Below are 57,671 nucleotides of genomic sequence, written 5' to 3' on the forward strand. Positions count from 1 at the left end.
AGGCGAGGTGGGCTCTATGGAATCCTCCGACGCCGATATGTACGATTCCCCTATTTTCCGTATCACGCGAATACTTGGGCACGGGGATATGGTTTCCTATGGCTCCTAAATTAGCTTGATTGAGTTGAATTGGGGTTTCCATCCTTATGCTGCCGTATTTGTTTTTCCACGTTTTAAGGCCCAATAAGCAAGTACGAAATAAATGATGGTACAAATAAACGCGTAGGTATAAAAGAGTTCCCGATTTGCTATATATTTTGCTTCCGAAGCACTTCCGAACATCACATTACAAGCCAACACCAAGGTGGCCACCAAAGCAGAAATAGCGATGAATTTTAATCCCTTAGAAAGCATGGAAACATCCTTAGGAATAACAACTTCCTCCTTTGCTTGTTGTTCTTGAAAGCGTTCAATAGTTTCCTGTCGTACTTCGTCTGCCTTAGCTTCCTCAGGATACTCCTGCTTGGCTCCATACCGAGATGCGAGCAGCGTATACACCGCGATGGTAAAAAACCAAGTCGGGATAAAGAGATAATAGAAGGAAATCACATCCAAGGCATTCAGTCCAAAACCGAAGACCAAGCCCAAGGCCCAAGAGGCCACGGCAGGCATACTAAAGGTCAGTTTGCGATACGAAGACCAATAGCGCGTAAAACCAATTCTAGGGAATAGCTGATGTTCCGCAAATACAATCGCCCCCACAGGAACTACCAGCAGCCCTGCATAGGTGAGTAGCGGCAGTATTTGTGAAAACACAAAAGGGAAACAGGCGATGGCTACTGTGACCACACCGACTACAATCGTCGTAAGCTTTCGGGAATGGTTAAAGAAAATTGCTTGTGCGGCCAAACCTGCTCTATATAAATTCGTAATCGCGGTCGTCCAACCAGCAACAATTACAATCACAAATCCGGACCACCCGAGGGCATAATAGGCAACATCACCCGGGTCGAGTTCTACGATGGATTTTCCTAAAATGACGGCGGCACCGGCACCCATGATTCCGGCAGCAATCCATGCGACATAGTGACCGAACATCATACCGGTACTGGTGGCATATCCGTAGTTCTTCTTTTTTGCAAAACGCAAGAGGGCCATATCAATTAATCCGAAATGTGTTATGGTATTGGCGGCCCAACCAAAGCCGATGACTTCGACCAATCCGATTCCGGGGGCTCCGTCACTGTTGATGCCCGTCCAAATGGATTGGTCACCGAGGGTCATAAAATCGGCCCATCCAGCGGGTAAGGTTTTATCCAAAACATCCAAAGACAAAGCGGGGAGGAGCACCATAGCGCCACTCGTAAACATCACAAAAAGCCAAGGCGCACAGATGCCCGAAAATTCAGAAACGGCATTAAATCCATAGAGCGCAATGGACACCACAACGATGCCCACGGCCAAAACAATCAAAATAAACCAGGCATTGGTAGGGTACCAATTCAGTTGCGCAGGAATATCAAAAGCAAAACGCACCGCTGTTGAAGAGACCGTTATCATCGCCGCCGATATCACAGAAAAGATAATGACATTGGCCCAGTTGTACAATTGTGTCATCGAATCACCCGCAATCTTATTCAGATAGGTATAAAGGCTCAGCCGCGTATCAACAGCAATCGGGGAGGTGATGAATCTCCAGCTCAGTACGGCTAGAATATTACCAATTAGGAGTCCTAGAATAATATCCATGGTCTTGGCGCCAAGCGCGACAAAGGTCGCCCCGATGACAAACTCCGTAGCCGCTACATGCTCTGCTGCGTAGAGTCCGGCAAAATGGGTCCAATCGTGTAATTTATGTTTGGCTACGGGTAATTGTTCTTCGTCAAGGTTTTTGAGGTGGTCGAATTCGGAGGAGTTTGTGCTCATAGGATTGGCTGGTTGTTATGTGCTTTGCCTAAGATAATAATTTTTAAATGACGCATCGGACTAAACCTTTGGCGTAAAGCAGAGTCCTATTCAAAAAAATTATGCTCCACAAAAATCTCCTATTCGTTTGTTTTCTCTCCATTTTACTAAGTTGTAGTTCCGACGATGAACCCATAGCAACCCCAGAAGACGCTGTTGAAGTCCCCAATGATGATCAATCCGATGATGATAGCGATACCGATGATGATACGGTTGGTACCTTATTTACAGCAGAAGGTTTCTTGAAAATCGAGAACGGTTCTGGCGGACTCGTAGCCGACCTTGATTCCGGTGACCGGTTTGGACGAGATCATGATGCCATAGGTGACGTGAATGGTGATGGGGTCATCGATTATGTTATCGGTGCACGTTCCGATGACGATGGAGGCGTTGATGCTGGCGCGGTCTACATTTTGTTTATGAATAGCGATGGCACTGTTCTATCAAATCAAAAAATATCAATGTTGGAAGGTGGGTTTACAGAAACCTTGAATGCGGGTAATTTCTTTGGCTATGGGGTTGCAGGTATTGGCGACTATGATGGTGATGCAATTCCTGATATTGCTGTGTCTTCTCCTGTACCTCCTAATAACTCCCTTTATATTATTCATTTGAATGCCGACGGAACCGCAAAGGATTTTGTCAAAAATGAGAATATCATTGCTCAAGGGCTAACAGCAATTGGTGATATCAATGATGATGGTAGAATAGATTTGGTAGCTTGTAATCCTGGTTCTGATGATGGCGGACCATCTCGCGGGGCGATTGATATCTTGTTTTTGAATGAATCGTCACAAGTGATGTATGCAAACTCCGTTACCATTAGTTCCACCGCAGGGAATTTCGGAGATGGACTAGAAGATGGAGATCAATTCGGCGGAAGGGAAGTTGCCCTATTGGGTGATATGGATGCTGATGGAACTTTAGAATTGGCGGTTGGTGCATTTATGTCCGACGGCGGAAAGGGAGCTATTTGGCTACTTTCTTTGGATGCAACAAATTTTAGCGTGGTGTCTAAAACTAAAATCACAGAAGGCATGAACGGCTTCACCGATATACTTGATTTGGAAACCAACCCCAACGGAAGTATGGGAGGACAGTTTGGTCATGCCATGTGTGCCGCTGGTGATATTGATGGTGATGGAATTACGGATTTAATCACTGGGGCAAATCAACAAAGTGAAGGTTGGGGTTATGTACTGTATTTAAATGGAGATAAAACGGTAAGGGCCTTTGATAGGATTAATAATACCGATGGCGGATTCGGATTGTCTTTGGGTCCCGAAGATCGTTTTTCACGTTCTATCTCTTATGTAGGGGATTTAAAAGGAGACGGTTCCATTGCCGTAAACTTTGGTGGTGGAGCAGGAGGTACGGGCTCAGTGTATACGCTATTTTTTAGGCCTAACTGAATTTAATCTTTCCGGTCAATACTGAACTTCGGTAAGAAATAGTTTAGATAAAAAATCATGGTAACATAGGTAATGACTAAGGTTGGTACGTTTGAATTGAAACCTAGGTCAAATTCTGGGATTCCCAATAATTCCCTAAAAGATTTGGTTGCAATCGATAACATAAAGACAATACCAAATACAAACAAGCCTATGATTGCTGTTTTGTTCTTTAAAGTACGTTGAACTCCGTTTTTAGTATCTTGTTTAAAGAAATACCAAAGCACAACCGCACAGAAGACAGCCTCAATAGCTATGGCCAAGTACACATTTGTTGCGTAAAGACCGAGTGCGATATTTTGTGTCTCTGCACCAAATATATGGTGCGGATGGCCCGAAAAGATATCTAGTATAAAATGGCTCGCCGCGATTAAAGCACCCGCAACACCAATTTTAGTACTCATAAATACTGCCTTCCCAACAAGAAATATGATGGCCAACCAAAGTATTTGCGGTAGTAAATCGTGGCTATACAACATGTCTACGGTCATATTGCTCAAGGTTGTGTCAAAAACGTCCTTTGGTCCTGTATATTCTAATCCTAAAAAGTGTAGTGTAAACCACAATAGATCTTGGAGCTGCGAGGCAATTAAGAAATATAGTAAGGTTCCCTTAGGAAATTTTTGATATGCCACCAAAGCGGCAGTATAATGACCTGCTAACATAATTTCATTATTTTTACTTTACTTATTCAAGTGAAAATACATATTACTTTAATAAGTAAAGTAAATTTTCATAAAAAGTTATCATGAAAAAGTTTCGATCTTCTTGTCTTATCGCTTCCTGTTTAGATTTAATAGGTGATAAATGGTCATTGCTTATCATTAGAGATATGCTCATGCATCATAAGAAAACTTTCAAAGAATTCGTAGCGTCTGATGAAGGGATAGCATCGAATCTATTATCCTCTCGCTTAAAAATGTTAGAATCACTTCATATAATCACTAAAAGAAAATTACCTGCGAACAAAAAGGAAAACATCTATCTGCTTACAGAGAAAGGTATGGATTTGACACCTATGATTTTAGAAATTGCACGTTGGAGTGATAAACATGTGCGAGAGCAGCATCCTGTTATGAATAACTATGAAAGTAGTTCTACCTCACTTTTAGTGGAGCGTGTTCAAATGGAATACAGAGAATTCGCAAGTCAAATTATTGATGGGTTTTAGTCCTTTAGCTGAAATCTGTTGTTTATATTTCTTGCTTCATCACCATAAAAAATTACATCTATGGTAATATCCCATTGCGTTTCAGATATTTTTTTTCCGCTAATGGACCCAGTTGGCGCCACATTTTTTTCCTCTTCAAAAAACGCACAAAAGCAACTTTGTGTAAAAACTGTATTTATGGTATTCAATTCTTCGTCGACATAATTGAATTCATCAAGACTTGGATCAATCTCAAAATAAATAAATTCAGAATATTCATCATCCGCTATATTTTCTACATCATCTTTTACAAATACGTATTCAAATACCAAATTAGCACCTCTTACTACTTTTCCATGCCTCATATAACTACCCTCAAAGGATTCGCTAGTTACTTTAGAATTTTTGCTAAAGGTATAAGAGTAAAGGTCTTCTTCGCCTTTTGAACAAGCACTTAACATTGAAACACATATTAAAATTAGTAGAGCTTTTTTCATAACTATTCATTTCCTTTAAGACTTAGAATACTGTTATTGGTTGCGTATATCTTTTGCTTTCCTCATTTTTTTATTGTGATAATACATAGTAATCTGACCATATGGGAACGATAATAACAGGTTATTCGAAGTTACGGATTGCGTCCTTTTTAATTGTTTATTTCTTGAAGTAGGTCCATACCTGAATAAAGTGATGCGCATACATCAATAATTTTCTAGCTTCGTAGGCGTTAGTCAATCATACAACCAATTATGAAGAAAGTTCTTGATTTAAAATCGTTTTTATTCTTCGGATTGTTATGGATTTTCGGGATTTCCTTAGCTCAAACCCAAACGCTAACTCCAAATTTGGATTCTATAACAGAGAATTCCTATCAACGGATGTTGGAGCGACAGGAAGGGGAACAAAGCGCTATTGTATATCCGAACTTCGTTGCTCCGGAATATGATAGTAATCTAGAAATCTATTCGGTGACTGATGTGCCGAGTCCCCGAGGTGTTGGAATCATCGGCTCAATCTCGGACCCGAAAGATATTTTGGATATTGCAGCTGAGCAGCGCATCAATAAACTTTTGTATGAACTAGAACAAAAGTCTTCAGTAGAAGTTGCTGTGGTCATGTTACCGAGTATTGGGAAGGACGTTCCGAAAAGCTTTGCAGTAGATTTGTTCAACACTTGGAAAATAGGTAAAGCAGATACAGATAATGGCCTGCTAATCTTAACTGTAATGGACCAACGCCGTACCGAATTCGAAGTCGGTTATGGACTTGAAGGGATATTGACAGACGTTGTTTGTTATCGTATTGGAGTAAATGAAATTGTACCTAGCTTCAAGCAAGGAGATTTTGGGGGAGGTATTGAAAATGTGGTGCTTCGAGTCAAAGAGTTTTTGGAAAACCCAGAAGCTATTGATGAAGTATATGGCTATGGTGTAGTTCACGAAGAACAAGAATTTGAATGGAAATGGTATCACTTTCTATTGATTTTATACGGTGCTATTTGCCTGATTATGGGCTTTTGGTATTTTGGACAAGCCTTTGATATTCAGCTTTCCAAGGACGATTATTACGACAAATACCATCGTTTAGATAAATTGAAATTTGGCTGTATTCAATTTCTTTTTCCCTTACCAATGCTTTTCTTTGGCAAGATGGCCAAAAGGCGCTTAGAGAGATACCGTAAAGCACCGCGTTTTAGCAAACTCAATGGAAAGCCAATGAAGTTGCTAACAAACTATGATGAAATCGAATTTCTGGAGGAAGTACAATTATTGGAAGAAGAATTGAAGTCCATTAGTTATGATGTTTGGATTACTGAGGATAAGGGCGATATCATGATTCTGGAATATGATGGGCCGAATGGTCGAAAATATTCCAATTGCAAAGAATGCGGATATAAAACATTCGGTAAGAGTAAATCTTACGTGGCCAAACCACCAACATTTTATGATGAAGGAGAGCGAATCGATTATTCTGAATGCCGTAATTGTAACTTCACTACGGAGAAATCTGTGGTAATTCCCATTATTTCCAATTCGGATACTTCGTCATCATCTTCATCAAGTTCATATTCTTCATCAAGCAGCAGTAGTTCGTCTTCAAGTTTCGGAGGAGGTAGTTCTGGAGGCGGGGGAGCAGGTGTTAGTTGGTAGAGCATTCCTTTGGAATGCAAATTCATTGAAATAAATTCCAAATTTCAATTGGTTTGTCAGTTTTTTTTTGATTTGACCTAGCGTGATTTGCATACTATAGTCACGCTGAGCTTGTCGAAGCGGTTCCTCGACAAGCTCGGAATGAAATTTTAGTTTGGATGAGACGGTATTGGTTATTTAGAGATTCGCCGCCAACCAATCCCCAACTTCAGAGGTTTTATAAGCTTTTTCACCTTCGGATAAATCTTCAGTTACAATGCCTTCTGCCAATGATTTATTAACCACATCGCGAATGGCTTGTGCTTCATCTGCTAAATCCATATCCTCAAAAAGCATAGCCGCAGATAAAACAGTCGCTAAAGGGTTCGCAATATCTTTTCCAGCTGCTTGCGGATACGAGCCGTGAATTGGCTCATATAATGAAACTTTGCTTCCTACGGAGGAAGAAGGCATTAAGCCCATACTTCCTGAAATTACGGAAGCTTCATCCGTAAGGATATCCCCGAAAAGGTTTGCTGTTATCATTACATCGTATGCGCTAGGCCATTGCACCAATCGCATAGCAACCGCATCAACGAACTCGTAGGATACTTCCACTTCAGGATAGTCTTTTTCCATTGCCTGAACTGTTTCTCTCCATAAACGTGAAGATTCTAGGACGTTTGCTTTATCAACACAGCATAATTTTTTAGACCGTTTCATCGCCATTTTGAAGCCTTTTTCGGCTAAGCGTTGAATTTCATGACGTTCATAGGTCATGGTATCGTACGCCGTATTATCGTCATCTTTTCTACCACGTTCCCCAAAATAAACACCACCGGTCAATTCGCGAAGGATAATCAAGTCGGTTCCTTCAATACGTTCTCTTTTTAAAGGAGATTTATCAATCAAAGAAGGAAAGGTAAAGGTCGGACGTACATTGGCGAACAAACCTAGTTTCTGGCGCATTTTCAATAGCCCCTGCTCCGGACGCACTTTCGCAGACGGATCGTTATCAAAACGCGGATGTCCGATAGCACCGAACAAAACCGCATCGGCATTTGCACAAACCTCATGTGTGGAATCCGGATATGGTTCTCCCACAGCATCAATCGCCGCAGCACCCGTTAAGGCGGGCTGCCAGGTAATTTCATGATTATACTTTTTGGATATAGCATCGCAAACTTTTACAGCTTGATCAATTACTTCTGGTCCGATACCGTCTCCGGCTAATAGGGCAATGTTTAGTTTCATATTTTTCGCTGCGCGAAACGCTGTACGCTTATCGCTATACGCAAATCGCTTTTTGTAATATTCTTATTTATAATTTGTTTATTAAACTATTTATGCTTCTTCTTACTTTGTCGACTTTGTCATTTAGTTTCTCATTTAACCCACTATTCAAGCGTGTAGCGCACAGCGTTTGGCGTATAGCAAAAAGCGCAAAAGCGCTTAAATTATATTCAACATCTTCTCCGTCGCTTTAATCGCGCTTACCGTTTGATCCGAATCCAATCCTCTTGAGACGAATTCTTTTCCATCGGCCGACTCCCATGTAATAATGGTTTCGCAAAGGGCGTCTGAATTACTTCCTGGAGGGATACGTACGGCATAGTCCACCAATTGTGGCAATTCTAGCTTTCGGGATTTATATATTTTATGCAAGGCATTCATGAAAGCATCATACTGTCCATCACCCGAAGCATTCTCTTCGTATAGCTTTCCTTTGATTTCTAAGGAAAGAGTAGTGGAAGGTTGTAATCCTTTGGCATGTGTGAGCACATAGGATTTCACAAAAACTTTCTGCTGGTAATCTGTGTCCAATACATCGGAAATGATATAAGGTAAATCGTCTTTAGTAACCCGTTCTTTCTTATCGCCAAGCTCTATAATTCGGGCTGTGACTTTCTTTAAATCTTCGTCGTTGAGGGTGAGTCCGAGTTCTTGTAAATTCTTTTGAATATTGGCTTTTCCGGACATCTTTCCGAGTGCATATTTACGTTTTCTGCCAAAACGTTCAGGCATTAAATTACTAAAGTAAAGGTTGTTTTTACTATCTCCATCTGCATGTATTCCAGCAGTTTGAGTAAATACACTATCTCCTACAATAGGTTTGTTTGCAGGAATGCTTATACCTGTGAAAGCCGAAACCAGTTTGCTTACTTTGAAAAGTGATTTTTCGTTGACATTGATCTTTACTTCTGGTAAAAAGTCATTAATTACAGCGATAGCACTTGCCATTGGGGCATTGCCTGCACGTTCACCCATTCCGTTAACGGTAAGGTGCAACCCGTTCACTCCCGCTTTGACCGCCTCCATGATATTTGCGACTCCTAAATCGTAGTCGTTATGTCCATGAAAATCAAAATGAATCTTCGGGTAGCGCTCAATAATCTCCGAGAGGAAATCAAAAGTTTCGGCATAAGTAATAACTCCAAGAGTATCTGGAAGCAAAACTCGTTTGATAGGCTGCGTAGCTAGAAAATCTAGGTATTCAAAAACATATTCCTTAGAATTTCGCATGCCGTTACTCCAATCTTCTAAATATACATTGGTTTCAACCCGCTGTTGCTTTGCCTGTTTTACTACTTTCTCAATAGCATTGAAATGCTGACGAGGTGTTTTTTTAAGCTGATGTGTTAAATGGTTCAAAGAGCCCTTGGTCAATAGATTCTGGACTTTTGCCCCAGCTTTTTTCATCCACTCTAAAGAAACGCCACCATCTACAAAAGTTAAAACCTCTATGCGATTTAAGCATTTTTGGGTTTTTGCCCAAGAAGTAATTTGCTTTACAGCATCTAGTTCTCCTTCTGAAACACGAGCGGATGCTACTTCGATACGGTCAACTTTTAGCTCATCAAGTAAAAGTTTAGCCAAGGTCAATTTCTCGGTAGCAGAAAATGAGACACCCGAAGTCTGTTCGCCGTCGCGAAGTGTGGTGTCCATGATTTCTAAGTAACGTTTTTTCATTTTAGTTGTGTTCGTCATTGCGAGCGCAGCGTGGCAATCTGTTTCATCTTTGTTTCATGCTTCAACAGATTACTTCGTCGCGAAAATGCTCCTCGCAAACCTGCCTGCCGGCAGGCAGGGACGTTTTTAGAAAGGTCTTGTTTTAGCAAACTCCTGAATATTACCTTTGATATTCAACAAATAGTCAATATCATCAAAGCCATTAGTCATGTTTCCTTTCTTGTAATCATTGATATCAAAAGGTTCACTTTCGCCTGTGGCTAAAATGGTCACTTTTTGCTCAGAAAGACTCACTTTAAATTCCGTATCTGGGTTGGCTTCAATCGCAGCAAAAATCTTTTGCAAGAATTCTGGACTCACCTGAACGGGTAATACTCCTATATTCAAACAGTTACCTCGAAATATATCTGCAAAGAAACTTGAAATTACAACACGGAATCCGTAATCATAAACCGCCCAAGCGGCATGCTCACGTGAGGAACCCGAACCAAAGTTTTTTCCACCCACTAAAATTTTCCCACTATACTTCGGATTGTTAAGTGCAAAATCCTCTTTTGGTGTATCGTCTTGATTATAGCGCCAATCTCTAAAAAGATTATCGCCAAATCCTTTGCGCTCAGTGGCTTTTAAGAAACGTGCTGGTATGATTTGATCGGTATCCACATTTTCTATCGGAAGTGGTACTGCGGATGATTTTAAGGTTGTGAATTTATCGTATGCCATGTTTGTTTGCTTTGCGCTCTACGCTAATCGCTTTGCGCTAGTTGTTAAATTTTATTTACAAGATTGTTGAGGCTCCTTTTAGTTTTATTTACCTCGTTATCCATTTCTTGATATTTCTTATCGTCTATATAGCCTAAATCTTTAGCGAGAATCAGGAAATATTCCAGTTCACTTGCCGAACCTTGCGAGATAATCAAAAACCTTCTAAATTCAGCATCTGATTCTCTACCGCAGCCTTCCGCTATGTTAGACGGAATCGAATAAGCAGCTCTGCGCATTTGGCTTTTTAGTCCAAATTCCTCGGCTTTTGGAAAGCTTTGAGTTTCTTTATAAGTATCAAGCGTTATTGCATGACCTTGCTCCCAAACTTTATATTTTTTGAAATCTCTCATAAAAAAAGAATTTTAGCGTAAAGCGAATAGCGATGTGCGCATAGCCATTACGCTGTCTCCATTTCCATTAGTTCTCTAGGGTCTGTTACTTTACCCGTAACCGCGGCGGCGGCTGCCACAAGTGGACTCGCCAACAAAGTTCTTGAGCCAGGGCCTTGTCTTCCTTCAAAATTTCTGTTTGAAGTACTTACTGCCAATTTTCCTGGAGGGACTTTATCGTCGTTCATTGCTAAGCAAGCAGAGCATCCAGGTTCTCTTAGTTCGAAACCAGCTTCTGTGAGAATATCTAAAATTCCTTCTTCCTTGATGGCTGATTCTACCTTATGGCTTCCAGGTACCAACCAAGCAGTAACATTAGCTGCCTTTTGCTTTCCTTTTACAATGGACGCAAAAGCTCTGAAATCCTCGATTCTTCCATTGGTGCAACTTCCCAAGAAAACAAAATCAATAGGCTTTCCGATCATGGAGTCCCCTTCATCAAATTTCATGTATTGCAATGATTTCTTGTATGTAGATGCACCACCTTGAACGGCAGCTGCTAATGGAATATCATTGGAAATGCCCATTCCCATACCTGGGTTGGTACCATATGTAATCATCGGTTCAATTTGCGAACCATCAAAAGTCAATTCTTTATGGAATTCTGCTCCTTCATCTGTATATAGGGTTTGCCAGTAATCCATTGCTGTATCCCAAGCTTCTCCTTTAGGAGTGAATTCACGTCCTTTTACATAATGGAAAGTAGTGTCATCAGGAGCAATCATTCCACCTCTAGCACCCATTTCGATACTTAAATTACAGACGGTCATACGACCTTCCATAGTCATATTCGTGAAAACGTCACCGGCATATTCTACGAAATATCCGGTAGCACCAGAAGTTGTCAATTGTGATATAATGAATAGGGCTACATCTTTAGGGGTTACTCCGAATTGCAATTCCCCAGTAATATTGATGCGCATACTTTTAGGCTTAGGCTGCATGATACATTGTGTTGCCAAAACCATTTCTACTTCTGAAGTACCAATACCAAAGGCAATGGCTCCGAAAGCCCCATGAGTAGACGTATGTGAATCACCGCAGACAATAGTCGCGCCAGGAAGTGTAATTCCATATTCAGGACCAACAACATGTACAATTCCGTTTTTTTCATGACCCAATCCCCAATACGAAATACCATGCTCATTAGCATTTTCTTCTAGCATTCTTAATTGATTCGCTGATAAAGGGTCTTCAACTGGCAAGTGTTGATTAATAGTTGGTGTATTATGGTCAGCGGTCGCAAAGGTCTTTTCAGGATGAAGAACCCCAATACCACGGTTTTTTAAACCTAAAAACGCAACAGGACTCGTTACCTCATGAACCATGTGACGGTCGATGAATAGTACATCTGGTCCGTTTTCAATTTGGTGGACTACATGAGAATCCCATACTTTGTCAAATAGTGTCTTTTTTGCACTCATAATCTTTCAATTCTAAGCTAGCAAATCTAAGGAAAGAAGGTATTCTTAGGAAATAATTGTGGTTGAAAATTACGATGTTCAAAATACTAATGACCTTAACTAGTATTGGTGAATATTCAATTTTAGTGAGAAGTACTAGGTGGCCAGGAGGGCAATTCTTCTTGTTCTTTTTCAGCAATAATTTTCTTTCTTCGGATGTAAAATTTATGCCCATAAAAACCGCTAAGCCCGAGAATACACAATAATAGCAGTCTGCTTATGTAACGGTCAAAAAAAGAAATTTCGGGTGCTTTTGGAATTTGTATTTTGGCACGTTCCGCAATCTGTTTTAATTCCTCAGAGGTAAAGGGAGCATATTTTTTTTGGCTGTTGAGATAACCCACATACTTGGGTTCTCCATAAGAATAGCCCAACCAAAAGAACCGTTTTACCATGTAAAGGCTACCAATATCGTAATTGCTTCCGTCTCTAATTCGAAATTCAAAGTTATCAGGTAATTCTCTTACCTTGATGATCTTTTCTTGAGTTCCGAAGGGAGCGGGAATCCCGATTTTAGAAGCAAAAAAATAGGAATTAAAAATTAGGGCAAGTACAAAGGCGATTAATGAAGTTTTCATTTTGACTTATTGATTGTTTTACACTGGTAAAAGTCATTGAAAAGCTATCGAATTCTTAGATGGTAAATGGGGAAAATTGACCTACGGTTTTCAGGGGGTTCGAAAAAGTTTAAAACAACTTACTGATGTATTTCCGAATATTCTTGTGCTTCATCATTAATAATGAGTATTGAAACAGAAAAAGAACATACTGTCTAGACGATAAATCCAGCGCCTAAAATTTATTGTGGTTTTTTTCGTTTCTAAACAGTACTATAATTTACTATTCACCATATTTAAGTGTTCCCTATGATTAAAAGATTGTTTTTTTATTTGATTCTAACTCTGAGTCTCTCCTGCGGAAAAGATACCGTAGAACCAGAAACGGAAAGCGAAGTTGACGAAATAATTATTGAAGAAGAACAAGAAGATGGAGAAGAGGAAGAACTGCCTGAAGAAGAACCCATTGGTGATATGTTTGAAATACCTTTTGACGTGTCGATATTAGTGCGAGATGTCAATTCTGATGATAAGTTTTTAATTGATTACACTAAGGGTGAAGAGGCTCAAAGTATAGACAATATTTTAAATTTAGGGGATGCTTTTGGCTCTAGAGCTCCTATTTTCTATGATAATAGGGCCAACATACTATTCTTTTGGGAGAGGACGCCGCAAAGAAATGTTTATAGTATAAACGTCAAATCAAAAGAAATTGAAAAATTTATAAATGTTGATGGCGTTTCTGATGAAACTTTATTTGCCTACGACTATCTTTTACACCCATTTCCAACTGTCAGCCACATTGTAACTCTTGATTCTCATAGACCACTTGATCTAGAGGTTGGCACCCTAAGTAATAATTCTTTAAGGATTTATAATCAACAAACGGGAGAGCTGGAGTTAATGAGTTTACCCGACGAAGATAGAATTTCAGGCGGTTTTGGTAGATTTAGATCTAATGGGGAATTTTACATATATCAAAATAGCATTGAAAAAGACAATGGTTCTTTAGTTGATGAATGGAAAGTGGTTGATTTAACAAAAAAGGAAATTATAGCACAGTTCGATTTGTTCAATGATGATAGAAATTTTGCTTGGAACCAGGAAAAAGTCTATTTCTCGGACGGTCGAACATTTGATGTTTTGAACAATGCTTTTTCTGAGGATTATGCTTTTTCTTTTGATTTAGGCACTCCAAATATGGTTGATGCTCAACTGCAGGATGATCAAATATTTTTTAAAGCAACAAGCGTTGTTAAAGATAATATGGTCGATCGTGGAATAGTACTTTACAATTTTCAAACAAAAGAAAGCAAGAAAATCCTCGAAAGAGAACTGCTAGATGTTACATTAGCGTATTTTGGTGATCAACAAACACGTTATCAAGAAATTTTACAAGCATACTATGATTTTGATACGGGTATAATAGCACTAACATCAAGCAATAATTACCCAAACTATGCAGTTATTTTTCTTGATTTTGAATTGAACATTCTTAAAGTGAATAAATTTAGTGGTTATGAGCCTTTAAAGATAGCACCTGTAGAGTAGGGTAATTATCACTACTGTAGGTGTTAGCTAATATAATTCCAAATATTCTTGTACTTCACCAATTGCGCATATGCATGTCGAATAACCAAATTCTCAGGTTTTTCTAAACTTGGGTCTTGTTTCAATAGTTGAATAGCATGGTAGCGCGCCTTTTTTAGAATATCATTGTCCTTTACGATATCGGCAATTTTCAGATTCAAAACCCCACTTTGTTGGGTACCCATAATGTCACCTGGTCCTCGTAATCTGAGATCGACTTCGGCAATTTCAAATCCGTCATTGGTGCTAACCATGGTTTCTAATCGTGTTTTTGCTTCCGCAGAAAGTTTATGACTTGTCATGAGAATGCAAAAACTCTGATCAGCCCCACGACCTACACGACCTCGTAATTGATGCAATTGCGATAATCCAAAGCGTTCCGCACTTTCAATAATCATAACGGATGCATTTGGGACGTTTACTCCGACTTCAATCACCGTAGTAGCAACCATGATTTGCGTTTCACCGCGAACAAAACGCTCCATTTCATAATCCTTATCTGCAGGTTTCATTTTGCCATGCACGATGGATATCTGATAATCAGGTAGAGGAAAGTCTCGAGCAATACTCTCATAACCATCCATCAAATCTTTATAATCCAAAGCTTCGGATTCTTGTATTAGTGGATACACCACATAGATTTGCCGTCCCTTTTTGATTTCATCGCGAATAAATTGAAACACTTTCAAACGATTGGAATCAAAGCGATGCACTGTTTTTATAGGTTTTCTTCCGGGTGGGAGTTCATCAATCACCGAGATGTCCAAATCTCCATACAGACTCATGGCAAGAGTCCTTGGAATTGGAGTAGCCGTCATTACCAAAATATGCGGCGGAAAGTCATTCTTATGCCAAAGCTTAGAACGTTGGGCCACGCCAAATCGATGCTGTTCATCAATGATGGCGAGCCCTAAGTTTTTGTATTTTACTTTGTCTTCTAGAAGGGCATGAGTTCCAATTAGAATTTTAAGTTCTCCGCTTTCCAGTTGTTCATGAATCGGTTTTCTGGCAGATTGTTTTACTGAACCCGTCAGTAAAGCACAACTAATTCCGATTTTATCCAATAGCTCTTTGATTCCAGCATAATGCTGATTGGCAAGGATTTCAGTGGGAGCCATTAAACAGGCTTGATAACCATTATCAATTGCTAAAAGCATCGTCATAACCGCTACGATTGTTTTTCCCGAACCCACATCGCCCTGAAGTAAGCGATTCATTTGCGCATTGCTTCCCAAATCATGGCGGATTTCTTTGATAACCCTTTTCTGCGCACCCGTAAGTTCAAATGGCAGATGTTCATCATAGAATTCATTAAACAATTCGCCCACTTGGTCAAACGGAAAACCTTTTATCTTTTGCTTATGCAGCATATTCTTGATGAGCAACTGCATTTGAATATAAAACAATTCCTCAAATTTTAAACGGAACTGCGCTTTAGCTAATAATTCTTGATTCTTTGGAAAATGAATATTTAAGAGGGAATCACTTTTATTCAGCAATTTTAGCTCATGCAGCAATCTGTCAGAAAGGGTTTCTGAAAAGTTGCCCTTGGTTTCCATAAAAATCTGCTGAATCATTTTACTGACCACCTTATTGGTAATGCCTCGTGCGCTTAATTTCTCCGTGGAAGGATAAATGGGTTGCATGAATACTTTGAGTCCCTTTTTGTGCTCTTCTAGCAATTCCATTTCAGGATGTGGCATCGAAAATACGCCATTAAACCAGTTGCACTTTCCGAAAATGACATAAGGAACATTGAGTTTGAGATTTTCACGGATCCATTTTTGACCACGAAACCAAACGAGTTCCATTTTACCTGTTTCATCAACGAAAGTGGCTACCAAACGTTTTCCCTTCTTTTGTTCAACGGTTTTGATATGAGTGATTTTGCCCATGATTTGCACGTCTGCACTGCTGCGTTGCAATTGCCCTATTTTATAGTATTGGGTTTTGTCCAAATACCGATTGGGAAACAGGTTGAGTAAATCTTGATACGTATGAATACCTAGTTCTCCCTGCAAAGTTTCTGCCCGATTGGGGCCGACACCTTTTAAATAGGTAATGGGAGTTTGCAGAAAATTAGCATTCATAAAACGAATTTAGGGGTTCGAGTTTTGAACTGCAACTAAAAGTCCTCCCTCAATCCCTCCAGATGAGGGAAGTTTTAAAACGCTATTAATTTAAGTTTTGTTCCCTCCCTTTGGGGAGGGTTAGGGAGGGGACTTTTAAAGTGCTAAATTTGGTCCATCTTTTGCAAGCGTATCAATATGAATAAACTATTTCTTCTTCTTTTTTTCTTCGGATGTATAGCAAACGCTCAACATCAAGATAAGGTTGATTTTATAAAAGGGGATGTTTTTATAGATATCGAACCCAAACAAAAAAAAGTAAATGGTACCGTGGTCTATCAGTTTAAAGTTTTAAAGGATGTTGACTCCGTATTTTTAGATGCAAAAAATATGATGATTGAATCTATCTTTTTAGATGTTGACTTAATTCCATTTAAGTATGACGAAGAAAGGATTACCATTTTTAAAAAATTCAAACAAGGTCAAATTCATCTGCTAGAATTAAATTATTTATGTACCCCAAAACAAACACTTTACTTTTTAGGGTGGGAAGATCAAATATTGGGCAATGAACAAATATGGACACAAGGTCAAGGTAAGTATACAAGTCATTGGTTGCCCAGTTTTGATGATATGGAAGAAAAAATTGAATTTGATTTAAATTTTGGACTCCCGCAAAAAAATCTATCAGTTGTTGCAAATGGCATGGCTACCCCGGCAAAATTAATAGACCATCTTGATATGCCAATGTTTCCCTTTGATATGCAAAAACCTATGAGTAGCTACTTACTTGCTTTTGCCATCGGCAATTACGAAAAACAAGAACTAAAATCCACAAGCGGCATCCCCATAGAAAACTATTATTACCCGCAGGACAGCCTCAAAGTAGAACCGACATATCGATACACAAAGGAAATCTTCGACTTTATAGAGGAAGAAATAGGTTTTCCTTACCCGTGGCAGAATTACAAACAAATTCCCGTTCGTGATTTTCTGTATGCGGGTATGGAAAACACTACTGCCACTATTTTTTCTGATGGCTACGTTATCGATTCCACTGCCTTTGTAGACAAAAACTATGTCAATGTCAATGCGCATGAACTGGCACACCAATGGTTCGGGAATCTAGTCACCGAAAAAGATGGCCACCACCATTGGCTTCACGAGGGTTTTGCTACGTATTATGCCCAATTGGCCGAAAAGAAGGTTTTTGGAGATGACCATTATTATTGGAAATTATACAAGTCTCTTATACAGTTAAAAGATTTGGTTGCAAGGGGAGAGGGACAAGCACTTACTGATCCTAAGGCCAGCAGCTTGGTTTTTTATGAAAAGGGTGCTTGGGCTTTATACATGCTTCACAACCAAATTGGGGATACTGCTTTTCGAAAGGGAATCCAGAATTATTTGGACAAGTATAAATTCAAGAATGTGACCATTCCTGATTTCTTAAAGGAAATGGAAATCGCAAGCGGAGTGGAATTATCTGCTTTTAATAAGAATTGGTTAGAGAACGAAAAGCTTCCATTTGAAGTGGCTAAAAAACAGTTGCGACAAGATTCCAAGTCCTTAGATCAGATGTTTGCCATGGAAGAAGAAATTCAAAAGGCCCAAAGCGACGATATTGATTATATAAGTTATTGGGATTCAACCAATTCTATCCATCTAAAAAAGCATATCCTAGGTTATAGGACTTCGCTACCTGAGGAAATTTATGAGCGAGCTTTTGCATCTGATACGGTTCCCATACGTCAATCACTTTTGTCTCCCAGAGATTTACCAAGCTTTATGGATAAAGAAAAATTGGAATCTTTTTTAGAAGATAGCAGTTACATTACAATAGAAGGCGCTCTTTTGGCTTTATGGCAAGCGTATCCTGAAGATCGAGGAAAGTATTTAGATGCCACTAAAAACGTTGTCGGACTTCCAAATAAAAATGTCCGCCTGTTATGGCTAACCCTAGCCATGCTTTCCGAAAGCTATAATGGTCCTAAAACCAAAGTTTATTTCGATGAACTGAGTTCATATACCAATTCTCAATATGGTTTTGAAATACGTCAAAATGCATTTTTTTATCTAAAGGAAGCTTTTGGACTCAATGATGCGAGTTTAACTAGTTTGGTAAAAGCTACTGAGCATCATGCTTGGCAATTCAAAAAATTTGCAAGAGATTTGTTGAAAGAATTACTTAAAGATTCGGATTATAAAACACGTTTAGAAAAGCTTTCGCTAGAACTAAATTCTGAAGAATCTGGTTACTTAAAAACCCAACTCAAGAAAGAATGAGAGCATTGGTCATATCAGGTGGTGGAAGCAAAGGAGCCTTTGCAGGTGGCGTAGCGCAGTTTCTTATTCAAGAATCAGGCAATAAATATGACTTATTTGTCGGTACGTCGACAGGCAGTCTTTTGATTTGTCATTTGGCCTTGGGTAAATTAGATAAAATCAAAGAAATCTACTCGAACGTTGACCAAAATACAATTTTCAATAGTTGTCCTTTTATTGTTAAGAAGAAACATGGTATTGATGAAATATCGATCAACCATTGGAATGTTGTTAAGAATTTTTTAAAGGGTAAGAAGACCTTTGGAGAAAGCGAAAATCTTAGAAATTTAATTCGAGAAAGCCTTACTATTGAAGAATATCAAGAGCTTAGAGACGGACCCAATGATGTTGTAGTGACAGTGTCGAATCTTTCACTAAATCAAGTGGAGTATAAGTCTATTATGGATTATAGCTACGATGAATTTTGTGACTGGATTTGGATTTCAGCAAATTATACACCCTTCATGAGTTTGGTTCGAAAGAATGGCTCTGAATATGCTGATGGTGGATTAGGCAGTATTGTTCCTATAGAAGAAGCTATTCTACGGGGCGCAAAAGATGTTGATGTTGTCGTTTTGCATACAGAGATTAACTATATGAATCGTATGCCTTCACGAAATCCGTTTGAGCTATTAACCACCATGTTAAGCTTCATCTTAGACCGTGTAGAAAACCACAATATTCGTATCGGAAAATTGGTAGCGAATCAAAAGGATGCTATTATTAATTTGTATTACACTCCAACAGTGCTAACTACAAACTCCTTGATTTTCAATAAAGAAAAGATGACACGTTGGTGGAAACGGGGTTATTTATACGCTAAGAACAAGAATGAAGAAACAAATCCTATTCAGCCGAATGAGCATGAATAACGTCTAGTAAGCTGTTAGCAGTTGCAATTTGCAGCTTATGCTTTTCTCAATGTAGCTACCAGAGCTCAGAAATTTCCTTTTTTACAAAAGCCAAAGCAGTAGCTGAAGGATTTTGCTTGTCCATCGTTTCAGTCAAAACATCTTCGCGAAGTTTATCAGCAGAATCGGTTTCGCTCATACCTGCTTTACGAATCATTTGAATGGTAGCACTTTTTGCTGCTTTAATAACATTCCATAATTCGTCAGTCAAATAGATTTGTTGCGAAAGATTATGCTCAAATTCATTTTCAATGCTTTTGATTAATAAGTTTTCATATGCCGTCTTATCAGAAGAATTTGGTTTTACTCGTAATACCAAACTAGGAATTGAAATACGCTCTAAAAACAATGCCATACGCTCGTAAGCCTGTAATCTAATTGGTAAAGTACTAGCTTGAGAATCTTTGTGAAGTAAAAATCTTCTTCTGCCTTCTTCATTATTGGTATGCATTCTGAAAAAGTAAAAAGCTATTGCTCCTGTTATAACTGATGGTAGTAAATACGCAAAAAGTTGAAAAATTTGATCGCCCGTCATTTTGGTTTTTGAAGTTGGTTACTTGATTTAAAACGGTGATTTTTTTGAAAAAGTATATCCCTTTTTCTAGAAATTTTAAGTTCATAAGCCTATTCTTAGTGAATTCATTTAGGGTATTTGTATTTCTAATTGTTCTGAGTATACGATACCATTCCATTATACGTTTTTAGAAAACAATAACCCGTTCAACATCCTAGTCTTATGCAAACACACACCCTTATTATTTTGACCTTTTTTTGGTTATTTCTATTAGGATGCTCAACGGACGGTGAATTAGAAAGCGCATTAAATACTGACGACGAAATTGCAGTTGATAACACCGAAAATGATGCCACAGAGGAGACTTCAGATGACTCCGGAGATACCAATGATACTGATAACTCGAGTTCTGGCAATCCTTTAACAACAAATCTGAGGACCTTTATTTTCGGACATAGCCTAATCGTTCATGATCCACCACTAATTGCAACCCCAAGCAATGAAACTACAGTACCGCATTGGATGGCAGAGCTTTCGACAGCGGCGGGCTTTGATTATGCGATTTCTGGTCAATACGGATTCCTACCACAACATGCTAACCTTCCACCAATAGCGCAATGGGGTTTTGATAGGGCTGAGGGCGCTTGGGATTCAGATGTCCAATCTTTTGCCGATGCGAATTTCAATAGCATTTTATTGACTGCAGGAAATTTTATTCAATATCAATCAGCATCGATGCCATATGATGGTGATAATCCTAATAATGCGACACCGATTAGTGCAACTTTAGAGATTTTAGATTGGGTTGAACAGCAAGAGCCAGGTACTTCAATTTACATTTATGAAAATTGGCCGGACATGGCAGGATTTTTAAATAATGGCGTACCGGCTTCAACTACAGAATTTGCAGCCTACAATGACTACACCTTAGGAGATTTTCATAACTGGTGGTTAAACTATCATGATACTATTCGAACCCAGAGACCTGACTTGAATGTGAAAATGATTCCAATCGGACCTATTATTAGCAAATTACTGACTGAAACGAATTTATCCGGTATTCCATTTTCTGAATTGTATGAAGATGATGCCCCTCATGGTAGACCAACCCTATACTTTTTGGCAAGTTTGATTACTTATATGGGTATGTACGGGGTAGAAACACCTTCTGATTATCAAGTTCCGGATACTGTTCATGTACTTGTTCAAGACAATTATGGAACAATAGTAGATTCTATTTGGGATGAATTAGAAAACTTTAATGATGTAGAAGGGAATAGTTATGTCTTCAACAATTAATAGAGCACAATTTATTCAGTGCGACTTAAGTACCTAGTAGCTTTTGGCGCATGAATTTCTAGTTTATTGTACTATATTAGAAGTCAATTCGTTAGGACTATTCACCTTCAATTTTTCTGAAGAATTAATCAAAAAGCGAAACTCATGAAAGTAAAATTTCTTTTTATATTTATAGTATTTTCTATTATTTCTTCTTGTAATAAAGAAGATGAAAAGTTAACCGAAACCCCAGTGTCAGATGACCCTCTTGAGGAAACGGTTATCGAAGATCAAGAGAAACCTAAACTTACAGTAGTAGGTTTAACGGGCGTAATAGAAAAAATTTCTGAAATTTCGATTAGCATTGTTGATGATTCTTCTGTCGAGACCATGGTAACGCTTGGTGGAGAAGAACTAGCGAGCAGTACGGAAAAACAGTTTACATTTTCTTTAAACCCTTACGGCATAGCAGTAGGTGATACAGACTTTACAGTTACTTCAAAAGATGCGGGAGGAAATGAGACTATTGAAACATTTACATTGGAAATTAAACACCTTTTAATGACCTATGAATATGGGATTGATGAAGATGAGCGAAATCCGGAAAAATGGATATTTTTTAATGATCTTGATGGAAATTCATTAACTAATTTTAGGGCAGAGGTTGGGTTGAAAAAGGTCTATACTAATGAAAAACTAGTGGGTGACAAAGTCTACTACTCAATCGCAAATTATAAGTCAACAGTTAGCGGTACTCACACAAGTAAAAATCTATTGGTCACTACTAATAAGGTTCCCTTGGGAGAAAGCAGATTTCCCATCCTATACGAACCTAGTAGGCGGTCTGATTTATCAAATACACTTGAATTACGAATTAATCTTATTGGAGAGGATGATGGATACGCAAAATATTGGTCGGAGGGTTCTAATTATACTGTTTTTACCACTGGCGGCGGAGGTAATATGGCAATATTTGGTGTCAGACATGATGCTACGGTTCCCATTTATATTCGAACACCAGTATTAAATTCTAAAGGTTTTTTTGATGGAAAGAAGGAAAATTATACGTACAAGATATTTTCTCCCCAAACAGGTGATATAATAATTGAAATAAATGAGGAAGAGTTTGGTCGGGCTGAGGACAATTTTGTGCTTTCTATTCCGCCACATGATGCCGGCTCTATGAATCTAAGGAGATTTGGATACGAGAACAACGAAGCGTTGTTGGCTAACATAAACCATGTAATTTATGAAACCGAAGAGGCTGAAAATGTAATGGCAGATTACTATGATTTACCATTATTAAACGATTTAAATACCTACAGAAATCAGCTTTTCTATAAAAAAAATGGAATAGGTTATTTTACACAAGATTTTGATAATACAATTAATGCAAGTATTCCAAATTGGACTTTGATTAGTGATATAAATGAAAGTTCAATAAATATTACTGCTCAAAATTCAGGAGTAGATTTTTATCGGATTAAGTTTATTATGAATGATATCTCAGATAACAATAATGTTAAATATATGACATGGAACTATCGTGTTTTTGGAGAGTTAGATCAAGAGAAAACAGCTCCTCGTTTGACTATTCCAACGAATATCTTAGATGAAATCAATGAAGATTTTTATAGAAATACAGATAATCTCCAATTTACAAGTGTTGACGCGTATGATTATGACGAGTATGATGGATACGAAGAAGTTATGAATTGGTTTGCTCTTATTAAATCAAGATTAACACAAGACAAAAATACATACAAGAGAGTATCATTTTACAATACAGATGCTTCTGGAAAATCCAATTCTTTTTCAGAGGATTTTAGTGATGGAGAAGTCAAGGAGTAGTAAATCATTAAAGATAGTCTTAACTCCCATTCTTCATACTCTCTTTTACCATCTTATAAAATTCATCAAATTTAGGATGGATTTTGATAACAACGCCTTCCTTCAAGTTTCCATCTTTACCTAAAGCGGTGATGCGATCAGCGGCAATCTCAAGGCGTTGTAAAGCACTACTAACGGCAGATGCCTGTTGAGCAGGAAGGTCTAAATTACCTGTCATACTCAAACCTTCAATAGTAACGGCCATATTTGGATTCGCAACTAATATTTGACCTATTTTTTGTACCCAAGGTTCTGCTTCAGGAGTAATTGTTGCTTCTGTATCACTTTCGAAGAGTGAAGTTAAACTTGAAGAAATGATGACCATACCATTTGAAACACCAATTTTGGCGTTTTCTCCAAGGGTCTGTTTTGCGTTTGTAAGCACTACAAGAGCTGTTGAATCATTGGAGGCAATGGCGTCATTTATAGCTTTTAATTGTCGTTCTTTTACATTTAAGGCCTCCATGGCCTTGTTCATGTTTGTAGAATTTTGACTTGATAATTGTGAAAAACTATTTAAATTTTTCATTAAGGTCTTATTCGCATCGCGAAGCTCAAGAGCTTGAGCTTCAAAAGATTCGGCTTTGGCTAAACTTGCTTTTTCTTTGCGTTGTGCTTCTGCGACTTGGTTATTTACAGAATCAAGTTGAGATTTTAAGGTGCTGATTTCAGCTATCAATTCACTCTTTTTTTGAGCTTGAACTACGGCACTGAATGCTATTATTAAACTAAGGGAAAGTAAAATTTTCTTCATAAACGGAATTCTTTTGGGGGTTCAATTAAAGTTAAACACAGCGTAAAAGTATAGCATTTCTAGATTTAATCGAAATTCTTTCCGCCCAGGTACGCGCAATCATAGAGTTCTTGGGTACCTTGAAAAGGGACTAGGGTCTTGTTGTAGCCATAAGTCGTCCGTAAATTTCGAGTCAAATCCATATCGTCAACATTTACCTGAATATCGTGCATGGTAAACTGACAAGGGTGCTCGTAACCCGCAGCATGAGTGATTTCCACCAACTCTTTTCGAAAGGTTTTGAAGTATTGTGCTAGACGGTCCGATTTTAAGGGAATGCTAATTCCATTCTGACGCCATTTATTTTGTGTGGCAATTCCCGCAGGGCATTTGTTCGTATGACATATTTGAGCCTGAATACAGCCAATACTCATCATGGCTTCACGGGCTACATTAATACAGTCGACACCCATGGCGAATGCCATGGCAGCTTTAGCAGGGAAGCCTAGTTTCCCACTTCCGATGAAAACAATACGATTGGTTAGATTTCGCGTTTGAAAGACTTTGTATAAACTTGAAAACCCATACACCCAAGGTAAAGAAACATGGTCAGCAAAAGATGGGGGAGCAGCTCCGGTTCCACCTTCACCGCCATCTACAGCAATAAAGTCAGGACCTTTTCCTGTTTTTAGCATGATTTCTGCCAATTCTTCCCATTGGTCTAGTTTTCCTATTGCTCCTTTGATTCCGACGGGTAATCCGGTTGCGTCTGCAATGGTCTCGATTAATTCCATTAATTCAGAAACGTTGCTAAAAGCTTTATGAGTAGCAGGGGAGAGGACATCCTTCCCAACTTCTACACCTCGTATCTCTGCGATTTCCTTTGTGATTTTAGCTCCAGGAAGTACACCTCCTTTTCCTGGTTTGGCGCCTTGAGACAATTTGATTTCAATGGCTTTGATACAGGGATTATCTTCTACTAATTGCTTCATTTTTTCCAAGGAAAAATTCCCATCCGAAGAACGAACTCCGAAATACCCTGTTCCGAAGTGAAAAACGACATCGCCACCTTGCTTGTGATAGGGGGAGAGTCCGCCTTCCCCGGTATTATGAAAAGCTTGTGCTTTGGCAACTCCTTTGTTTAAAGCCTCAACGGCCGCTGCCGATAGCGAACCAAAACTCATCGCCGAAACATTAATTACTGATGCAGGACGATATGGCTTTCTTCTTTTGTTGTACGCGCCCATAACTTTAGCGCAGGGCACAAAATCTTTATGTTCAGTATTTGGATGACCTTCAGAAGTTTTGAAAGCCATCATCTGATTCTTTACGAAAATGTGCTGGTGCGCATAAATGTCTCGGTCTGTTCCAAAACCTTCGTAATTGTTCTCCTTTTTGGCAGAGGCATAAATCCAGCCTCTTTCAATACGATTAAATGGGAGCTCTTCACGATTGTTCGCGACAAAATACTGCCGCATTTCAGGACCAATACTTTCCAGCCAATAACGCAAATGTCCAACTACAGGGTAGTTATGCGATATGGTATGTGCTTTTTGAAAAAAAATATCTCGAATCGCAACAATCGCAAGAAAACCTAGAACATATCCCCACCAAGGTACGGCAGAAAGTGTATTTAAAAATACATCCATTTACAAATCGCAATTAAATTCAGGTCCATATTAAGGACTTTTATTTTCCTTTTATTTCCTCTTCCAACATTGGAGTTTTATCACTGTTAAGATAATCCAAACTCATCTCAGTTAAGGTTTTCACTCCCAATATCAGTCCACTGTCATCGATTAAAAAATCAGGTGTGTGGTGCGGAAAAGATTCGGTATTCCCAGGAGTCATTCCTCCTAAGAAAAAGAAGAATCCGGGTGCTTCTCTTTGAAAATAAGAGAAATCTTCAGCCCCAGTTATCGCCTTTTGAATAAATACGTTTTCCTCTCCAGCAGTACGTTTTATGGTAGGCAACATTTGCGATACCAATTCAGGGTGGTTGTAGGTAATGTCCGTAGCATCTTTGATTTCACAGGTAGCAGTACCTCCGTAGGCTTTGGCGATAGTCTCGACCATTTCTACCATACGTTTGTTCAATTTATCTTTCATATCATAATCAAGTGTACGAATGGTGCCAATCATTTCAGCACTTTCAGGAATGATATTAAAACGAACACCGCTTTTTATTTTACCAACGGTAATTACCGCAGCTTCGTTGGTGAGTTCCGTTTCTCTACTAATTATAGTTTGAAGGCCGTCAATGATTTTAGCGCTAATTAAAATAGGATCAACACCGGACCAAGGCTGAGAACCGTGACTCTGCTTACCGTTTACTTTAATGGTAAAACTCTGCGCAGCAGCCATAGTTCCTCCAGATTTATAGCGAATCATGCCCACTGGAGTCTGAGAATTGATATGCAATCCGAAAATGGCATCAACTTTTGGATTTTCCATAACGCCTTCTTTCACCATAAGTAAGGCACCTCCTTCTTCACCAGGTGGTGGTCCTTCCTCAGAAGGTTGGAAAATAAACTTTACTGTTCCTTTTATCTTATCCTTGTTTTTAGACAAAACTTCGGCAACTCCCATTAAAATAGCGGTATGCGTGTCGTGTCCACATGCGTGCATTACTCCGACTTTCTCACCTAGAAATTCTGAAGTAACGGTCGATTTGTATGGAAGGTCATTGCGTTCAATCACCGGTAGCGCATCAATATCTGCTCTCAAGGCAACTACTTTTCCGGGTTTGTCACCTTTTAATAAACCTACAACTCCCGTATGAGCCACACCGGTTTGTACTTCGATGCCTAAAGATTTTAGATGTTTCGCAATCTTCTCAGCGGTTTTAAATTCACGGTTTCCCAACTCCGGATTCTGATGAATATCACGACGCCATTCAACCACTTTACTTTCTACGGCTGTGTAGTCTTTTTGTAAATTAGGACCTTGTGCTATCGCAAAGCATCCTGTGAATAGCATTGTTGCTATTAGTAACTTCTTCATAATTATTGAGCTTGTTTTTCATTCCCGTCCTTCGTCTACGCTCAGGGTGAACTCCGGCAGGAATCTATTTAAAATTTAATTAGTCTAAAATCTTCGTCTTGTAATTGTATTAAGGCAGTCATCGCTGATAACGATAGCTGAACACCTTCTATTAAGTCCTCCCTTGGAAAACCTCTTGATAATGAGGACTGTCCACAGAAAATAATTTGTCCGCCGGCATCCATCAATGCTTTTATAAGTTCTTGATTCGGGTTGTCAGTTCCATATTTCTTTTGATAGGCTTCGCTTGTGATGACATCTTTCGAAGCTTTGTTATGAACTACCAATGCAACTTTTAAGTTTTCCGCAGGAATACCACTTTGTGCATGCATATTCAAAAATCGAGCGGCTGTTTCAATAGTTGCATTTACCGATTCATGATTTTCAGGACTATTCATGATGTCAAAAACGGCTTTGTATTCTTTGGATGGGTCAACTTTGAAGTCCGGATTATCAATGGCCCAGACTTTTCCGTAATCTTTTATGATGGGTCCGGTTTCCTTCGTTTGAGCTGTTAAGGAAGTTTGTGAAAGAAGTCCGACTAATACGGCAAAAAGGTATATTCTTTTCATTCAAAGTAGTTCAGTCTCTAAATATATTCAAATTCGTTAAAACCCTTGTAGCATTGTTCATAATTATTGAAATGAAGTTTTTAGAATAAGGGGTATTATGGCTAAATTCACCGTCCCTTATACTAATTTTTTAAAGACACTTTTGGAGAATTTTATTGACCAGTTGAATGAGGCCCAAAGGGCACCGGTTTTGCACAAAGATGGCCCGTTAATGGTTATTGCGGGCGCAGGTTCGGGCAAAACCCGTGTACTTACTTTTCGGATTGCTCATTTAATGGCGCAAGGAGTAGATGCTTTTAATATTTTAGCGTTGACCTTTACGAACAAGGCAGCACGTGAAATGAAAAAGCGTATTGCTGATATCGCCGGTACCACGGAAACCAAGAATTTGTGGATGGGAACTTTCCATTCCGTTTTTGCTAAATTGTTGCGTTACGACGGCGATAAATTAGGGTACCCAAGTAATTTCACAATTTACGATACTCAAGATTCTCAACGACTTATTGCTTCCATCATTAAGGAAATGGGATTGGATAAGGATATCTATAAATACAAGCAAGTACAGAACCGAATATCCTCCTATAAAAACAGTTTAATTACGGTTAAGGCTTATTTAAATAATCCGGAATTGGTTGAAGCAGATGCGATGGCAAAACGCCCGCGGATGGGTGATATTTATCATAATTATGTAGAACGTTGCTTCAAGGCTGGCGCAATGGATTTTGATGATTTACTGTTACGAACCAATGAGTTGTTGAATCGTTTCCCTGATGTATTGGCGAAATATCAAGACCGTTTTCGGTATATTTTGGTGGATGAGTATCAAGATACCAATCACTCGCAATACCTAATAGTTAAGGCGCTATCAGATAGATATCAAAACATTTGTGTTGTGGGTGATGATGCCCAGAGTATTTATTCTTTCCGTGGCGCGAACATTAGTAATATTCTGAATTTTCAAAAGGACTATGATGATGTAGGAATGTATCGTTTGGAACAGAATTACCGTTCTACCAAAAACATTGTTCAAGCGGCTAACTCGATTATTGCAAATAACAAAGATCAACTCGAAAAAGTGGTGTGGACAGCAAATGATGACGGCCCACCAATTATTATACATCGAAGTCCTACCGATGCTGAAGAGGGACGTTATGTTGCAAATTCCATTTGGGAGAATCGTATGCAGCATCAAATGCCAAACGGTAATTTTGCGGTCTTGTACCGTACGAATTCCCAGTCACGGTCAATTGAAGATGCTCTCCGTAAACGCGATATTCCGTATCGTATTTATGGGGGATTGTCATTCTATCAAAGAAAAGAGATTAAAGATGTACTTTCCTATTTACGATTGGTCATCAATCCGAAAGATGAGGAGGCGCTGAAACGTGTTATTAATTTCCCAACACGGGGAATAGGTCAAACTACAATTGATAAACTTGTTGTTGCAGCAAATCATTATGGACGTTCGATTTTTGAGGTCATTGAAAATATCGACCGCATTGATTTAAAAATAAATTCGGGTACGAAACGAAAGCTTCAAGACTTCGTTACCATGATTCAGAGTTTTCAGATTATGAATGAAAGCGCAGATGCTTTCGTTCTTGCAGAACATGTTTCGAAAAAGACGGGTATTCTATTGGAGTTTAAAAAAGATGGAACGCCCGAAGGCATTGCCCGTATGGAGAATATCGAGGAGCTTCTAAACGGTATTCAAGACTTCGTAGAAGGACAAAAAGAAATAGATGAAGCCACAGGAAAAATTTCAGAATTCTTGGAAGATGTAGCCTTAGCAACTGATTTAGATAAAGATACTGGTGATGATGACCGCGTTGCATTAATGACGATTCATTTGGCGAAAGGGCTAGAATTTCCACATGTTTATATTGTTGGCATGGAGGAGGATTTATTCCCATCAGGAATGAGCATGAACACCCGTAGTGAGCTGGAAGAGGAGCGAAGGTTGTTTTATGTTGCCCTGACTCGTGCCGAGAAACAAGCCTATTTGACCTATACTCAAAACCGCTATCGTTGGGGGAAACTGATAGACGCAGAACCTAGTCGTTTTCTAGAAGAAATCGATGAGAAATTCGTAGATAACCAAGTGCCAATTGATAGAGCATCCTATCGCTACAAACCTTTGATTGACAATGATATTTTCGGGGAAGTTGATAAAAGCAAACTCCGTCAGACAAAACCCAAAAATGGAACTCCACCGTTAGTTGGTAAGCCCAATGAAAATCAACTTCGAAAGCTTCGAAAGTTAAAGCCTCAATTAGCTTCTCCTTCCGCAAACACCAATACAGTAGATCCAAATTTAGCTGAAGGAAGTTTAGTTAATCATACCAGATTTGGCAGAGGTAAGGTCCTTAAAGTTGAAGGGGTTGGTAATGATAAGAAAGCTGAAATTCAATTTGATAAAGGGGATATTAAGAAACTATTACTGCGTTTCGCTAAGCTTGAAGTTATAGGATAACACTTTACTCTATTTTTAAATACCTGTTTTCAGGGAGAAATAAAACTTCAATACTTCCGTTCTTTACACCAGTATTCATATAAAAACCAACCTCTTATGATTATCTACGGAAGCAGAGCCACACATTTAAAATCAGATAAACTTCGCAATGCGACTTGTCCGAATTGCCAAACAAAAGGTTCATTGACCGCAAGCACCTACGGGCGTCATGCGCACATATTTTGGATTCCACTTTTTCCCATGGGAAAAGTTGGCGTCTTTGAATGTCAGCATTGTCATAAAGGATTTAAGAAGAAGGAATTGGGTGAGGATGGTAAAATGGATTACAAAAACTTCCTTAGTGATGTAAAAACCCCCTTATGGAAATATTCTGGATTAGGTGTCATAGCTCTCTTGATCTGCTGGGGATTCTACTCTAGTAAGCAAACTGAAGAAAGAGTAGCTGAGTTAGTTGAAAACCCAGCGATGTATGACATATATACTTTTAAAACGGATAGCAATAGCTATTCTACCTTCAAGGTAGTTGAAGTTTTTCAAGATAGCATGTATATTAATCAGAATGACTATGAAATTGACAAACTAAGCGCTATCTATAAAATTGATAAAGAGGAGAACTATCCCGACGATATATATGTCGTTACTACTCAAGAAATTAAAGATATGTACGCAGCAGGAGAAATTAAAGATATTGATCGAGATTAAAATATTGGACAACTTAAATCAAAGACCCCATAAAATTAATTTTATGGGGTCTTTATTTATGAATATTATTTTCTCTTAATTTTTAGGCATACTACGAAGGGCTTCAGGAGCCATTTCTTTAATCCCTGAGACTTTCACATAGTGAGTTTTACCATCATCGCTAGTATATTCTAAAACTGCTTCGGTTGGTTTAATATCAAACGCTTTTTGCATTTTTTTTCCTTCAGTTCTCAGTGTTTCCTCTGATTTAGCTCCGGTTTTATATGAAGATAGAACATAAGTTTCATTACCTTCAGTTTCAGTGGTGCAATCTAAAGCGCGTGCTCTAAAATATACTTTTTGAAAACTTACTTCTTTTAAGGTATCGGAAATTTCAATTTTCAGATTTGCCCCAGAACCACTTTCTTTTTTACCACCCAACCATTCTTGGACAGTACTTTTACCCAGTGTAAAAGGAATGTCATTAACCTCAAGTTTCTTTTGAGAAGAACAGCCAAACAAACTTGCGGCAAAAACAACTAATGCTATATTTTTCATTTTTTATTTTATTTAAGCGCATATTTCAAACATGAAATGTGAACTTATTAACTACTTACTTTGAATTCAAAAATTTCAGATTGAGAGGTGTTTCCTTGACTATCAGAGCTTATGACTCTCCAATAATATGTATTTCCAGCTAATACCGTAACCTCGAAAGTCTGGTCTGTTGTGGTTCCTACTGATATGTTCGGAATGGCCTCTGTACCAAAAAGCACTTCAAATTCTGTAATATCATCGTCGATGTCGCTTCCATTCCATTCAAGACTTAATGTACCAGTCGTATTTGTTACATCAGCTCCTCTTATTGGGCTGACAGCTTCAGCAGGAAAAGGAGCATAGTTTTCGATTCCTGGTCCTTGATTATAAAACTTAAATATTGAACTACTAGCTGTTACCGTTGTACCATTTGCACTTGAAGTAACAAACCACTCATAGGGTGATCCACGATCGATAGTAATAGATGCTTCCGTTCTGAAGACTTTAAAAAGTGTAGTTTCATTTGAAATTAGGTTGCGCAGATTTACTTCATATTCATCTGTGTCTTCAGAAGCATTCCAACGAAAAGTTACACTACTTCTTGCATCGTCAACAATAACGCCCTCATTACACTCGGTATTGTTTTCTGGAAAAATTAAAGTAGTAGCCTTTGGATCCGCCACAGGGTCTGGCATAGGTGTAGGTGGAGGGCCATCATCACCGCCCCCGCCGCATGACATCATTAATAATAGGGAAATTGCTGCTAGTTTATATAATACTTTCATTTTCTTATCATTTTATAAGTTAAGAGCGCACCATCCGCTTTAATGTTTATAATGTAAATTCCTTTTGAAAGAGAATCAACGTTTAATTTAACACTGCTGTTATCAACAGGAACTGACTTGTTAAATAATACCGTTCCATTTGTCGCAAACAAGGATAGTCGGACATCTGTACTTGTAATATTACCCAAATAGATGGTTAAATCACCTCCTTCAATCGGATTGGGATAAATAAGAAGCTCATTACTTAGAAAAATAGTTTCTTCATGCACACCTTGACAGGTTTTATCTGTACTGATCGAGATTTTATTTTCTACTTCAGAGAGCGTTAAGGTAATCTGACTTTGGCTTGTGGTAGTAAGTTTTCCGTTTAATGAGATAAAATAAGTGTCACCACCTGATAAGTCAAGTGTAACCTTACTCTCCAAGTCGCTCACTTTAGAACTTACTGATAATGATTCAGGTTCTGTTACGGTAAGGTCAAAACAATTTTCATAACCTGGCGCCTCATCTAAGGTGATACAAAGGCTATAATTACCCGCTGATAAATCATTGAAAGATGTCATTGCGGTAAAAGTATTCGTAGCTAAAATATCTCCTCCGCTAGATAGCGTCGCAGAATAATTGAGGCTTTCAAGCACCTCAATACTGATACTTCCATTATTACTTGAAATACAAGATTCTCCTGAAGTTTTAATTCTAAAGTTATTTACAGGTAATGAGAATACTTCACACCCTTCAACATCAACTGGAACTCCAGGCGGTGTATTCGGGCAGACATCAACTGCGTTTAAGATACCATCATTGTCAATATCATCATCACAAATATCGCCAATACCATCACCATCGAAATCTGCTTGATCAGCATTTGCAGTCAGAGGGCAGTTATCTTCTAAATCTAGCACACCGTCATTATCATCGTCAGTATCACATAAATCACCTAGGCCATCCATATCGTTATCAGATTGGTCTGCGTTGCTAACAAGTGAACAATTGTCATCAATATCTAATACACCATCATTGTCATCATCGTCGTCATCTATAGCACTAGTAACAACCAAATCATCTATGATTACTCCTTCTTGATTTACTGAGGGGTCTGATTGAAAAACAATTCGAAAAACGATGTTGGTTTCTGCTGTAAGATCAGTTTCTCCCATTCCCGCATTTATATTAAAATCATAACTGTATTCTGTTAAGGTGGCATCTGTACCAGTCCATTGTGCGCCAGGGCAATTTTGGCAGTCATTATCACTCCCAGAATTGGTATTTGTTCTATCACTATTATACCAGTTCGGTTGACTGTTTATATTACCTAGAACTTCCCAATTGGCTCCATTATCTTTTGAATATTCAACAAATACTATATCAAAATTGATTTCAAGGTCATAAGCCATGTTGAATTTCAAAGTGGGTGCTAAAATGTTTGATAGGTCATAACATCTACTTGTGATTACACCTCTTGTATTATCAGGATGATTCCCACCTAAAACCGTCCCAAGGACCTGAGTACCTGAACTTGCTTGATTAAGTAATGTCCCTGTTGGTACACCTCTTTCCCAAACGGAGCCATCAGAACCCTCGTTAAAGATAATAAGAGATTGATTATTATCATTTTCGAAAGTAAATGTCACATTTTCATCACTTGACTCGTTTAGAACAAAATTGGTGCTGGCTGTATTGTTATCTGTAAAAGTATCGTTGGCAATATTTGCCGTTGCATTTAATGTTATCGGGCCGATAGCATCCGTTATTGTTGGAAAAACAATTGATGTAGTATTCCCTGATGCCAGATTCCCTGTCCAAGTAAAAACTTCTGTTGCGGCATCGTTAAGTTCATAAGAAACCTCTATTTCAGTAATTGCATTTAGTCCCTTATTCTCAACTAAAAGTTCAGGTATGAAAGTGTTGCCAGAACAAAGTACTTCATTTGATTCAGGGGATAGGCTTAGTACTCTAATATCGTTATCTGGTAACTGTATTGGTACCGGAGATTGCCAAATACCTCTTCCATAGGTTGACGCAGTTATTAAGCCGTCATCAAGTGATATTTCTAAATCACTAACGCCCGTATTTGGAAAACCAGTAAAGTAATCTTCCCATTCTGTGAGCGTATCATCTATACGATAAACACCTAAGTTTGTACCTACATATAGAGGGTTAGTTGTATTTCTACCTTGATGCACAATTGTAAAAAATGCTTGATCAGTTGGTAAATTAGCTGTGATTTCATCCACCGTTACATCTGTGCCATCCATGGTTAACTTAAAAACACCTCTTAGATCTGGTTGCGTACGACGTGGGTCATCAACTTCGTTGGATGTGGTTACGTAAACAATATTACTATCAAAACTATTGGTAGCAATATCTGAGATGTTTGAGTCAAAGGTATTTAAGATGTTAAAAGAATCTCCACCATTAACACTGCGGTACAGTTTAGCGAAAACAGCCGCATAAATTATATCAGGATTATTTGGATCGATCTCTAGGTCTCTTAAATTAAAATTATCGCTACCGACACTTGAACTTTTTTCCCAAGCATTACCTACTAACTTGTATAAACCATCGAACCCTGCATAAACATCACCCTCACCACTAATTGCCAAGGGAGTTACCCAATTTCCTTGAATTGTATTACCGTTCGTATCTGTAGGTGCTCCAATTCCTCCTAATGTTTGACCAGAGTCGGTTGTTACATAAAGAACACCACCGAATTGTAAAAATCCGTAAATCAAATTATTGTTGTTGGGGTCAACTTCATAATCCATACCATCACCTCCAGTATATGCATTCCAATTCCCATTATTACGCAAAAAGCCTGCGTTGTCTTGAAGACCACCCGCCATTTTAGCTGCATCGTTCTTAGCGACCGATATCCTATAAAACTGACTTATAGCTGCTCCTGCTGTCTTGTCTGTAAAAGTAGTTCCATTATCATCTGAAATATAAATTCCTCCATCACTACCGCAGAATAATTTTCCGTTAAAGAATTTTAATGTGTGGATATCTGCATGTGTATAGGATGGTGAAGCATTATTCCACTGGTTCAATTGACTAAAATTATCTCCACCATTGGTACTTTTCCAAATGTTTAGACAGCCAATATAAACTTCATCAGAATTAGTAGGTGACACTTCAATAGCCAAATCAAACCAGGCTTGATTTGATTCAAAAATATCCACCGTATTAGCAGTTTTCACAAAACTCGCACCGCTATCAGTTGATTTATATAAACCTTGATAGGAAAATTCTTGTGAACCAACATTTGCACTTATGATGTAGACCAAGTTTGGATCAGCGGGGGATACACCCAAAGCTAATCTACCTGAGGTTGCCGGTAAATTTTCTGTTACCTGGGTGAAGTTTTCACCACCATCAACTGAAACATAGTATGACTGGCGGCCTACGGCGTAAATAGTTTGACTATCTCCTGGTTTTAACTTGAAATCTGTAATATTACCGTCTTGTTTAATAGTCCAAGTAGCCCCGCCATCTTCCGATTTTTGAAGCCCTAAATTGGTGCCAACCCAAATCGTATTTGAATTTGAAGGATCGACTACAATTTCATTCATTAATAAGTTGAAATCACCAGTAGCAGGGGTTAGACCAGTTGGATTCCATGATACACCGCCATCTGTAGATTTAAAGACTCCAATACTAAATGACTGTGAGGCATCATCATCTCCTGTTGAAATGTAAATTATATTTGAATTATTTGGATCAATCGCAATACCAGAAACTCCTATTTGAAGAAAGTTGTCAAATAAGTTGGTCCAAGAATCACCCGCATCTGTTGACTTCCACAATCCACCAGCAGGTGCACCAAGATACCAAGTATTGGCATTGTTAGGGTCTACTGCCACCGCATTTACCCGACCTTGACCAGGTAGACCAATTGCTAAAACATCATGTGAAAAAGGACCTATTGAAGTCCAATTACTAGTAGGGTTTACAGCTTTTCCTGCAAGGTCAATTTTATTTTTATAACTCTCCCAATATTGTTTTGAGCTAGGTATTTTTCCATCGGTACCAACAAGTTGTTCCCAATAGGTTTTCCATCGCATAAAAGGTTTGTAACCACTTCCTTTTTTATTCGGGTCATGGTTCTTCCAATACGCATCAAATGAAGCTGATATTTCATCAATTGTATACGATTCGGTATCGGAACTTTTAGAAGTAGTGGAGGATTGCTTATTTTCTAAGTCCTGCATCCAAGGGGCGTTCTGATTATACTGTCCTGATGCAATTCCAGTCACTAAAAAAATGAAAAGAAGGGTAATTTTTTTCATAGTTTCTCTTTTCAACAAAAAAAAGGTAAATATGTTAGGGATACAACTGATTCGTAGAATATTTGTTAAAAAGTAAACATTTTTACCTTATCTAGCTTAAACCCTATTAGTGTAGTATTTTTAGCCTGGAATGTTTACCATTTAATTTGGAAGTTTTATCTTAGATAGGATACTATATGGCTGAATTCATCAAAATATACGAAGAGAACCCAAATCCTAAGGAAATCAAAAAGGTTGTTGACACCTTAAGAAAGGGAGGTATAGTGATCTACCCAACGGATACGGTTTACGGTCTCGGTTGTGACATTACCAATACAAAGGCCCTAGAACGTATCGCAAGAATTAAAAACATTAAGCTGGCCAAAGCAAATTGGTCCTTTATTTGTGCCGATTTGAGTAACCTATCCGATTATGTTCGACAAATTGATACTGCTACTTTTAAAATTTTAAAAAGAGCTTTACCAGGACCTTATACTTTTGTTCTTCCAGGAAATAACAATCTTCCTAAGGTCTTTAAAAAGAAAAAAACAGTTGGTATTCGCGTACCTGACAATGCTATCGCGAGAGCCTTAGTTGAGGAGTTAGAAAATCCAATAGTATCTACTTCAATTCGTGATGAAGACGAATTACTTGAGTATACAACGGACCCAGATTTGATTTATGAAAAGTGGGAAAAACTTGTGGATGTTGTTATTGATGGTGGTTATGGTGACAACGTAGCTTCTACCGTTATTAATCTTTCTGGACATGAACCAGAAGTAATTCGAGAAGGTAAAGGAGATTTGGATATTTTTTAAGAGACAAGAGACAAGAGACAAGAGACAAGAGACAAAAAAATAACCAAAGTGTCTAATAAAAAAAGCCATTGCGATAAAGCAATGGCTTTTTTTTGATATTTCTAACGTCTAACGTCTAACGTCTAACGTCTAACGTCTAACGTCTAATTATTGATTGCAGGATCTTTCATTCCTTCTTCAATCATGCTATAGAACTGATCGATTTTTGGAAGAACAACAATTCTAGTTCTTCTATTTTTTGATTTTTCTGTCGTTGAGACAGGAACATATTCTGCTCTACCTGCTGCAGTCATACGTTTAGGGTCAACTCCGTAATCGTTTTGTAAAACTCTCACTACAGCAGTTGCTCGTTTTACACTTAAATCCCAGTTGTCTAAAATATTACCTTTTCTACCGTAAGGTACATCATCAGTATGACCTTCAACCATAAACTCAAAATCAGGCTTGTTGTTCACTACTTGAGCAACTTTTCCTAAAACCGTTTTTGCTTTACTGGTAATATTATAGCTTCCGCTGCTAAATAATAATTTATCAGAAATCGAAACGAACACAACACCTTTTTCAACACTAATTTCGATATCTTCATCATCAAGATTACCCAAAACGCCTTTCAAACTCTGCACCAAAGAAAGGTTAACAGAATCTCTACGTGTTATTGCATCGTTTAATTTACGAATAGTAAGATCTTTTTCTTGAAGACTTTCAAGAGACTTCTCTAAGTTCTCTGCACCTTTTGTGGTTAGGGTCGTAAGATTACCCATATTATTAATCAATTCTTGATTATTCGCCTTTAAAAACGCGTTTTGATCTTCTAAGGTTGACATTCTAGAAGTTGCAGTAGCTTTCTCCTCTAAACAAGTATTTAGTTTTACTGTCGCAGAGTTAAGCAAGTCTTGCGCTTCTTTAGCCTTCGCTTCCATTTCGGCAAATTTCTTTTGTGATACACAAGAAGATAATAGTAAGGTAACCCCCAACACGCCTAAAATCAGTTTTTTCATAATGATGTTACTTAAGTATTTATTAAAATGTTATTTGATTAAAAATCGTTTGATCTATTTCAAAATTATAGAAAATAGTATTACAATGCTTTTTTAGGCATAGTTAATGTTTCTCTAAACTTTGAAAACATTCTCTTGATGTACGAAGTGCGACCATACAATGGACTTCTTCGCATAGTAATTTAATATAAAATTAGCTTTTTCTCTTTTGCGATACATCTTTCCGAAATGCCTATAAAAGCTAAGATGAGCCTTGAGTATTGCAAAAAAATGACTGAATTTAAATTGAAAAACAAAACGTATAGCTGCTACCGCATCTAGAATTAATCTTAAGAAAATGATTATAGAGGCTTTTCGACGAGGAAGATTCTTCGTTATAGAAAAAAGGGAGTTCCTAAAATTTAGAAAAGTCTTTTTTGGATTCATGTTACTTAGGGTGGACCCTCCTAAGTGATACACTTTTGATAGTCCTATATAATAAGCCTTATGTCCAGCATTTTTTGCACGCCAGCACAAATCTACCTCTTCTTGATGTGCAAAGTAATCTTCATCAAACCCACCTAACTCATGAAAAACTTGACTTCTTATAAACATACATGCGCCCGTAGCCCAAAAAATTTCTTGAACATCATCATATTGACCCTCGTCTTTTTCTAAGGCTTGAAAAATTCGGCCTCGACAAAATGGATAGCCTAATTGATCAATAAAACCGCCAGCTGCACCGGCATATTCAAAATGATCTTTCTTTTTTAGATCTAATATTTTGGGCTGTAGAATTGAAACATTTGGTATTTCTAAAAATGCCTCCTTGATAGGTTCTAGCCAATTTGGAGTTACTTCAACATCAGAGTTAAGGAGACAGTAAATATCAGCTTCGATATATTTGAGGGCATCATTATATCCTTTCGCAAAACCTCCATTCTCTGAATTTTGTATGATTTTAATAGATGGATAATTTGCTTTTATAAACGCTACCGAATCATCTGAGGAATTATTATCAGCAACATAGATGTCCGCCTGACCAGAATATTCCACCACAGATGGAAGGTAACTTTCTAAAAGTCCCTTTCCATTCCAGTTTAATATGACGACAGCTATTCGCAAAACGATGGCAAATTAACGGTTAAAATCAGGAATATCCTTTAGAAAGGAATACTTTTCTTTTTCAAAATCCATTTTGCAATAAAAATGCTCCAATCCGTTCGTAACCATCAAAAAGTTTGCCTTTAGATTGAGATTATATTGCGCAATTTGATTAAAAGTAGTTTGACTAATTGAAATATCTGGTGCTTTACATTCTATCAGAATTTCTATGCTTCCGTCTGAGTTAAAAACTACGATATCATATCTCTTTTTCAATCCATTAATAGTCAATTGTTTTTCAACATTAATTAAGGAACTTGGATATTTTTTCTCTGAAATTAAATAATGAACAAGATGCTGACGCACCCATTCTTCAGGTTGCAAAACCACAAATTTTTTGCGAATGACATCGAAAATCTGGACTTTATTTTCGCTATTTTTGAATCGGAACTTATATGCTGGAAAATTCAGTTGAAGCATGCCACAAATTTGATGATTTTTTTTGGATGGATGAAGTAAAACAAATAGTTAAGGATATCAATGATGGCAACATCAAGCCTATATATCTCTTAACAGGTGAGGAACCTTACTATATTGATCGTATTTCAGAATTCATTGAACAAAATGTTTTGGCTGAAGAGGAGCGAGGCTTCAATCAGATGGTGCTTTATGGGAAAGATGTTACTGTTGAAGATATTATTGGTAATGCGAAACGATTCCCTATGATGGCCGAACGTCAAGTGGTTATTGTTAAAGAGGCCCAGCATTTAGCGCGTACAATTGATAAGTTGTCTTCATATGCTGAAAATCCTCAACCTTCCACGGTATTGGTACTTTGTTATAAGTATAGTAAGTTCGATAAGCGAAAAAAAGTATACAAGACGATAAAGAAAACAGGCCTTGTTTTTGAAAGTAAGAAGCTGTACGAGAATAAAGTAGCTGATTGGATACGAAAGGTGCTTCAAGGAAAAGGATATCGCATAACACCCAAAGCTTCTAGTTTATTGGTCGAATTCTTAGGAACTGATTTAAGCAAAATAAATAATGAATTAGAAAAATTGAAGTTGGTTCTTCCGAAGGAAAAAGAAATTACCCCTTTGGATATTGAGGAAAATATTGGAATCAGTAAAGACTACAACAATTTTGAATTAAAGAAAGCGATTGGGGAGCGTAATGTAGTAAAGGCTACGCGAATTCTAAATTACTTTGCTCAGAACCCAAAAGATAACCCCTTTGTAGTTACGGTCACTTTACTCAATACTTTTTTTACACAGCTATTAAAATATCATGGTATGAAGGACCATAACCCCAAAAGTGTAGCTAGTGTTTTGGGTATCAATCCTTATTTTGTAAATGAATATCAAGTTGCCGCAAGAAACTACCCAATGAAAAAGGTGAGTAGTATTGTATCTAGCTTACGCGAGCTTGATTTAAAAGGAAAAGGAGTAGGGTCAACCAATGTTTCTCAGGCAGATTTATTAAAAGAGCTATTGGTAAAGATTATATAACTTACTTTTTGTCAATACTATATTTTCCAGGTCCTAAAAGGATGATAGCAACAAACATAACCAGATATAAAAGGGCTTTTTCCTTTTTGCCAAATGGATCGGCGAGATGAACCACTCCAGCAGCTACCAACATTGTAATAGCAGGAAGTATTGCTGCCCAGCGTGTTTTAAATCCTACAATAATAAGGATTGGACAAACAAATTCTGCTAGAACTGCAAGAAATAGAGTAGGAGCCGCACCAATTCCAATTGGATCGCCAAATTCAAAATTTCCACTTATTAATTTCTGAAATTTAGGAAAACCATGGGATAACATAAATGCTGAGGCACCTATACGCAATAGGGCTAGAGCAATATCATTTTTTAGTGTTGCATTCATTAAGAAATAGGTTTAAGTTTCTATAAAAGTAGTATTATAATTTTATCTGCTCAAAAAATGTTGTAGCTGAAGCTCTAGGTGATATATCAAATGATCGGTATTTGAGCGATTAAATGTTAGTGGAGGCTTTATTTTTAAAACACTATCAAATGGGCCATCGGTACTTATTAAAATATGATTTTCTCTAAGAGCATTTTTTAAATCTGAAGCAAGCTGAGTATTTGGGTGTCCTTTTTTATCAAAAATTTCAACTCCTATGAAAAGTCCGCTTCCTCTAACATCTGCCAATTCTGGATATTTCGATTGTAAGCTTTTTAGTTGGTCAATGAGATAGTCTCCAACCTCTTTAGCGTGTCGTTGCAATTCTTCTTTTTCGATAACTTCTAAAACTGCTTGTCCGATAGTACATGAAATGGGATTACCACCGAATGAGCTAAAAAATTCTAAACCGTTATCAAAATTCTCTGCGATTTCAGTAGTTGTTACGACAGCTCCTATCGGATGTCCGTTCCCCATAGGTTTACCTAATATTACCATATCAGGTACTACGTCATACATTTCGTATCCCCAGAAGAAGTCGCCAAGGCGTCCGAAACCCACTTGAACTTCGTCGCTAATGCAAACCCCACCTTGAGCTCTTATTTCTTGGTATACCTGTTTTAAATAGCCTTTTGCCAATGGCACTTGTCCACCACAACCGACAATGGGTTCTGCTATAAAAGCAGCTATTTCACCTTTCGCGTCAGTAATTTGATTTTTGGTTTGATTTGCAAAAAAATCACCTGCTTCAGAAGGGTCTTCGTAACCTGAACCAAAGACTTTGGGCATTGGTGTCTCAATAATATAATCTTTTCTGCCAGAGCCACCTTCATGATTATATTTATAATGACTGATATCAATTCCCATTCGAGTATTGCCATGGTAGCCATGTTCTAACACCATTACTTTTTGTTTCTTGGCGTGAGTTGTAGCCATACGAACGGCTAAATCACTTGCAGCACTACCAGAGTTTACAAAAAATATTTTGTTTAAATTTTTAGGAAATTTCGCAAGTAACTTTTCACTATACGATAGAAGTTCTTCATACAAATATCTAGTATTTGTGTTCAGCTTGGCCATCGTTTTTTGACCGGCCCTTACTACTTTGGGGTGGCAATGACCAGCAAGCATGATATTATTATAGGCATCTAAAAAGGTATTTCCGTCAGTATCATACATATATTGAAATGCAGATCGGTGCATTTGTATCGGATTGCCATAGCTTAACGAAAGTGCATCACTAAAATTCGACTGTCTTCTAATTGCTTGTTCTGTATTTGTCTTTTTTTGTGAGTTGGGATAACCAGCAGCTTTTCTAAAAGCATTCTTTGCTCTTAACGGATTTATAGTAATCCATTTATAGAGCAAGTCCCATGCAGGTTTCTCACTTATTGTTATATACTCTGAATCTGGTTTTAAGGTTTTGGTATATGCTGAATTACAAACACTAGTGCATAAACGAGCAGCTACCAAATAGTAAAGTATGTCAAGTTCATTTTCTTCTAACGGCAATATCGAATGATACCCCTGAATTAAATGTGATGCAATTTCTAAGGGCTCCTCTTTGTTCATCATCACATAGGTAATAGCTATAGCCACTTCATTAATCAGCCATGAATGGCACATATCGCCAAAATCAATAATTCCGGATACTTCACCATTCTGTGTAAGTACGTTCCAATCGTTACCGTCATTGTGAATAATTCCCTTTCGGAGTTCATATTCAACAGGAAGTACTTGTTCATCAAACTGCAAAAAGAAATAATCTACCAAGCTTCTCGCTTTTGAGTCTGGAATGTATTTAAGATACTTGTAATTCGACCTAAAGTGTTTCAAATCCCATTGGGTTTCTTTTCCGCTAATAGCAGGGTCATATTCCGTATGGATTTGTTTATCCATTTTTGCAAGAAATATCCCAAAGGAATGAAGTAGACCCGGAGTATGAGGAACATCTCCTAAAAAATCACCCTTAACAAAAGAAAGTAGTCTGAATATTTGTTTTTCTAAAACAACAACGGTCTCATTTTTTAAAGATGAAACTGCCATCGGAAAATCATAGTCTTTTAGAATTTTAAGGTTTTCAAGAAGCTTATTTTCAGCTTGCAGTAATTCTAAAGTTTCTTCAGAATGCAAATTTTGTTTTAGTACGAAAAGCCCTTTCTCATTTTGGATTTTATAGTTGGTACTATCATAACCTTCTAAAGAAGTAACTGCTGCACTAGTTATTCCATAATGCGTTCGTAAAATAGAGTGAATGTTCATTCATATAGATTGAAGGCTAAATTTAGCATAAATCATTCTATATCATGGCAATCAATATGAAATGCTACCGCAATTGAGGGTAATCTTCTGGATTTGCTTCATGGATAATACCATATACTTTTTCAAAGATATCTTCTGCATTTGGTTTAGAAAAGTAATCTCCATCAGTTCCGTATGCAGGTCTATGCGCTTTTGCGGTTAGGGTTTGGGGCGCACTGTCTAAGAATTTATAGGCACCTTGTTTTTCAACAATCTCATTCAACAGATAGGCGGAACACCCCCCTGGAACATCCTCATCAATCACTAGCAAGCGATTGGTTTTCTGAACACTTTTAACGACATCGTGCTCAATGTCAAAAGGAAGCAAAGACTGTGCATCAATAATCTCAGCATCAATACCTACTTCTTTTAGTTCTTTGGCTGCCTGTTCAACAATTCTTAGGGTTGAACCATATGATACTAAGGTTATATCTTTACCATATTTAATTGTTTCCACAATACCTATAGGTGTACAAAAATCACCAAGATTATTGGGCATTTTCTCCTTCAAGCGATAACCGTTCAAACTTTCTATTACTAAAGCAGGCTCATCACTTTTCATTAGCGTATTATAAAAACCTGCTGCTTGCGTCATGTTGCGAGGTGAAAGAATATAAATTCCCCTAAGTGTATGAATCAACCCCCCCATTGGTGATCCTGAGTGCCAAATGCCTTCTAAGCGATGACCTCTAGTTCGAATAATCAGCGGCGCTTTTTGTTTTCCAACGGTGCGATATCGAATAGTTGCGACATCATCTGTTAGGGTAGGCATCGCGTAAAAAATATAATCTAAATATTGTATTTCAGCAATTGGGCGCAATCCCCTAAGTGCCATTCCAAGCCCCTGACCAATAATGGTAGATTCTCTGATACCAGTATCGGCAACGCGTAGTTTGCCATATTTATCTTGCAAACCTTCAAGCCCTTGATTTACATCTCCAATGGTGCCTGTATCTTCACCAAAGATCGAAATTTCAGGATATTTTTCTAAAAGTCTATCAAAATTTTCACGAAGAATTACACGACCATCTACTTCTTCTGTATTGGTATCATATTCAGGAACAATTTGGGCAATGTTGGTTGCTTTATTAGCATTTTCACTATATAAATGGTCACTATAATTCGGTTGCTCTTTTCGAAGAAATTGATTCGTCCAATCGAGAAGTGCCTCTTTTTCAGCAGTGCTTTCTCCTAATAGATAGCGCAAAGCTTTCCTTGCTGTAGTCGCCAAATCCTTCTTAATAGGTTCTTCGATGGCAATTAAATCGTTTTTAAGCTTCGTTATAAACGCTTTGTTTTGACTCTTGTTAGCAGCATTTTCTAATAACTGTAGTAGCACTTTTTTTTGCTCAAGATGTGTTGCTAAATATTCGGCCCAGGCTTCTTTTTTTGCTGTTCGTACAGATTTTTTTAGCGTTAACTCGATTGCATTTAGCTCTTCTTCAGTAGCAATGCCTGACTCGATGATCCATTCTTTGAACCGCTTATTACAGTCATTTTCACGTTCCCAATCTAATCGTTCTTCACTTTTATATCTTTCATGAGAACCAGAGGTGGAATGACCTTGTGGCTGAGTAAGTTCTTGGACATGAATAATTACTGGAACATGCTCATCTCGTGCTATGTCAGATGCGTTCTCATAAGCATGCATCAAGGCTGTATAGTCCCAACCCTTTACCTTTAAAATTTCATAACCTTTGTGATCTTTATCACGTTGAAAGCCTTTCAAAGCCTCAGAAATACTTTCTTTGGTAGTGTGGTATTTTTGTGGCACGGAAATTCCATAGTCGTCATCCCATATACTAACCACCATTGGCACCTGTAAAACACCACCTGCATTTATGGTCTCAAAGAATAACCCTTCACTTGTACTAGCATTACCTATAGTACCCCAGGCCACTTCATTTCCATTTTTAGAAAAGTTTGTGGCATCAATATCTTTTAGATTTCGATACATTTTAGATGCTTGAGCTAAACCAAGTAATCGGGGCATTTGTCCAGCAGTAGAAGAAACATCGGGAGCGGTATTTTTTTGCTGTGTCAAATCTTTCCAAGAACCATCTTCATTGAGACTAAAAGTCAAATAATGACCAATCATTTGACGTCCGGCACTCATAGGTTCTTTTTCTATATCGGTTGTCGCATATAAAGCATGGAATAGCGCTTTGGGTGTCAATAAACCTAAAGCCATCATAAAAGTTTGGTCACGATAATAACCACTTCTAAAATCACCATTTTTAAAAGCGCGAGCCATGGCTAGCTGCGGCAATTCTTTACCATCACTAAAGATTCCGAATTTGGCCTTCCCGGTTAGCACTTCTTTTCGTCCCATTAAGCTACAAATACGACTTAAGACAGCAGTTTCATAATCCTTTAGAATTTGTGTTCTGAAATCGTCAAAAGAAATATCGTTACTTGTTTTTGGAGAGATATCCATATATGCTTAAAGGTTTTTGCAAAAGTACTTAATGACTTCGATTAATGCAATGCTAGCAGACTTCTTTTTATTAAATATTTCCTAAACAAAAGGGTGAAATTCTGTTTTTTTGTTACAGTAATAACAAAAAAGGAGCTTAATATTGAGAATATGCTAAAAAATTAAAACCACTTTCGAGTAAATAAACCGGTAAGTGTTTTAATATCTACAGTAACAATGAACCGAATTTTTTCGCCATAGTCAGGTTGTGCGACCTCCCAACCATTATTAGAGTATAGTGGCAAATACAATTCAAAATAATCCGTGACAAGATTTAAGCGAACACCCGAATCATAGACAAATTTTTGTTTGATCCCTTTATTTTTCACCAATCCAATATCTCCATATAATTCAATCCACCTCCAAAGATTTACGCTGGAGTTTGCAGTTATAAGCCAATCATTAGAAAAGCGAAATTGATCATCTAATATTGATTTAAATCCACCTTCGGCTATTACCAATTGCTGACTATAAATTCCGGAATCTTCCGACTGACCTAAATAACTATAATCAAAAAGGTAATTGGTGGGCCGGTCAAGAGCAAAGCTGAAGAACTCAGAGTTTGTATTATTCCAAAGAAATTTCCCAGCATATAACCTCAGATTAACCTGTCTATTATTGTCGAATAGTTTACGATACTCAATCTCTGCCGATATTTTAGTGAAGTTATTAGCCTGTTGAAAGTCAAGAAACCATGATTTATAGTTTAATATGTGGTTGTCTAAATATCTATATCTGACATTGAAAACACTATAATCTGGATTTTCAGGATCATTTCTAAGGTCTGTTAAATTCTTATCAATATCTCTAAAGATATTTAGATAGCGGAATGATAAAAACTGTTTTTTGTTAGAAATTAGATCGTCAGGCCGCCAACCAAAAGTTATCGATGGTGTTAGGGTAGAAAATCTTGAATTGACGTTAAAATGCTTGCTAGAACCGCTTATACGGTAGTTTGCAAAGTACAATCCAGTTTTGCTTAAGTATTTTCTATAGTTTAAACTACCACCGCCAACAAAAGATTTTTCTCTAAAAGAGTATGAAGGAGAAACATCAAATTGAAATGGTCTTTCTAAAAGTGTTTTATTATGTAACCTCATACCTGGGTACCATCCATCGTAGATATTGAAATCTAACACCGGGGTGTAAAAAATTTGATTTAAGAATGGATTTTCAGAATCTTTAAGAAAGGTTAGTTTGAGTTTTTTATTGCCTGAAAGGAACCCGCCTAACGATTTCCAATTATCACGTTGGTTAAATTCAGGTATTTTTTTGTCGTAGTTCAAAACAAGTCTTTCTTCTTCGTTTCTGGGAATAGTTACCGTTCTTTCTTTTTCAATATTTGAAAACCAATATTTCGAAACCACCGAATCATTTTTTAGTCCGAACATCGAAATAGGGACAACTGTACCTTCTTTATTTTTTAGCGTAATTTTGAGGGAGTCTTTCGTCTTTTTAACCTTTTTGATTTTGTAATCAATAATACGATCTGAGTAGACATAGTTATTAAAAAACCAATCAATATCTTGATCTGCAGAACGCTTGAGTATGGATTCGAAATCTAAAACCCGTACTCGATTTAACTGATAATACTGGTAAAAGGTCTTTATGCTCTTGTCAACTTTTTCCTTACCTATGTAACTGGCTAGATAAGACAAGCCAAGGCCAGCGTTGTATTTATTGCCTGCCTTCTGATTGGCGACAATCAACGAGTCGTTTGGTGTGATTAATGGCTGGTTTAAATTTTTACGGGCTAATCCGAGATAGACAAAAGGGTATTGTTCATTAAACCCCATTTTTGCCAAATTAAAACTGCGAATACCCCAAATGCGAGAGAGTTTACCCAATAACTTTTGATCAGGATAGAATTCTTCAACGTAAGCAATCATTAAGTAATTAGCTATGGCATCGCCCAACCATTGTTCTTTCCGCGGATCTAAATACATAGTCTCCTCAAGAATATTAATCAAAGCAGTTTTTAAAATTTTCATTTCATATTGAAACCGCTCGTCATAAGGTCGAATAAATTTTGGTAATTGATTGATTCCATAAAGGGGACTCTTATTATAATCAATTTTACTTATTAATAATTTGGCATGAGGATATCGACCTAAATTGTCATAAATGAATTTTGTCACCCTGTCAATCGCCAAGCTGGGTAAAATAGGGTCTTTGCTACTTGGATTTAGGTCGGTCTGAACTGTCATGTAGTCTGTGACATGAGTAATAAAACCATTAATTGGAGATAGAATTAGTTTACAATTTTTTTGTTGATTTCCTTCCAATTGAGCCTGGCGACCTCCCGGAAACCGGGTATTTCCTAGAACTAGATAGTTCGTGGCTAAGAACAGTTCTTCAGGATATATTAAGTTTACATTAGTGGTAGTTGCATCGGTATATAAATCTTCTAAATTTTTATTGGAATAAAGATGCCACTTACCATCAAAAACGGCAGGTGTGAGATACCAATCTTTTAAATAATATTCATTCCGATTGTTGTAACCGTATGGCGTATATTTTGTAGGAGGCAGTTTTACCGAATATGTCAGAAACAGTTTTGCTTCTTGATTAGGATATAAGGGCTTATTGAGCTTTATCTTAATAATATCTTTACCTGAAGTGCGCTCCCAAACTAAACCTCTATAATCGTCATCAACGGCACTGTTAATATCGGTAAAACCACGTTCTTCATCCTTTGCTAGATGCAGGCTTTTTTTAAACTGTTCGGCAAAACTCTTGGCGAGTGCTGTGTTTTTATCTGAGTAAGCATGAGCCCAATCGTTGAAATACAATTGTTCTAAGGTCTCTTTTGAAGTATTTTTATAAATGAATTCTTGCTGAATTTGAAGCGTTTTAGTTTCACCATCAAGTTTAACGTTTAGCGTGTTAGTATGCTGTGATGATGCCCATTTAGGCAGCAAAGTTAGCAGTAGAATACCACAGGCAATATGTTTTCTAGATAATGGCTTCAAAAAGCGGAGTGATTTAGAAATTAGGACTCAATAAACGCCCTTTGTAAAAGGCGTCAATAATTTCAACAACTTCTTCTTCAGTATCAACTAAATGAATAAGATCTAAGTCTTCTGGGCTAATGGTTCCAGCTTCTAGCATAGTATTTTTTATCCAATCAAGAAGTCCTTTCCAATACGCTGTTCCAACTAAAATTATTGGGAATTTTTCAATTTTGTTGGTTTGAATAAGAGTGATTGCTTCAAAGAGCTCATCTAGCGTTCCAAATCCGCCAGGCATAACAACAAAACCTTGTGAATACTTGACGAACATGACTTTTCGAACGAAGAAATAATCAAAATCTAAGCTTTTATCACTATCAATATATGGATTATCATGTTGTTCGAAAGGTAAATCTATATTTAGACCAACGGAAGTACCTCCAGCCAAATTTGCACCTCTATTACCTGCTTCCATAATTCCAGGTCCACCGCCTGTGATAACACCATAGCCTGCTTCCGCAATACTTTTGGCAACACTAGTTGCCAATTTATAGTACTTTTCGTGTTCCTTAGTCCGTGCAGATCCAAAAATAGAAACGCAGGGGCCAATTTGACTCATTCGTTCAAAACCATTTACGAACTCACCCATGATTTTGAACAATGCCCAAGAATCATTTGTTTTAATTTCATTCCAACCTTTGTGATGTTGCTCTTTTCTCATAAGTAGCTATTTTATCTTCAACCCCTGAATAGGGAAATATTATAATTTTGTTTGTGTATTTGGTAAACAATTTACAGCTGCAATTCTTTCCTCAAAAACTTTGCCGTGTAACTTTTCTTATCTTTTAGTATTGCTTCAGGTGTTCCTTTGGCAACTACCATACCTCCACCGCGGCCTCCTTCATAACCAATATCAATGATATAATCCGCCATTTTAATTACATCCATATTATGTTCAATGACTAATATGGTATTTCCTTTGTCTACCAAACGGTTCAAAACTTCCATTAGTACCCGTATATCTTCAAAATGGAGACCTGTTGTGGGCTCATCCAAAATATAAAAAGTATTACCCGTATCTCTTTTTGACAGCTCTGTGGCTAGTTTTATGCGTTGTGCTTCTCCTCCGGATAACGTGGTAGATTGTTGTCCTAAAGAAATATAACCTAAACCAACATCTTGAATGGTCTTTAATTTTCTATGGATTTTTGGGATAAGCTCAAAAAAGTCGACTGCTTCATTAATCGTCATTTCAAGTACATCAGAAATGGATTTTCCCTTATATCGAATTTCTAAAGTTTCTCGATTGAAACGTTTACCGTTACAGGTTTCACATTCCACATAAACATCTGGTAGGAAGTTCATTTCAATAACCCGAAGTCCACCTCCTTGACAGGTTTCACATCGTCCACCTTGAACATTAAAGCTAAAGCGACCTGGTTTATATCCTCTTATTGCAGCTTCAGGCGTTTTTGCAAACAGGGAACGTATTTCACTGAAAACACCAGTATAAGTGGCCGGATTAGATCTTGGTGTTCTGCCAATAGGACTTTGATTGATATCAATAACCTTATCTATATGTTCTAAACCCTTGATTTTTTTATAAGGCATTGGTTTTTTAACACCATTGAAATAATGAGCGTTCATAATAGGGTAGAGGGTCTCATTGATCAAAGTGGATTTGCCACTGCCAGAAACTCCTGTCACTCCGATCATTTGACCTAGTGGAAGGTCAATCGAAACATTTTTCAAATTATTCCCTGTGCACCCAGATAGTGTAACCTTCTTTCCGTTGCCTTTTCTTCTTTTTTTAGGAACTGCAATTTCCTTTTTTCCTGTTATGTAGTCTGCGGTTAAGGTATTTTCTTTTTTTAGGTCTTTAGGAAGTCCCTGAGAAATAATTTCTCCGCCATGTCGCCCCGCTTTCGGACCGATATCGATGACATGATCTGCACGCTCAATCATATCTCGGTCATGTTCAACAACAATTACTGAATTGCCAATATCTCGAAGTGATTCCAAAGATTTAATCAAACGATCATTATCACGTTGATGCAAACCAATACTGGGCTCATCTAAAATGTATAAGACACCAACCAACTGAGAACCAATTTGTGTAGCTAATCGAATTCGCTGCGCCTCTCCACCGGATAAAGATTTAGAACTACGGTTAAGAGAAAGATAATCTAGACCGACATCTAGTAAAAATTGGATTCTTGTTCTGATTTCTTTGATGATCTCTTCAGCAATCTTTAGTTGGTTGCCTTTCAATGTCTTTTCTAAATCAGCAAAAAAATCGGCTAATTCGGCAATATCTAAATGAGCTAAATCGGCTATATTTTTTTCGTCAACTTTAAAATTTAGGGATTCTTTACGAAGACGTGAACCCTCACAGGTAGGACAAATTACTTTATCCATATATTCCTTAGCCCATCTTTTAATAGAGGTGGAAGCTGCTTCGTCAAACTGGCTTTTGATAAAATTTGAAATTCCTTCGTAATCTATTTTATAAGATCGTTTTACACCAAGAGTCTTTGAATCTACCTCAAAACTTTCAGCGCCTCCGTTGAGGAGAATCTGCATAGCTTCTTCAGGAATACTTGAGATAGGATCGGTTAGCTCGAAATCATAACGTTGTGCGATCGTTTCTATCTGCTTAAACGCCCAAGACTTTTTATATTCCCCAAGGGGAGCAATTCCACCAGCTTTAATGGATAATTTTTTATTCGGAAATATTTTCAACTCATTTACCTCATGAACATGACCAAGTCCGTTACAATGCGGACACATTCCTTTGGGGGAATTGAAGGAAAAAGTATTTGGCTCGGGACTAGGATAAGATATTCCGGTAGAGGGGCACATTAAATCTCGACTAAAATAGCGTGGTTCTTTCGTGCCTTCCTCTAAAACCATTAGCACATTATCGCCGCTATACATAGCCGTATTAATTGACTCAGAAAGACGTTTATCCAAATCTTCGGTATCACTTACTTTTAGTCGATCAATTACAATCTCGATATCGTGGGTTTTGTAACGATCTACCTTCATTCCCTTCGTAATATCAACAACTACACCGTCAACTCTTACTTTTACAAACCCTTGTTTGGCTATTTGTTCAAAAAGCTCGCGATAATGTCCTTTTCTCGATTTGATAATGGGAGCAAGAATGTTAATCTTTTTTCCATCGTAATCAGCTTTGATCAAATCTTTAATCTGTTCGTCGCTATAACTGACCATCTTTTCACCCGTATTATAGCTATAAGCATCTCCTGCTCTTGCAAATAATAAACGGAGAAAATCATAGATTTCTGTAATCGTACCAACTGTCGAACGTGGTGATTTTGAAGTAGTCTTTTGCTCAATAGCAATTACAGGTGATAGACCGTCGATCTTATCAACATCTGGACGTTCTAAGCCACCTAAAAATTGTCGCGCGTACACAGAAAAAGTTTCGATGTATCTTCTTTGTCCTTCTGCATAAATAGTATCAAAAGCTAAGGAAGATTTACCACTGCCAGAAAGACCCGTAATTACAACCAGTTTCTCCCTTGGAATGGTGACATCGATGTTCTTTAAGTTGTGAACACGTGCTCCTTTTACTTCTATATTTTCCTCGTAATTTATCATGAAATTCGGCAAAGTTGCAAAAGTACGATTTTGACCTCTATTATGTTAATGGAGTTCAATTCCTTTTTGTTATTTAATCATTAGCAATTAACTTTGAATTTTAAACAGAAAAATACTACAAATGCAAATTTTAGGAATAGGCTCTCGAATCGATCATAACGAATATGGCAAAGGAGTAGTGACCAATATAACATCGAAGAATTATTGGGTTACTTTTATGGAAAATGGTTTGGAAACAATAGAAATTGATTCTGATTTTGAGATCATCGAAGCTGTTGAAGATGAAGTTGATACCATTAGCTTTTCAGAAGTTGAACAATCATTAATTTCAATTTTACGACGTTGGAGTGACACCTCATCAATAACCCCTATCGCTGATAAGTGGAAAGGCGGAAAGTTAATTTTAGAACCTGTGGGAGATCTGGCGAATAAAGAAATTCCTATTGATGGTTTCTTTCACAAAATCGTAATGGTTCGCGATCGAATTCGTGTCATGGAGCAAAAAATCAATTCTAGTAAGAATTTGGATGATCAAGAAAAAATTGATTTACAACAATACATTACCAGAATTTATGGAAGTTTGACAACCTTCAACGTGCTTTTTAAGAACCAAAGTGACCAATTTGTGGGAGCACGTTCAAAGTAACTAAACTGCCGCCCGTTCTTGAATGTAACCAGTTCTTTGCTTTTGCATAGGTTGTCTGTGCAATGTTCTAACTAGTAATGATTTAATATTCAATTCATGAACTTTCATATTTGCTGGTATTGCATCCGTGTCCAAAGAAATTAATTCTACAGTTTTTAAATTATAATACAATCCATAGTTTCGCTTGCGATCAAATATTAGCCAAGGTTTGTTGGAATATTGAAATCGATAATGTTTCGAAATTAGTGGTAACACATCATTATCAGGATTGATAAAAGCAAGTTGAATATTATCTTCGGTTGCATCGAATTTGAGGCCCGCTTCCATATACTTCTTTTCTTTTCCAACAGACTTTGCTAATTGATTAATTCTGATGGCTGCATCATCAGTGAAATTTAGTTGAAGCATATCTTTCGGAAAATATAATTTTCTAATATACCTGTAGAGTAGGAGTTCGATACCAGTCGCTTCACTTAAAAATGCAAAGTAGATATTCTTTATAGCAGCATTGCTTTTCTTTTGAACACCATTCCAAACGCGTTTGGCTTGATCCATTTGCGTGAATACAGTTTCCGTATCTGAAAACAACCCTCTTTGTGCAATTGAGTTCTTTTGAATATCAGCAACTTGAATGCGTTCATCAAATGCTTTATAAACCGCAGATAAAAACCCATTGAAACTTCCGTCGTAAATTAAAATTTTTGAATTTCTCATAACACCGCTTTTTGTAATTATTCCAAAATTATGGAATTATTCCTAATTATGGAAATAATCCATAAAATATTTTGGAAATATTCCTAATTGTGTATATTTGAAGGAGTCTAAAACCTGTTTTTCTAGAATACTAATAGTACAAGTACTTGATTACGAATAGGTTTTGGAGCACCAGTTAAACCTGAAAGACACACTCATGTTTGGTTGGAAAGATTCCCGACTTCTCGGGAATGACAATAAAATAGATTGGTTATGGAAAATGAAATCACTTTAAAGCGCTTTATTGAAATCAGAAGGGATTTGGGGTATACCCAAGCAGAATTTGCCAAGCTTTTGGGTATTTCAAGTACGACTGCGGACATCGAAAGAGGGCGCACCAAGTTATCTGGAAAAGTTGTGGTTGAGTTATTCAAACAGTTTAAAATTAATCCCCTTTGGTTGTTTGGAGAGAGTGAGAATAAAAATTTGGCTACTTCAAATACAAGCGTTATTCCTAAAGTGGTCACAGTTGATTCCGCAGATCAAGAAAATATGGTTTTAGTAAATGCTAAAGCTGCTGCCGGATATCCGCAGAATATACAAGATACATCATGGTACAAAGAATTGCCAGCATTTGATCTTCCTTTGCCGGAGTTTAGAAATGCAACCTATCGCGGTTTTCAGGTAGAGGGCGATAGTATGTTACCCAATCTAAAGCCTGGGGAATGGGTGCTTTCCAAGGCTATTGACAATATTGATGAAGTTAGCCCAAATAAAATGTATGTTGTGGTTTTAGAAGATGCTGTTTTGGTAAAGAAAGTTATTCGAAAGCCTAATTCGAATGATGTTACCTTGGTTTCTTTGAACGAAACCTATCCACCTTACGAAATCAAACCCTTCCAGATTCAAGAAATTTGGGAAGTGAGTAGTAAAATAACCTTTGGTGTTGATGCAACCACTGAAACTGGACTATTAAAACAACTGCAAGAATCAATGGAGGAGTTAAAAAGTCAGTTCAAAAAACAGCAGGCGAGTTAAATTTTCAACGAATACAATCCACTTTTTCTTAGCTCGAAACCTAAACTTGTATATAGGGCAATTGCTGGTTTGCGATGATGGCCAGTAAATAGTAGAATTTCATCAAGGCCAATTTTCGCACTTTCTTCTATAAGTTTATTCATGAGTTTTTTGCCAATTCCCTTTCCTCGTTGTGATCTATCTACCACTACATCGTCAACCATACCCCGAAACCCTGAAATTACGGTATAGGTTGATAGAAGAGCAATTCCGACTACCGCGCTATCGACTTTACATAACAGAACTAAAACATTGTTTTTAGAATGTAAAATTTCCTGTAAAGACCTTTGCTTATTATCTGCATTTAGTTGTTTGTAGAGAGCAGCAACTTGAACCTGTACTTCATTAGTTAAAGTATCGAGAGTTAATATTTCAAAGGTCATCACTTTGGGTTTCTATTTTGGCTAAAGTTAGGAAACTGAAAATGATTATTCCTCTTTTTTGAATTATCGTATATTTAGATTTTAACATATTCCAAAACATGAAAAAAATAGCTCTTATTATCATAATAAGCCTATTCAATCTGCCCTTGTCCGGGCAAACACAACAAGATACTTTATTAGTGGGTTATACAACGGCTCCACCTTTTATTGTACAAGAGGGAGAACTCCTTGAAGGCATCAATATTTGGCTATGGCAACGAACTGCAGCGGATTTGAACTTGAATTATAAGTTGGTGCCAATGGGTTTTCGTGACATGTTGGATGCTTTGAAAACTGGTGAAATTGATGTGAGTATAAATCCTTTGACAGTAACAAGTGAACGGAGCAAAGCCTTTGAATTTACTAATTCTTACTACGCGGCACATTCTACGATAGCCATATCAGAGGCCACAACCTTAGAAAAATTAATTGGTTTTTTAAAACAGTTCTTTAATCAAGACTTTTTAAAGGGATTGTTTGTTTTGTTATTTATCATTTTTTGGTTTGGAATGCTAGGTTGGTATTTTGAACGCAAAGAAAATCCCGAGCATTTTCGCAATAGCGGAAGTGGTATTTGGGATGGCATGTGGTGGTCTGCTGTTACTCTTACAACCGTGGGATATGGCGACAAAGCACCAAAAACAAAAATGGGTAAGATCACAGCCCTAGTACTGATGTTTGGAGGATTGTTATTTATCTCAGGTTTAACGGCAAGTATAGCTTCGAGTTTGACGGTTAATCAATTGAGTAGCAGTCCTGATGGATTTATGGCTTTCAAAGAACGTAAAGTAGGCACCATAGAGAATTCTGGAGCGATGGAATATTTGAACAAACACTTTTTTAAGGATATCAGTGGGTATTCGGGTGTTGTGCCTGGACTTCAAGATCTTAAAAATGGAAATGTTACGGCATTTATGTATGATGAACCAATTTTGAAATATCGAATACAAGAAGATGCTGAACTTAGTAATTTACAAATACTACCTGTGAAATTTGATGTGCAATTTTATGCCTTCGGAATTGCAAAGCAACATGCAGAATTAGAAAAAGTGATTTCTCAGCAAATCTTATCCATCACTGAAACACAAGAGTGGGAAGTAGTATTGAATGAATTCGGATTGACAGATATTTAATTGTAAGCTCTTAAGTCGCCCATGTACAAAGTAATCGGTCCCATTTTATGAGATGCAGGAAGCGCTAGACCAGTTTCCATAATTTGCCAATCATCCCAACTCGCTTCAATTCCTCCAATCGGGATGATTTTCACCCACATTTGGTAGCTTTCGGGGAATCCGTTTGGAAGTAATTTCCATAGGTAGGCATCTCCAGGAGTTGTTCCTCCAACAGCATATTTAATAAGTAAAGCTTCTGAGCCATCTTCCAGGGTAACTATACTCCGTTCAGTTCCTTTGTCCATTACTTTAAAAGGCGCAACCAGCCAAAAGGAATCATTGTTGAAATAATCCCAAGCAGTATTTATAATATCTCGAGACTCTTTTGCAGTAACTATTGCGCCATTCTTGTTGACCAAACTACTTGATGTATCATTAAGGTTCAGGTTCACTTTATAATTATCCCAAATCACTTCAACTTTCCCATTTTCTTTATCCCATTTATACTTATGGGCACCTCCCGCGAAGGACCACTCCAAATATCTTGTGTTTTTGTAGGCTTCATGATTTACTGCTTTTAGCATTTTTTTGGCCAAGGCATCTGCCGCGGAGCCTGATTTCCCTTCTGGAATAGGTTCGTTGTAAATAGCGTATAAAATTCCAAAACCAATTACTCCAATAAGAAGTAGAGCGCCAATTATTTTGAGAAGAATTTTTAGGAATTTTTTCAAGGCATTATTTTCTTTTGGTTCTCAAAGGTTTAATATCCAACTGCTGTATCATCACCACGTTTATCTGCACCACCTTCGAGCTTTCCGTCAGGTAAGACCCGAATGGCATCTACTTTCCCTATAATAGGTGTTCGTTCTTCATTTAAGATGTATCCTTTAGCAGCAAGTTCTGTTTTAAGTTCGGGTGAAAATCCTTCAGGTTCGAAAATCACCATATCAGGTAGCCATTGGTGATGAAAGCGGGGAGCATTTACCGCTTCTTGCATGCTCATATTGAATTCATAGCCATTGAGAATGGTTTGCGCCACAGCAGTAATTATCGTCGATCCGCCGGGAGTGCCAACTACCATCCATAATTTTTCGTCT

The 57,671-nt window shown here is 37.6% G+C and carries 47 protein-coding genes (2 of these 47 only partly in view); 15 read left to right on the forward strand and 32 right to left on the reverse strand.

Annotated features, from left to right (window positions below; translation table 11 throughout):
* On the reverse strand, positions 1-142 hold the 5' portion of the coding sequence (locus ACKWCD_RS02480) for a mannitol dehydrogenase family protein (protein WP_413982343.1). It extends 1,343 nt beyond the left edge of the window; only the first 142 of its 1,485 coding nucleotides appear in the window; the start codon lies at positions 140-142; its stop codon lies off the left edge, out of view.
* 2 nt (positions 143-144) lie between these two features.
* Positions 145-1,557, reverse strand: a complete 1,413-nt coding sequence (locus ACKWCD_RS02485; RefSeq protein ID WP_413982344.1) for a purine-cytosine permease family protein — start codon at positions 1,555-1,557, stop codon at positions 145-147.
* 410 nt (positions 1,558-1,967) lie between these two features.
* Between ACKWCD_RS02485 and ACKWCD_RS02490 the strand changes: the two genes are divergently transcribed.
* Complete coding sequence (locus ACKWCD_RS02490; protein ID WP_413982345.1) at positions 1,968-3,317, forward strand: integrin alpha; 1,350 nt, start codon at positions 1,968-1,970, stop codon at positions 3,315-3,317.
* A 2-nt stretch (positions 3,318-3,319) separates the two neighbouring features.
* On the opposite strand, the gene ACKWCD_RS02495 is transcribed toward ACKWCD_RS02490, so the two are convergent.
* Positions 3,320-4,021 (reverse strand): hypothetical protein, encoded by a 702-nt coding sequence (locus ACKWCD_RS02495; protein WP_413982346.1) that lies wholly within the window; start codon positions 4,019-4,021, stop codon positions 3,320-3,322.
* Positions 4,022-4,104: 83 nt separating this feature from the next.
* On the opposite strand from ACKWCD_RS02495, the gene ACKWCD_RS02500 reads away from it, so the two are divergent.
* Positions 4,105-4,527: a winged helix-turn-helix transcriptional regulator gene (locus ACKWCD_RS02500; protein WP_413982347.1), complete on the forward strand. Its 423-nt coding sequence runs from the start codon at positions 4,105-4,107 to the stop codon at positions 4,525-4,527.
* On the opposite strand, the gene ACKWCD_RS02505 is transcribed toward ACKWCD_RS02500, so the two are convergent.
* The gene (locus ACKWCD_RS02505) at positions 4,524-5,003 is read right to left on the reverse strand and encodes a hypothetical protein (RefSeq protein WP_413982348.1); all 480 of its coding nucleotides are present in this window, start codon (positions 5,001-5,003) and stop codon (positions 4,524-4,526) included. The two genes, ACKWCD_RS02500 and ACKWCD_RS02505, sit on opposite strands and share 4 nt — an antisense overlap.
* A 252-nt stretch (positions 5,004-5,255) precedes the next feature.
* Here ACKWCD_RS02505 and ACKWCD_RS02510 point away from each other — a divergent pair, with 252 nt between their 5' ends.
* The gene (locus ACKWCD_RS02510; protein ID WP_413982349.1) at positions 5,256-6,656 is read left to right on the forward strand and encodes a TPM domain-containing protein; all 1,401 of its coding nucleotides are present in this window, start codon (positions 5,256-5,258) and stop codon (positions 6,654-6,656) included.
* 177 nt (positions 6,657-6,833) lie between these two features.
* Here ACKWCD_RS02510 and leuB read toward each other — a convergent pair whose 3' ends face one another.
* From leuB to ACKWCD_RS02540, 6 genes are all read right to left on the reverse strand, one after another.
* The gene (leuB, locus tag ACKWCD_RS02515; protein WP_413982350.1) at positions 6,834-7,889 is read right to left on the reverse strand and encodes a 3-isopropylmalate dehydrogenase; all 1,056 of its coding nucleotides are present in this window, start codon (positions 7,887-7,889) and stop codon (positions 6,834-6,836) included.
* 198 nt (positions 7,890-8,087) lie between these two features.
* On the reverse strand, positions 8,088-9,605 hold the full coding sequence (locus ACKWCD_RS02520) for an alpha-isopropylmalate synthase regulatory domain-containing protein (protein WP_413982351.1): 1,518 nt from the start codon (positions 9,603-9,605) through the stop codon (positions 8,088-8,090).
* A gap of 126 nt (positions 9,606-9,731) precedes the next feature.
* Positions 9,732-10,328, reverse strand: a complete 597-nt coding sequence (gene leuD / locus ACKWCD_RS02525; RefSeq protein WP_413982352.1) for a 3-isopropylmalate dehydratase small subunit — start codon at positions 10,326-10,328, stop codon at positions 9,732-9,734.
* 44 nt (positions 10,329-10,372) lie between these two features.
* On the reverse strand, positions 10,373-10,720 hold the full coding sequence (locus tag ACKWCD_RS02530; protein WP_413982353.1) for a four helix bundle protein: 348 nt from the start codon (positions 10,718-10,720) through the stop codon (positions 10,373-10,375).
* Between the two features lie 47 nt (positions 10,721-10,767).
* Positions 10,768-12,183: a 3-isopropylmalate dehydratase large subunit gene (leuC, locus tag ACKWCD_RS02535; RefSeq protein WP_413982354.1), complete on the reverse strand. Its 1,416-nt coding sequence runs from the start codon at positions 12,181-12,183 to the stop codon at positions 10,768-10,770.
* 122 nt (positions 12,184-12,305) lie between these two features.
* Positions 12,306-12,800, reverse strand: coding sequence for a hypothetical protein (locus ACKWCD_RS02540; RefSeq protein WP_413982355.1), 495 nt, complete (start codon positions 12,798-12,800; stop codon positions 12,306-12,308).
* 288 nt (positions 12,801-13,088) lie between these two features.
* Here ACKWCD_RS02540 and ACKWCD_RS02545 point away from each other — a divergent pair, with 288 nt between their 5' ends.
* Positions 13,089-14,330: a hypothetical protein gene (locus tag ACKWCD_RS02545; protein WP_413982356.1), complete on the forward strand. Its 1,242-nt coding sequence runs from the start codon at positions 13,089-13,091 to the stop codon at positions 14,328-14,330.
* A 23-nt stretch (positions 14,331-14,353) separates the two neighbouring features.
* Here the strand turns inward: ACKWCD_RS02545 and recG are convergent, their stop codons facing one another.
* Positions 14,354-16,459: an ATP-dependent DNA helicase RecG gene (gene recG / locus ACKWCD_RS02550; protein WP_413982357.1), complete on the reverse strand. Its 2,106-nt coding sequence runs from the start codon at positions 16,457-16,459 to the stop codon at positions 14,354-14,356.
* Positions 16,460-16,636: 177 nt separating this feature from the next.
* Between recG and ACKWCD_RS02555 the strand changes: the two genes are divergently transcribed.
* Positions 16,637-18,724, forward strand: coding sequence for a M1 family metallopeptidase (locus tag ACKWCD_RS02555; protein ID WP_413982358.1), 2,088 nt, complete (start codon positions 16,637-16,639; stop codon positions 18,722-18,724).
* On the forward strand, positions 18,721-19,635 hold the full coding sequence (locus ACKWCD_RS02560) for a patatin-like phospholipase family protein (RefSeq protein WP_413982359.1): 915 nt from the start codon (positions 18,721-18,723) through the stop codon (positions 19,633-19,635). The genes ACKWCD_RS02555 and ACKWCD_RS02560 overlap by 4 nt, the downstream gene beginning before the upstream one ends.
* 55 nt (positions 19,636-19,690) lie before the next feature.
* On the opposite strand, the gene ACKWCD_RS02565 is transcribed toward ACKWCD_RS02560, so the two are convergent.
* Complete coding sequence (locus tag ACKWCD_RS02565) at positions 19,691-20,209, reverse strand: DUF7935 family protein (RefSeq protein ID WP_413982360.1); 519 nt, start codon at positions 20,207-20,209, stop codon at positions 19,691-19,693.
* Between the two features lie 201 nt (positions 20,210-20,410).
* Between ACKWCD_RS02565 and ACKWCD_RS02570 the strand changes: the two genes are divergently transcribed.
* The gene (locus tag ACKWCD_RS02570; RefSeq protein ID WP_413982361.1) at positions 20,411-21,487 is read left to right on the forward strand and encodes a hypothetical protein; all 1,077 of its coding nucleotides are present in this window, start codon (positions 20,411-20,413) and stop codon (positions 21,485-21,487) included.
* 144 nt (positions 21,488-21,631) lie between these two features.
* Entirely contained in the window at positions 21,632-23,317 is a 1,686-nt protein-coding gene (locus tag ACKWCD_RS02575; RefSeq protein ID WP_413982362.1) for a hypothetical protein, read from the forward strand.
* A gap of 19 nt (positions 23,318-23,336) precedes the next feature.
* On the opposite strand, the gene ACKWCD_RS02580 is transcribed toward ACKWCD_RS02575, so the two are convergent.
* The 4 genes from ACKWCD_RS02580 to ACKWCD_RS02595 all read right to left on the reverse strand — a co-directional run bounded on the left by ACKWCD_RS02580 (position 23,337) and on the right by ACKWCD_RS02595 (position 27,703).
* On the reverse strand, positions 23,337-24,110 hold the full coding sequence (locus ACKWCD_RS02580) for an OmpA family protein (protein ID WP_413982363.1): 774 nt from the start codon (positions 24,108-24,110) through the stop codon (positions 23,337-23,339).
* A 65-nt stretch (positions 24,111-24,175) separates the two neighbouring features.
* Positions 24,176-25,738: an FMN-binding glutamate synthase family protein gene (locus ACKWCD_RS02585; RefSeq protein WP_413982364.1), complete on the reverse strand. Its 1,563-nt coding sequence runs from the start codon at positions 25,736-25,738 to the stop codon at positions 24,176-24,178.
* Positions 25,739-25,778: 40 nt separating this feature from the next.
* Complete coding sequence (locus ACKWCD_RS02590) at positions 25,779-27,092, reverse strand: amidohydrolase (protein WP_413982365.1); 1,314 nt, start codon at positions 27,090-27,092, stop codon at positions 25,779-25,781.
* A 68-nt stretch (positions 27,093-27,160) separates the two neighbouring features.
* Positions 27,161-27,703 carry a DsrE family protein gene (locus tag ACKWCD_RS02595; RefSeq protein ID WP_413982366.1) on the reverse strand — a complete coding sequence of 181 codons (543 nt, stop codon included), beginning with the start codon at positions 27,701-27,703 and terminating at the stop codon, positions 27,161-27,163.
* Between the two features lie 97 nt (positions 27,704-27,800).
* On the opposite strand from ACKWCD_RS02595, the gene ACKWCD_RS02600 reads away from it, so the two are divergent.
* Both ACKWCD_RS02600 and ACKWCD_RS02605 read left to right on the forward strand, forming a co-directional pair.
* Entirely contained in the window at positions 27,801-30,176 is a 2,376-nt protein-coding gene (locus ACKWCD_RS02600) for an ATP-dependent helicase (RefSeq protein ID WP_413982367.1), read from the forward strand.
* 96 nt (positions 30,177-30,272) lie between these two features.
* A complete protein-coding gene (locus tag ACKWCD_RS02605; protein WP_413982368.1) occupies positions 30,273-30,878 on the forward strand; it encodes a hypothetical protein in 606 nt (201 codons plus the stop codon).
* A 75-nt stretch (positions 30,879-30,953) separates the two neighbouring features.
* On the opposite strand, the gene ACKWCD_RS02610 is transcribed toward ACKWCD_RS02605, so the two are convergent.
* The 3 genes from ACKWCD_RS02610 to ACKWCD_RS02620 are packed head-to-tail and all read right to left on the reverse strand — an operon-like array spanning position 30,954 to position 36,465.
* A complete protein-coding gene (locus ACKWCD_RS02610; RefSeq protein WP_413982369.1) occupies positions 30,954-31,415 on the reverse strand; it encodes a hypothetical protein in 462 nt (153 codons plus the stop codon).
* Positions 31,416-31,462: 47 nt separating this feature from the next.
* Positions 31,463-32,179: a hypothetical protein gene (locus ACKWCD_RS02615; protein ID WP_413982370.1), complete on the reverse strand. Its 717-nt coding sequence runs from the start codon at positions 32,177-32,179 to the stop codon at positions 31,463-31,465.
* On the reverse strand, positions 32,176-36,465 hold the full coding sequence (locus tag ACKWCD_RS02620) for a thrombospondin type 3 repeat-containing protein (protein ID WP_413982371.1): 4,290 nt from the start codon (positions 36,463-36,465) through the stop codon (positions 32,176-32,178). The genes ACKWCD_RS02615 and ACKWCD_RS02620 overlap by 4 nt, the downstream gene beginning before the upstream one ends.
* Before the next feature lie 176 nt (positions 36,466-36,641).
* On the opposite strand from ACKWCD_RS02620, the gene ACKWCD_RS02625 reads away from it, so the two are divergent.
* Positions 36,642-37,262, forward strand: a complete 621-nt coding sequence (locus ACKWCD_RS02625) for an L-threonylcarbamoyladenylate synthase (protein WP_413982372.1) — start codon at positions 36,642-36,644, stop codon at positions 37,260-37,262.
* A gap of 143 nt (positions 37,263-37,405) precedes the next feature.
* On the opposite strand, the gene ACKWCD_RS02630 is transcribed toward ACKWCD_RS02625, so the two are convergent.
* The 3 genes from ACKWCD_RS02630 to ACKWCD_RS02640 form a co-directional block, all read right to left on the reverse strand.
* Entirely contained in the window at positions 37,406-38,260 is an 855-nt protein-coding gene (locus ACKWCD_RS02630; protein WP_413982373.1) for an OmpA/MotB family protein, read from the reverse strand.
* Positions 38,261-38,374: 114 nt separating this feature from the next.
* Positions 38,375-39,364 (reverse strand): glycosyltransferase family 2 protein, encoded by a 990-nt coding sequence (locus ACKWCD_RS02635; RefSeq protein ID WP_413982374.1) that lies wholly within the window; start codon positions 39,362-39,364, stop codon positions 38,375-38,377.
* A gap of 12 nt (positions 39,365-39,376) precedes the next feature.
* Positions 39,377-39,823, reverse strand: coding sequence for a type I restriction enzyme HsdR N-terminal domain-containing protein (locus ACKWCD_RS02640; RefSeq protein ID WP_413982375.1), 447 nt, complete (start codon positions 39,821-39,823; stop codon positions 39,377-39,379).
* 26 nt (positions 39,824-39,849) lie between these two features.
* On the opposite strand from ACKWCD_RS02640, the gene holA reads away from it, so the two are divergent.
* Entirely contained in the window at positions 39,850-40,851 is a 1,002-nt protein-coding gene (gene holA, locus ACKWCD_RS02645) for a DNA polymerase III subunit delta (protein ID WP_413983005.1), read from the forward strand.
* Between the two features lies 1 nt (position 40,852).
* On the opposite strand, the gene ACKWCD_RS02650 is transcribed toward holA, so the two are convergent.
* The 6 genes from ACKWCD_RS02650 to uvrA form a co-directional block, all read right to left on the reverse strand.
* Positions 40,853-41,230 (reverse strand): DoxX family protein, encoded by a 378-nt coding sequence (locus ACKWCD_RS02650; RefSeq protein ID WP_413982376.1) that lies wholly within the window; start codon positions 41,228-41,230, stop codon positions 40,853-40,855.
* Positions 41,231-41,272: 42 nt separating this feature from the next.
* A complete protein-coding gene (locus ACKWCD_RS02655) occupies positions 41,273-43,531 on the reverse strand; it encodes an aminotransferase class III-fold pyridoxal phosphate-dependent enzyme (protein WP_413982377.1) in 2,259 nt (752 codons plus the stop codon).
* A gap of 64 nt (positions 43,532-43,595) precedes the next feature.
* Positions 43,596-46,007, reverse strand: a complete 2,412-nt coding sequence (locus ACKWCD_RS02660) for an alpha-ketoacid dehydrogenase subunit alpha/beta (RefSeq protein ID WP_413982378.1) — start codon at positions 46,005-46,007, stop codon at positions 43,596-43,598.
* 161 nt (positions 46,008-46,168) lie between these two features.
* On the reverse strand, positions 46,169-49,018 hold the full coding sequence (locus ACKWCD_RS02665) for a gluzincin family metallopeptidase (protein WP_413982379.1): 2,850 nt from the start codon (positions 49,016-49,018) through the stop codon (positions 46,169-46,171).
* A 13-nt stretch (positions 49,019-49,031) separates the two neighbouring features.
* Positions 49,032-49,718, reverse strand: coding sequence for an LOG family protein (locus ACKWCD_RS02670; RefSeq protein WP_413982380.1), 687 nt, complete (start codon positions 49,716-49,718; stop codon positions 49,032-49,034).
* A gap of 71 nt (positions 49,719-49,789) precedes the next feature.
* A complete protein-coding gene (uvrA, locus tag ACKWCD_RS02675) occupies positions 49,790-52,624 on the reverse strand; it encodes an excinuclease ABC subunit UvrA (RefSeq protein WP_413982381.1) in 2,835 nt (944 codons plus the stop codon).
* A 121-nt stretch (positions 52,625-52,745) separates the two neighbouring features.
* On the opposite strand from uvrA, the gene ACKWCD_RS02680 reads away from it, so the two are divergent.
* On the forward strand, positions 52,746-53,270 hold the full coding sequence (locus ACKWCD_RS02680; protein WP_413982382.1) for a hypothetical protein: 525 nt from the start codon (positions 52,746-52,748) through the stop codon (positions 53,268-53,270).
* Here the strand turns inward: ACKWCD_RS02680 and ACKWCD_RS02685 are convergent, their stop codons facing one another.
* The gene (locus ACKWCD_RS02685) at positions 53,271-53,984 is read right to left on the reverse strand and encodes a TIGR03915 family putative DNA repair protein (protein WP_413982383.1); all 714 of its coding nucleotides are present in this window, start codon (positions 53,982-53,984) and stop codon (positions 53,271-53,273) included.
* A gap of 252 nt (positions 53,985-54,236) precedes the next feature.
* Between ACKWCD_RS02685 and ACKWCD_RS02690 the strand changes: the two genes are divergently transcribed.
* The gene (locus ACKWCD_RS02690; RefSeq protein WP_413982384.1) at positions 54,237-55,001 is read left to right on the forward strand and encodes an XRE family transcriptional regulator; all 765 of its coding nucleotides are present in this window, start codon (positions 54,237-54,239) and stop codon (positions 54,999-55,001) included.
* On the opposite strand, the gene ACKWCD_RS02695 is transcribed toward ACKWCD_RS02690, so the two are convergent.
* The gene (locus ACKWCD_RS02695; protein WP_413982385.1) at positions 54,998-55,423 is read right to left on the reverse strand and encodes a GNAT family N-acetyltransferase; all 426 of its coding nucleotides are present in this window, start codon (positions 55,421-55,423) and stop codon (positions 54,998-55,000) included. The two genes, ACKWCD_RS02690 and ACKWCD_RS02695, sit on opposite strands and share 4 nt — an antisense overlap.
* Positions 55,424-55,521: 98 nt before the next feature.
* Here ACKWCD_RS02695 and ACKWCD_RS02700 point away from each other — a divergent pair, with 98 nt between their 5' ends.
* Positions 55,522-56,595: a transporter substrate-binding domain-containing protein gene (locus ACKWCD_RS02700; RefSeq protein ID WP_413982386.1), complete on the forward strand. Its 1,074-nt coding sequence runs from the start codon at positions 55,522-55,524 to the stop codon at positions 56,593-56,595.
* On the opposite strand, the gene ACKWCD_RS02705 is transcribed toward ACKWCD_RS02700, so the two are convergent.
* Entirely contained in the window at positions 56,592-57,305 is a 714-nt protein-coding gene (locus tag ACKWCD_RS02705; RefSeq protein ID WP_413982387.1) for a hypothetical protein, read from the reverse strand. The two genes, ACKWCD_RS02700 and ACKWCD_RS02705, sit on opposite strands and share 4 nt — an antisense overlap.
* 29 nt (positions 57,306-57,334) lie before the next feature.
* Positions 57,335-57,671 carry the 3' portion of a gamma-glutamyltransferase gene (gene ggt, locus ACKWCD_RS02710; protein ID WP_413982388.1) on the reverse strand. It continues 1,349 nt past the right edge of the window, so only the last 337 of its 1,686 coding nucleotides appear in the window; the start codon falls outside the window, past its right edge; its stop codon occupies positions 57,335-57,337.

The organism is Maribacter taeanensis (genome assembly GCF_047345145.1).
Classification (GTDB): domain Bacteria; phylum Bacteroidota; class Bacteroidia; order Flavobacteriales; family Flavobacteriaceae; genus Maribacter_C.

Coding starts and splice junctions, on each gene's coding strand:
- ACKWCD_RS02485 (WP_413982344.1), bottom strand. CDS start 1,557: ATGACACAATTGTACAACTGGGCCAATGTCATTATCTTTTCTGTGATA.
- ACKWCD_RS02490 (WP_413982345.1), top strand. CDS start 1,968: ATGCTCCACAAAAATCTCCTATTCGTTTGTTTTCTCTCCATTTTACTA.
- ACKWCD_RS02495 (WP_413982346.1), bottom strand. CDS start 4,021: ATGTTAGCAGGTCATTATACTGCCGCTTTGGTGGCATATCAAAAATTT.
- ACKWCD_RS02500 (WP_413982347.1), top strand. CDS start 4,105: ATGAAAAAGTTTCGATCTTCTTGTCTTATCGCTTCCTGTTTAGATTTA.
- ACKWCD_RS02505 (WP_413982348.1), bottom strand. CDS start 5,003: ATGAAAAAAGCTCTACTAATTTTAATATGTGTTTCAATGTTAAGTGCT.
- ACKWCD_RS02510 (WP_413982349.1), top strand. CDS start 5,256: ATGAAGAAAGTTCTTGATTTAAAATCGTTTTTATTCTTCGGATTGTTA.
- leuB (WP_413982350.1), bottom strand. CDS start 7,889: ATGAAACTAAACATTGCCCTATTAGCCGGAGACGGTATCGGACCAGAA.
- ACKWCD_RS02520 (WP_413982351.1), bottom strand. CDS start 9,605: ATGAAAAAACGTTACTTAGAAATCATGGACACCACACTTCGCGACGGC.
- leuD (WP_413982352.1), bottom strand. CDS start 10,328: ATGGCATACGATAAATTCACAACCTTAAAATCATCCGCAGTACCACTT.
- ACKWCD_RS02530 (WP_413982353.1), bottom strand. CDS start 10,720: ATGAGAGATTTCAAAAAATATAAAGTTTGGGAGCAAGGTCATGCAATA.
- leuC (WP_413982354.1), bottom strand. CDS start 12,183: ATGAGTGCAAAAAAGACACTATTTGACAAAGTATGGGATTCTCATGTA.
- ACKWCD_RS02540 (WP_413982355.1), bottom strand. CDS start 12,800: ATGAAAACTTCATTAATCGCCTTTGTACTTGCCCTAATTTTTAATTCC.
- ACKWCD_RS02545 (WP_413982356.1), top strand. CDS start 13,089: ATGATTAAAAGATTGTTTTTTTATTTGATTCTAACTCTGAGTCTCTCC.
- recG (WP_413982357.1), bottom strand. CDS start 16,459: ATGAATGCTAATTTTCTGCAAACTCCCATTACCTATTTAAAAGGTGTC.
- ACKWCD_RS02555 (WP_413982358.1), top strand. CDS start 16,637: ATGAATAAACTATTTCTTCTTCTTTTTTTCTTCGGATGTATAGCAAAC.
- ACKWCD_RS02560 (WP_413982359.1), top strand. CDS start 18,721: ATGAGAGCATTGGTCATATCAGGTGGTGGAAGCAAAGGAGCCTTTGCA.
- ACKWCD_RS02565 (WP_413982360.1), bottom strand. CDS start 20,209: ATGACGGGCGATCAAATTTTTCAACTTTTTGCGTATTTACTACCATCA.
- ACKWCD_RS02570 (WP_413982361.1), top strand. CDS start 20,411: ATGCAAACACACACCCTTATTATTTTGACCTTTTTTTGGTTATTTCTA.
- ACKWCD_RS02575 (WP_413982362.1), top strand. CDS start 21,632: ATGAAAGTAAAATTTCTTTTTATATTTATAGTATTTTCTATTATTTCT.
- ACKWCD_RS02580 (WP_413982363.1), bottom strand. CDS start 24,110: ATGAAGAAAATTTTACTTTCCCTTAGTTTAATAATAGCATTCAGTGCC.
- ACKWCD_RS02585 (WP_413982364.1), bottom strand. CDS start 25,738: ATGGATGTATTTTTAAATACACTTTCTGCCGTACCTTGGTGGGGATAT.
- ACKWCD_RS02590 (WP_413982365.1), bottom strand. CDS start 27,092: ATGAAGAAGTTACTAATAGCAACAATGCTATTCACAGGATGCTTTGCG.
- ACKWCD_RS02595 (WP_413982366.1), bottom strand. CDS start 27,703: ATGAAAAGAATATACCTTTTTGCCGTATTAGTCGGACTTCTTTCACAA.
- ACKWCD_RS02600 (WP_413982367.1), top strand. CDS start 27,801: ATGGCTAAATTCACCGTCCCTTATACTAATTTTTTAAAGACACTTTTG.
- ACKWCD_RS02605 (WP_413982368.1), top strand. CDS start 30,273: ATGATTATCTACGGAAGCAGAGCCACACATTTAAAATCAGATAAACTT.
- ACKWCD_RS02610 (WP_413982369.1), bottom strand. CDS start 31,415: ATGAAAAATATAGCATTAGTTGTTTTTGCCGCAAGTTTGTTTGGCTGT.
- ACKWCD_RS02615 (WP_413982370.1), bottom strand. CDS start 32,179: ATGAAAGTATTATATAAACTAGCAGCAATTTCCCTATTATTAATGATG.
- ACKWCD_RS02620 (WP_413982371.1), bottom strand. CDS start 36,465: ATGAAAAAAATTACCCTTCTTTTCATTTTTTTAGTGACTGGAATTGCA.
- ACKWCD_RS02625 (WP_413982372.1), top strand. CDS start 36,642: ATGGCTGAATTCATCAAAATATACGAAGAGAACCCAAATCCTAAGGAA.
- ACKWCD_RS02630 (WP_413982373.1), bottom strand. CDS start 38,260: ATGAAAAAACTGATTTTAGGCGTGTTGGGGGTTACCTTACTATTATCT.
- ACKWCD_RS02640 (WP_413982375.1), bottom strand. CDS start 39,823: ATGCTTCAACTGAATTTTCCAGCATATAAGTTCCGATTCAAAAATAGC.
- holA (WP_413983005.1), top strand. CDS start 39,850: ATGGATGAAGTAAAACAAATAGTTAAGGATATCAATGATGGCAACATC.
- ACKWCD_RS02650 (WP_413982376.1), bottom strand. CDS start 41,230: ATGAATGCAACACTAAAAAATGATATTGCTCTAGCCCTATTGCGTATA.
- ACKWCD_RS02655 (WP_413982377.1), bottom strand. CDS start 43,531: ATGAACATTCACTCTATTTTACGAACGCATTATGGAATAACTAGTGCA.
- ACKWCD_RS02660 (WP_413982378.1), bottom strand. CDS start 46,007: ATGGATATCTCTCCAAAAACAAGTAACGATATTTCTTTTGACGATTTC.
- ACKWCD_RS02670 (WP_413982380.1), bottom strand. CDS start 49,718: ATGAGAAAAGAGCAACATCACAAAGGTTGGAATGAAATTAAAACAAAT.
- uvrA (WP_413982381.1), bottom strand. CDS start 52,624: ATGATAAATTACGAGGAAAATATAGAAGTAAAAGGAGCACGTGTTCAC.
- ACKWCD_RS02680 (WP_413982382.1), top strand. CDS start 52,746: ATGCAAATTTTAGGAATAGGCTCTCGAATCGATCATAACGAATATGGC.
- ACKWCD_RS02685 (WP_413982383.1), bottom strand. CDS start 53,984: ATGAGAAATTCAAAAATTTTAATTTACGACGGAAGTTTCAATGGGTTT.
- ACKWCD_RS02690 (WP_413982384.1), top strand. CDS start 54,237: ATGGAAAATGAAATCACTTTAAAGCGCTTTATTGAAATCAGAAGGGAT.
- ACKWCD_RS02695 (WP_413982385.1), bottom strand. CDS start 55,423: ATGACCTTTGAAATATTAACTCTCGATACTTTAACTAATGAAGTACAG.
- ACKWCD_RS02700 (WP_413982386.1), top strand. CDS start 55,522: ATGAAAAAAATAGCTCTTATTATCATAATAAGCCTATTCAATCTGCCC.